This is a genomic window from Pantoea sp. S61 (assembly GCF_016625145.1).
Classification (GTDB): Bacteria; Pseudomonadota; Gammaproteobacteria; order Enterobacterales; family Enterobacteriaceae; genus Pantoea; species Pantoea rwandensis_B.
The window spans coordinates 57,672-114,812 of record NZ_JACVUO010000014.1 but is presented as its reverse complement, the minus strand read 5'-3'; the positions used below and the strand labels follow the sequence as shown (position 1 = coordinate 114,812).

At 54.8% G+C, this 57,141-nt stretch carries 56 protein-coding genes and 1 other RNA gene (1 of these 57 cut by a window edge); 11 read left to right on the top strand and 46 right to left on the bottom strand.

The window, feature by feature from the left end; genetic code table 11:
• Positions 1-4: 4 nt before the first annotated feature.
• The gene (locus IAE30_RS22160; protein WP_200681031.1) at positions 5-457 is read right to left on the bottom strand and encodes a GNAT family N-acetyltransferase; all 453 of its coding nucleotides are present in this window, start codon (positions 455-457) and stop codon (positions 5-7) included.
• Positions 454-1,707: a diaminopimelate decarboxylase gene (lysA, locus tag IAE30_RS22155; protein WP_200681030.1), complete on the bottom strand. Its 1,254-nt coding sequence runs from the start codon at positions 1,705-1,707 to the stop codon at positions 454-456. Before lysA ends, IAE30_RS22160 begins: the two co-directional genes overlap by 4 nt.
• A gap of 110 nt (positions 1,708-1,817) precedes the next feature.
• Here lysA and IAE30_RS22150 point away from each other — a divergent pair, with 110 nt between their 5' ends.
• Positions 1,818-2,738: a LysR family transcriptional regulator gene (locus tag IAE30_RS22150; protein ID WP_038645051.1), complete on the top strand. Its 921-nt coding sequence runs from the start codon at positions 1,818-1,820 to the stop codon at positions 2,736-2,738.
• Here the strand turns inward: IAE30_RS22150 and IAE30_RS22145 are convergent.
• Complete coding sequence (locus IAE30_RS22145) at positions 2,735-3,898, bottom strand: MFS transporter (protein WP_200681029.1); 1,164 nt, start codon at positions 3,896-3,898, stop codon at positions 2,735-2,737. The genes IAE30_RS22150 and IAE30_RS22145 overlap by 4 nt on opposite strands.
• A 483-nt stretch (positions 3,899-4,381) precedes the next feature.
• On the opposite strand from IAE30_RS22145, the gene IAE30_RS22140 reads away from it, so the two are divergent.
• Positions 4,382-5,008: a serine protease gene (locus IAE30_RS22140; RefSeq protein WP_200681028.1), complete on the top strand. Its 627-nt coding sequence runs from the start codon at positions 4,382-4,384 to the stop codon at positions 5,006-5,008.
• A gap of 36 nt (positions 5,009-5,044) precedes the next feature.
• Here IAE30_RS22140 and IAE30_RS22135 read toward each other — a convergent pair whose 3' ends face one another.
• The 20 genes from IAE30_RS22135 to xerD form a co-directional block, all read right to left on the bottom strand.
• Positions 5,045-6,145: an adhesin gene (locus IAE30_RS22135; protein WP_200681027.1), complete on the bottom strand. Its 1,101-nt coding sequence runs from the start codon at positions 6,143-6,145 to the stop codon at positions 5,045-5,047.
• A 9-nt stretch (positions 6,146-6,154) separates the two neighbouring features.
• Positions 6,155-8,725 carry a fimbria/pilus outer membrane usher protein gene (locus tag IAE30_RS22130; protein ID WP_200681026.1) on the bottom strand — a complete coding sequence of 857 codons (2,571 nt, stop codon included), beginning with the start codon at positions 8,723-8,725 and terminating at the stop codon, positions 6,155-6,157.
• A gap of 2 nt (positions 8,726-8,727) precedes the next feature.
• Positions 8,728-9,198 (bottom strand): molecular chaperone, encoded by a 471-nt coding sequence (locus tag IAE30_RS30130; protein ID WP_234472840.1) that lies wholly within the window; start codon positions 9,196-9,198, stop codon positions 8,728-8,730.
• 7 nt (positions 9,199-9,205) lie between these two features.
• A complete protein-coding gene (locus tag IAE30_RS30125) occupies positions 9,206-9,538 on the bottom strand; it encodes a hypothetical protein (RefSeq protein WP_234472839.1) in 333 nt (110 codons plus the stop codon).
• Entirely contained in the window at positions 9,535-10,263 is a 729-nt protein-coding gene (locus IAE30_RS22120; RefSeq protein WP_200681025.1) for a molecular chaperone, read from the bottom strand. Before IAE30_RS22120 ends, IAE30_RS30125 begins: the two co-directional genes overlap by 4 nt.
• A 9-nt stretch (positions 10,264-10,272) precedes the next feature.
• Positions 10,273-10,836, bottom strand: a complete 564-nt coding sequence (locus IAE30_RS22115) for a fimbrial protein (protein ID WP_200681024.1) — start codon at positions 10,834-10,836, stop codon at positions 10,273-10,275.
• Complete coding sequence (locus IAE30_RS22110; RefSeq protein ID WP_200681023.1) at positions 10,811-11,578, bottom strand: molecular chaperone; 768 nt, start codon at positions 11,576-11,578, stop codon at positions 10,811-10,813. Before IAE30_RS22110 ends, IAE30_RS22115 begins: the two co-directional genes overlap by 26 nt.
• Positions 11,578-12,153, bottom strand: coding sequence for a fimbrial protein (locus tag IAE30_RS22105; RefSeq protein WP_038645038.1), 576 nt, complete (start codon positions 12,151-12,153; stop codon positions 11,578-11,580). Before IAE30_RS22105 ends, IAE30_RS22110 begins: the two co-directional genes overlap by 1 nt.
• 414 nt (positions 12,154-12,567) lie before the next feature.
• Positions 12,568-13,239: a DUF1989 domain-containing protein gene (locus IAE30_RS22100; RefSeq protein WP_038645037.1), complete on the bottom strand. Its 672-nt coding sequence runs from the start codon at positions 13,237-13,239 to the stop codon at positions 12,568-12,570.
• Positions 13,240-13,252: 13 nt separating this feature from the next.
• The gene (locus IAE30_RS22095) at positions 13,253-13,918 is read right to left on the bottom strand and encodes an amino acid ABC transporter permease (protein WP_038645034.1); all 666 of its coding nucleotides are present in this window, start codon (positions 13,916-13,918) and stop codon (positions 13,253-13,255) included.
• On the bottom strand, positions 13,918-14,568 hold the full coding sequence (locus IAE30_RS22090) for an amino acid ABC transporter permease (protein ID WP_038645032.1): 651 nt from the start codon (positions 14,566-14,568) through the stop codon (positions 13,918-13,920). The genes IAE30_RS22095 and IAE30_RS22090 overlap by 1 nt, the downstream gene beginning before the upstream one ends.
• A gap of 3 nt (positions 14,569-14,571) precedes the next feature.
• Positions 14,572-15,219 (bottom strand): urea carboxylase-associated family protein, encoded by a 648-nt coding sequence (locus tag IAE30_RS22085; RefSeq protein ID WP_038645030.1) that lies wholly within the window; start codon positions 15,217-15,219, stop codon positions 14,572-14,574.
• Positions 15,203-15,835: a DUF1989 domain-containing protein gene (locus IAE30_RS22080; RefSeq protein ID WP_038645028.1), complete on the bottom strand. Its 633-nt coding sequence runs from the start codon at positions 15,833-15,835 to the stop codon at positions 15,203-15,205. Before IAE30_RS22080 ends, IAE30_RS22085 begins: the two co-directional genes overlap by 17 nt.
• A gap of 2 nt (positions 15,836-15,837) precedes the next feature.
• Positions 15,838-16,674 (bottom strand): transporter substrate-binding domain-containing protein, encoded by an 837-nt coding sequence (locus IAE30_RS22075; RefSeq protein WP_038645026.1) that lies wholly within the window; start codon positions 16,672-16,674, stop codon positions 15,838-15,840.
• 252 nt (positions 16,675-16,926) lie between these two features.
• The gene (locus IAE30_RS22070; RefSeq protein WP_038645024.1) at positions 16,927-17,778 is read right to left on the bottom strand and encodes a MurR/RpiR family transcriptional regulator; all 852 of its coding nucleotides are present in this window, start codon (positions 17,776-17,778) and stop codon (positions 16,927-16,929) included.
• Between the two features lie 158 nt (positions 17,779-17,936).
• Positions 17,937-19,457 (bottom strand): lysine--tRNA ligase, encoded by a 1,521-nt coding sequence (lysS, locus tag IAE30_RS22065; RefSeq protein WP_167143011.1) that lies wholly within the window; start codon positions 19,455-19,457, stop codon positions 17,937-17,939.
• A gap of 9 nt (positions 19,458-19,466) precedes the next feature.
• Positions 19,467-20,565, bottom strand: a protein-coding gene (gene prfB / locus IAE30_RS22060) for a peptide chain release factor 2 (protein WP_097118019.1) whose coding sequence is annotated in 2 segments (ribosomal slippage) — positions 19,467-20,489 and positions 20,491-20,565 — 1,098 coding nt in all. Because the reading frame shifts where the segments join, the coding sequence is not laid out codon by codon here.
• Positions 20,566-20,788: 223 nt separating this feature from the next.
• Entirely contained in the window at positions 20,789-22,513 is a 1,725-nt protein-coding gene (gene recJ / locus IAE30_RS22055) for a single-stranded-DNA-specific exonuclease RecJ (protein ID WP_200681022.1), read from the bottom strand.
• 9 nt (positions 22,514-22,522) lie between these two features.
• The gene (gene dsbC, locus IAE30_RS22050) at positions 22,523-23,236 is read right to left on the bottom strand and encodes a bifunctional protein-disulfide isomerase/oxidoreductase DsbC (RefSeq protein ID WP_045814659.1); all 714 of its coding nucleotides are present in this window, start codon (positions 23,234-23,236) and stop codon (positions 22,523-22,525) included.
• Between the two features lie 22 nt (positions 23,237-23,258).
• The gene (xerD, locus tag IAE30_RS22045) at positions 23,259-24,152 is read right to left on the bottom strand and encodes a site-specific tyrosine recombinase XerD (RefSeq protein ID WP_200536755.1); all 894 of its coding nucleotides are present in this window, start codon (positions 24,150-24,152) and stop codon (positions 23,259-23,261) included.
• 102 nt (positions 24,153-24,254) lie between these two features.
• On the opposite strand from xerD, the gene fldB reads away from it, so the two are divergent.
• Positions 24,255-24,773: a flavodoxin FldB gene (gene fldB, locus IAE30_RS22040; RefSeq protein WP_038645015.1), complete on the top strand. Its 519-nt coding sequence runs from the start codon at positions 24,255-24,257 to the stop codon at positions 24,771-24,773.
• A gap of 15 nt (positions 24,774-24,788) precedes the next feature.
• On the opposite strand, the gene IAE30_RS22035 is transcribed toward fldB, so the two are convergent.
• Both IAE30_RS22035 and sdhE read right to left on the bottom strand, forming a co-directional pair.
• Positions 24,789-25,190: a protein YgfX gene (locus IAE30_RS22035; protein WP_353655748.1), complete on the bottom strand. Its 402-nt coding sequence runs from the start codon at positions 25,188-25,190 to the stop codon at positions 24,789-24,791.
• Entirely contained in the window at positions 25,165-25,431 is a 267-nt protein-coding gene (gene sdhE / locus IAE30_RS22030; RefSeq protein ID WP_038645011.1) for an FAD assembly factor SdhE, read from the bottom strand. The genes IAE30_RS22035 and sdhE overlap by 26 nt, the downstream gene beginning before the upstream one ends.
• A 218-nt stretch (positions 25,432-25,649) precedes the next feature.
• Between sdhE and ygfZ the strand changes: the two genes are divergently transcribed.
• Positions 25,650-26,633, top strand: a complete 984-nt coding sequence (ygfZ, locus tag IAE30_RS22025; protein ID WP_038645009.1) for a tRNA-modifying protein YgfZ — start codon at positions 25,650-25,652, stop codon at positions 26,631-26,633.
• A gap of 231 nt (positions 26,634-26,864) precedes the next feature.
• On the opposite strand, the gene IAE30_RS22020 is transcribed toward ygfZ, so the two are convergent.
• The 9 genes from IAE30_RS22020 to IAE30_RS21980 all read right to left on the bottom strand — a co-directional run bounded on the left by IAE30_RS22020 (position 26,865) and on the right by IAE30_RS21980 (position 37,991).
• Complete coding sequence (locus tag IAE30_RS22020) at positions 26,865-27,518, bottom strand: hemolysin III family protein (RefSeq protein WP_200681021.1); 654 nt, start codon at positions 27,516-27,518, stop codon at positions 26,865-26,867.
• Between the two features lie 177 nt (positions 27,519-27,695).
• Positions 27,696-28,439, bottom strand: coding sequence for an SDR family oxidoreductase (locus IAE30_RS22015; RefSeq protein ID WP_038645005.1), 744 nt, complete (start codon positions 28,437-28,439; stop codon positions 27,696-27,698).
• 189 nt (positions 28,440-28,628) lie between these two features.
• Entirely contained in the window at positions 28,629-31,502 is a 2,874-nt protein-coding gene (gene gcvP, locus IAE30_RS22010) for an aminomethyl-transferring glycine dehydrogenase (RefSeq protein WP_200536753.1), read from the bottom strand.
• 99 nt (positions 31,503-31,601) lie between these two features.
• Complete coding sequence (gene gcvH, locus IAE30_RS22005) at positions 31,602-31,988, bottom strand: glycine cleavage system protein GcvH (protein WP_038645001.1); 387 nt, start codon at positions 31,986-31,988, stop codon at positions 31,602-31,604.
• A 19-nt stretch (positions 31,989-32,007) separates the two neighbouring features.
• Positions 32,008-33,105, bottom strand: a complete 1,098-nt coding sequence (gene gcvT, locus IAE30_RS22000; protein WP_200681020.1) for a glycine cleavage system aminomethyltransferase GcvT — start codon at positions 33,103-33,105, stop codon at positions 32,008-32,010.
• Between the two features lie 535 nt (positions 33,106-33,640).
• Positions 33,641-34,843, bottom strand: a complete 1,203-nt coding sequence (gene ubiI, locus IAE30_RS21995; protein WP_200536751.1) for an FAD-dependent 2-octaprenylphenol hydroxylase — start codon at positions 34,841-34,843, stop codon at positions 33,641-33,643.
• A gap of 20 nt (positions 34,844-34,863) precedes the next feature.
• A complete protein-coding gene (gene ubiH, locus IAE30_RS21990) occupies positions 34,864-36,042 on the bottom strand; it encodes a 2-octaprenyl-6-methoxyphenyl hydroxylase (protein ID WP_200681019.1) in 1,179 nt (392 codons plus the stop codon).
• The gene (gene pepP / locus IAE30_RS21985) at positions 36,039-37,361 is read right to left on the bottom strand and encodes a Xaa-Pro aminopeptidase (RefSeq protein ID WP_200681018.1); all 1,323 of its coding nucleotides are present in this window, start codon (positions 37,359-37,361) and stop codon (positions 36,039-36,041) included. The genes ubiH and pepP overlap by 4 nt, the downstream gene beginning before the upstream one ends.
• A gap of 48 nt (positions 37,362-37,409) precedes the next feature.
• Positions 37,410-37,991: a YecA family protein gene (locus tag IAE30_RS21980; protein WP_038644991.1), complete on the bottom strand. Its 582-nt coding sequence runs from the start codon at positions 37,989-37,991 to the stop codon at positions 37,410-37,412.
• 170 nt (positions 37,992-38,161) lie between these two features.
• Here IAE30_RS21980 and zapA point away from each other — a divergent pair, with 170 nt between their 5' ends.
• The 3 genes from zapA (at position 38,162) to IAE30_RS21965 (ending at position 39,507) form a co-directional block, all read left to right on the top strand.
• Positions 38,162-38,491 carry a cell division protein ZapA gene (zapA, locus tag IAE30_RS21975; protein ID WP_034823204.1) on the top strand — a complete coding sequence of 110 codons (330 nt, stop codon included), beginning with the start codon at positions 38,162-38,164 and terminating at the stop codon, positions 38,489-38,491.
• Between the two features lie 39 nt (positions 38,492-38,530).
• A non-coding RNA gene (gene ssrS / locus IAE30_RS21970) (6S RNA) lies at positions 38,531-38,714 on the top strand.
• 187 nt (positions 38,715-38,901) lie between these two features.
• Entirely contained in the window at positions 38,902-39,507 is a 606-nt protein-coding gene (locus tag IAE30_RS21965) for a 5-formyltetrahydrofolate cyclo-ligase (protein ID WP_045831711.1), read from the top strand.
• Between the two features lie 74 nt (positions 39,508-39,581).
• Here IAE30_RS21965 and serA read toward each other — a convergent pair whose 3' ends face one another.
• The 3 genes from serA to rpiA form a co-directional block, all read right to left on the bottom strand.
• Entirely contained in the window at positions 39,582-40,820 is a 1,239-nt protein-coding gene (gene serA / locus IAE30_RS21960) for a phosphoglycerate dehydrogenase (protein WP_038644986.1), read from the bottom strand.
• A gap of 13 nt (positions 40,821-40,833) precedes the next feature.
• The gene (locus tag IAE30_RS21955) at positions 40,834-41,028 is read right to left on the bottom strand and encodes a hypothetical protein (protein WP_155287966.1); all 195 of its coding nucleotides are present in this window, start codon (positions 41,026-41,028) and stop codon (positions 40,834-40,836) included.
• 82 nt (positions 41,029-41,110) lie between these two features.
• The gene (rpiA, locus tag IAE30_RS21950; protein ID WP_200681017.1) at positions 41,111-41,770 is read right to left on the bottom strand and encodes a ribose-5-phosphate isomerase RpiA; all 660 of its coding nucleotides are present in this window, start codon (positions 41,768-41,770) and stop codon (positions 41,111-41,113) included.
• A 181-nt stretch (positions 41,771-41,951) separates the two neighbouring features.
• Here rpiA and IAE30_RS21945 point away from each other — a divergent pair, with 181 nt between their 5' ends.
• Positions 41,952-42,857 (top strand): LysR family transcriptional regulator ArgP, encoded by a 906-nt coding sequence (locus IAE30_RS21945; RefSeq protein ID WP_038644982.1) that lies wholly within the window; start codon positions 41,952-41,954, stop codon positions 42,855-42,857.
• Positions 42,858-42,963: 106 nt separating this feature from the next.
• Here IAE30_RS21945 and IAE30_RS21940 read toward each other — a convergent pair whose 3' ends face one another.
• Positions 42,964-43,695: an oxidative stress defense protein gene (locus IAE30_RS21940; protein WP_045814671.1), complete on the bottom strand. Its 732-nt coding sequence runs from the start codon at positions 43,693-43,695 to the stop codon at positions 42,964-42,966.
• 218 nt (positions 43,696-43,913) lie between these two features.
• On the opposite strand from IAE30_RS21940, the gene IAE30_RS21935 reads away from it, so the two are divergent.
• A complete protein-coding gene (locus tag IAE30_RS21935; RefSeq protein WP_200536749.1) occupies positions 43,914-45,221 on the top strand; it encodes an MFS transporter in 1,308 nt (435 codons plus the stop codon).
• Here IAE30_RS21935 and IAE30_RS21930 read toward each other — a convergent pair.
• Positions 45,208-45,906, bottom strand: a complete 699-nt coding sequence (locus IAE30_RS21930) for a global regulatory protein (RefSeq protein ID WP_034823215.1) — start codon at positions 45,904-45,906, stop codon at positions 45,208-45,210. The two genes, IAE30_RS21935 and IAE30_RS21930, sit on opposite strands and share 14 nt — an antisense overlap.
• 59 nt (positions 45,907-45,965) lie before the next feature.
• Between IAE30_RS21930 and IAE30_RS21925 the strand changes: the two genes are divergently transcribed.
• A complete protein-coding gene (locus IAE30_RS21925) occupies positions 45,966-48,242 on the top strand; it encodes an FAD-dependent oxidoreductase (protein ID WP_370585634.1) in 2,277 nt (758 codons plus the stop codon).
• Here the strand turns inward: IAE30_RS21925 and argO are convergent.
• The 6 genes from argO to tkt all read right to left on the bottom strand — a co-directional run bounded on the left by argO (position 48,221) and on the right by tkt (position 55,889).
• Entirely contained in the window at positions 48,221-48,844 is a 624-nt protein-coding gene (gene argO / locus IAE30_RS21920) for an arginine exporter ArgO (protein WP_200536748.1), read from the bottom strand. The two genes, IAE30_RS21925 and argO, sit on opposite strands and share 22 nt — an antisense overlap.
• A gap of 221 nt (positions 48,845-49,065) precedes the next feature.
• Positions 49,066-49,938 (bottom strand): small-conductance mechanosensitive channel MscS, encoded by an 873-nt coding sequence (mscS, locus tag IAE30_RS21915; protein WP_200681015.1) that lies wholly within the window; start codon positions 49,936-49,938, stop codon positions 49,066-49,068.
• Positions 49,939-50,127: 189 nt separating this feature from the next.
• The gene (gene fbaA, locus IAE30_RS21910) at positions 50,128-51,207 is read right to left on the bottom strand and encodes a class II fructose-bisphosphate aldolase (protein WP_034823221.1); all 1,080 of its coding nucleotides are present in this window, start codon (positions 51,205-51,207) and stop codon (positions 50,128-50,130) included.
• A 102-nt stretch (positions 51,208-51,309) separates the two neighbouring features.
• Positions 51,310-52,473, bottom strand: a complete 1,164-nt coding sequence (pgk, locus tag IAE30_RS21905) for a phosphoglycerate kinase (RefSeq protein ID WP_038644972.1) — start codon at positions 52,471-52,473, stop codon at positions 51,310-51,312.
• A 51-nt stretch (positions 52,474-52,524) separates the two neighbouring features.
• Positions 52,525-53,544, bottom strand: a complete 1,020-nt coding sequence (epd, locus tag IAE30_RS21900) for an erythrose-4-phosphate dehydrogenase (protein ID WP_038644970.1) — start codon at positions 53,542-53,544, stop codon at positions 52,525-52,527.
• Positions 53,545-53,897: 353 nt separating this feature from the next.
• Entirely contained in the window at positions 53,898-55,889 is a 1,992-nt protein-coding gene (gene tkt, locus IAE30_RS21895; RefSeq protein ID WP_038644968.1) for a transketolase, read from the bottom strand.
• 273 nt (positions 55,890-56,162) lie between these two features.
• Here tkt and IAE30_RS21890 point away from each other — a divergent pair, with 273 nt between their 5' ends.
• Positions 56,163-56,918: a M48 family metallopeptidase gene (locus IAE30_RS21890; protein ID WP_038644966.1), complete on the top strand. Its 756-nt coding sequence runs from the start codon at positions 56,163-56,165 to the stop codon at positions 56,916-56,918.
• A 49-nt stretch (positions 56,919-56,967) separates the two neighbouring features.
• On the opposite strand, the gene IAE30_RS21885 is transcribed toward IAE30_RS21890, so the two are convergent.
• Positions 56,968-57,141, bottom strand: partial view of a YidB family protein gene (locus IAE30_RS21885; RefSeq protein WP_038644964.1) — the 3' portion only. The gene runs 237 nt beyond the window's last position; only the last 174 of its 411 coding nucleotides appear in the window; its start codon lies off the right edge, out of view — the gene reads right to left on this strand; it ends in the stop codon at positions 56,968-56,970.

The window sequence follows — 57,141 nt, the reverse complement described above, 5'->3', positions numbered from 1 at the left end:
CGAATCACAAATCCTGCGAATAAACCTTCACCCGCACATCCGGGAACTCCAGCGCGTCACACTGATACTGCCAGCCAAAGCGCTCATAGTAGCCGCCGAAAGTTGACCACAGCCACAGCTTTTCATGCCCGCGCTCGCGGGCATAATTCAACACATGCTGCTGCAGCGCTTCGCTCAAGCCATTGCCGCGCGCAGGTTCATCCACATACAACGCGGCAATCCACGGATAGAGATCCTGACGGCTGATCAAATCACAGCGCCAGAACCCGACCGTGCCCAACGGCACATCGCCATCCAGCGCCACAAAGGTCACCGGATACTCGGCGCCGTTCAGACTGCTGCGCACAATGCTGTCGTAAAATTCGCGGGATGTTCCCTCGCCAAACGCCTGCCACAGCCAGTCGGTGATATGGCTGGCGTGATGTGGGACTTCACTGAGTGGAACAATCTTGATCACATCAGCTCCAGCGCCAACAGCTCCTGAATGGTCTGCGCACGACGAATCTCACGCGGGCTGCCGTTCTCGAACAGCACTTCCGGAATCAGCGGACGGCTGTTGTAGTTGGACGACATCGATGCGCCGTACGCGCCGGTATCGTGGAACACCAGATAATCGCCGACCTGCGTGGCTGGCAACGCACGGGTTTCGACTTTACCGCCTTCCAGTTGGGTGAACACATCGCCCGACTCGCACAGCGGACCGGCCACCACGCTCTCAACGGTTGCGTCGCTCAGCGCGCGACCATCGGCTGGCAGCACGGAAATATGGTGATAGCTGCCGTACATGGATGGACGCATCAGATCGCTGAAACCGGCATCCACCAGCACAAAGTGACGGCTGCCCATCTCCTTAACCGCACGCACCTGAGACACCAGTACGCCAGACTCTGCCACCAGGAAACGGCCAGGTTCAATTTCCAGTTTCACCGGATGACCGAGATGCGCCGCGATGCGGTCACGCGCACCACTCCACAAGCCGAAATAGTGCTGCGTATCAATGGCTTCTTCGCCGAAACGGTATGGAATCGACAAACCACCACCCGCTGAAATGGCTTCCAGATCCTGGCCAAATTCGATGACCTGATCGACCATCGCGTCACACACCTGCTGCAGGTGGCCATAATCGACACCGGAACCAATGTGCATATGCAGGCCCACCAGTTTCAGGCCGTGCTGCTGAATCGCCGCCAGCGCCAGCGGCAGATCACTGTGCCAGATGCCGTGCTTGCTGTTCTCACCACCAGTGTTGGTTTTCTGGCTGTGACCATGACCAAATCCCGGGTTGATGCGCAGCCAGACTTTATGGCCTGGTGATACAGCCCCAAGCTGATGCAACATGTCTACGGAACCGGCGTTGACCGGCACTTTCAATTCCGCGATACGCGCCAGGGTTGGCTGATCAAAAACGTCAGCGGTAAAGACGATATCTTCGCCACCCGGTTGGAAACCGGCGGCCAGGGCGCGTTCAATTTCACCCAGTGAAACGGAATCTACTTTTACGCCAGCGGCACGCATCAGACGCAGAATGTGAATGTTTGAGCAGGCTTTTTGCGCGAAACGCACCACGTCAAAGGCGCTCAACTGCGCAATACGCTGCTGAATAATCGCGGCATCGTAAGCCCAGAATGGCCCAGCATAGCGCTGCGCCAGCGGCAATAAATTGTCGGCGGTCAGTGCCGTTTCGGTGTTGTTCAGTGGACGTGGCATCTTAATTCTCCTGTGTCTTTGCGGTTATTTAGCCACAGCCAATCGATTCAGAAAAATATCTGTTTTAGGGTCAGCTATGCAAATATGATATGGAATTGCAGAGAGGATTTATGGCAAAGATTAACTGGCGACATATCGAAATTTTTCATGCGGTGATGACCAGCGGCAACCTGACGCAGGCGGCTGCATTGCTGCATACTTCACAGCCGACGGTGAGCCGCGAGCTGGCGCGGCTGGAGCAGCAGCTGGGTCTGGAGCTGTTTGAGCGAGTGCGTGGACGTTTGCAGCCCACGGTGCAGGGTTTACGGCTGTATGAAGAAGTTCAGCGATCCTGGTACGGCTTAGACCGCATCATGGATGCCGCCGAAGGTTTGCGCCAGTTCCGCCAGGGTGAGCTGTCGATTGCCTGCTTGCCAGTATTTTCGCAATCGCTGTTACCTCCCCTGCTACAGCCTTTCCTGCAACGCTATCCGCAGGTTAGCCTGAACATCATTCCGCAGGAGTCGCCGCTGCTGGAAGAGTGGCTGTCGGCACAGCGCTACGATCTGGGTCTGACCGAAACCCAGCATGCCCCGGCAGGCACCGAGCGCGTACCGCTGCTGACCTGCGATGAAGTGTGCGTGCTGCCGCCACACCATCCGCTGTGCCAGCGTGAGGTGCTGACGCCGCAAGATTTTCAGGGGGAGAATTACGTCAGCTTGTCGCGCAGTGATAGCTATCGCCAGCTGTTGGATTCGCTGTTTCATGAACAAGAAGTGGAGCGCCGTCTGGTACTGGAAACACACAGTGCGGCATCGGTGTGCGCGATGGTGCGCGCCGGCGTGGGGATTTCGATTGTGAATCCGCTGACGGCGCTGGATTACGCCGACAGCGGTGTGGTGATGCGTAAATTCAGTGTCGCGGTGCCGTTCACCGTCAGTCTGGTGCGGCCACAGCATCGCCCGGCCTCAGCGCTGGTTGATCACTTCTGCGACCACCTGCAGCAGCAGGTGGCCACCTTTAACCAACGCATTGCTGAGCGTCTGGTTTAAGCGCGTACCGCTTCGCCCTGCCCGCCCGACTTACGGAAGGTGATCAGGCAGATGACCAGACCGACCACCGCCAGTGCAGCGGCGGCGACCGGCACTGACGTCAGGCCGTAGCCTTTATCGATCACCGCGCCGCCGACCCAGGCACCGAGCGCATTACCGACATTGAACGCAGAGATATTCAGCGTGGAGACCAGGTTAGGTGCGTCTTTACCGTGGCGCACCACATTAATCTGCAAGCCCGGTACGGTAGCGAAGGTCGCCATCGCCCACAGGAACAGCGTGATCTCCGCCAGCCACAGCGCGTGGCTGGTCCAGCTGAACAGCAGCGAGAACACCGCAATCAGCACAAAGCTAAGAATCAGGCTGAAGGAGACTTTCCAGTCGGCCAGCTTGCCGCCGAGGATGTTTCCGACGGTTAAGCCCGCACCAATCAGGAACAGCGTCCAGCTCACGCCGCGATCGGTGATGCCCGTGACCTGCAACAGCAGCGGCGCGATATAGCTAAACAGCGCAAACATCGCAGCAGCAAAGAACACCGTCATCAGCAGCGACAGCCACAGTTTGCCATTCGCCAGCGCGCTGACTTCACTCGCCAGATGCACCGGTTTCTCTTCTTTGTTGGTCGGAAGACTGACAATCAAGGCGATAAAGGCGAGGATGCCGATGATCGCCACGCCCCAGAAGGTGGCGCGCCAGCCAAACAGCTGACCAAACCAGGTACCGAGCGGCACGCCCAGCACGTTGGCGAGAGTTAAGCCGGTGAACATCAACGCCACCGCCGATGCCTGACGGCTAGGTGCCACCAGACTCGCTGCCACCACCGAGCCGATACCAAAGAAGGCGCCGTGGCACAGTGCGGTGACCACACGCGCCAGCATCAGCAGGTTATAGGTGTACGCCAGCGCACACAGCACGTTGCCGATAATAAAGATGATCATTAACAGAATCAGAGTACGTTTACGCGGCAGCTTCGCCGTCAGCAACGCCATGATCGGTGCACCGATGGCCACGCCCAGTGCATAACCACTGATTAGCCATCCTGCTGAAGGAATTGTCACCTGCAAATCGCCCGCCACTTCCGGCAGCAATCCCATAATCACGAATTCCGTGGTGCCGATGGCGAACGCACTCAGCGCCAGCGCCAGTAATGCAACAGGCATAACACACTCTCCTAAAATGTTTTGCAGGCGGGCCGCACGGCGAACGCAATGCGGTTACAACGGACGCATACCCTAATTCTTTTGAGTTGCAGGCAGGGGCAAACGAGACGATCCCGATGAGCTGGCTTAAATCAGGGATTAAAATGAGCGATATCAGCCAACTTATCTGCAACCCAAACGATGACGGGTTTTATTATTTGAACTGCGTCACATTCTGATTAAAGCACAGGCTTGGCAGCTCAACCAGCCTCTGTGCTGCAAGGCATTTTTGCTTGCAACGCAATAATCCCTGCACGGGAAAGTGACTACAGCTGACCACTGAGACAGATGGCACTTTTCACGCTACGCTTGATTCAGCTGTGATCGTTGTCACAGCAATTCAGCTTTCGGCGAGAAATCAATCAGTAAAGGATGCGCGCGCATTGCCGATACCTCAACCAGTTACGCGGTGATGCGGTGTCAAAAAATGCAGGGGGAACACCTATGCGATGGCTGATCGCACTGACAGTGGGTTGCCTGAGCGGCTGCTCCGTGGGGCACTATGAGTACAGCAAAGAAGCCGCAAAACGCGTCGATATGACCGTGACCGGCATTCCTACTGTGCTGGGCATTGGCGCGCTGGGCACCACCATTCCACTGACACCCGAATACAGTTTGACGGCCGCGCACGTGGCGAAATATTCGATGTATCGGGTGAAAGCCTGGCATCCTGAGTGCGATATCGCCGTGGTGTATCACAAGAACAGCGAACCCAATCTTCCCCCGCCGTTCCGCAACAGCCATATCGGCGACAACGTCAATCTATACGGTTACAGCTTTATCTCGGCGATGCCGGTGGCGTCGAGCGGCAAGAATTTGATCAACACCACGCTGGCCAATGACTGGAATAAACCGAGTTGTGTGGTGGTGGCCGCGAATGCCGGTGTAGTGAAAGGCATGTCGGGCGGTGCGGTGTACAACGCCAGCGACGATACGCTGGCGGGGGTAATTGTCGGCTACAGCAGCGCGATTGACGACAATAAAAGCGGTAAGACCTTGTATAAGGATGTGGCGCTGTATGTGCCCTATTCGCGTTTTCAGGTGTGGCTGGACAACGTCGTGAAGTCGTAGTGAACTGACTTCCCCCAACCGTTCTCTCGGGAAGAATCAGTTATAGGTCACCATCATTTCTGCCGTTGCGGTGACGCGGCCGCTGGGTAAATCACTGCCGCCAGAACAGAGCCGCCAGACAAGTGGATGGGAATACGATTGATTTAATTGCGATCGGTAAATCTCGCCAATTTTAATTTCTGCATTGTCAAAGGTGATGCCCTGATTGGTACCGCAGCGGCCATCATAGGTGACGCCACCAAGGCTGCCGGTAATATAGCCACCACCCTGATCAAGTTTCAGACGATATTTATTACCTTCGTGCAAACCGCTTAATGCTTTAAAACGCACATTAATATTCGTGTCAATGCCGCGACCAGCATCCTGGGTGCAGGTCACGCCCATATGGTGATTCACTTTTGCCAGCTCACTATCTTTTTTGAAATTCTGTTCCGCCGCGCCGAAATTAATGGTGGTCGGCGTATTGATAGTGCATTCCAGCGTGGATACACGAATCGGAATGGCGGCAGGGATGACGATGTTATATAGCGTTCCGCCACCTAGCGACATCGCGCGCATTATCGGGATACTCGGCGAACCCGTTTTTTGCGTGCCATCGGTGACCAGCATCCACTCGCCGCGTATTTCATAGCTTTTGTTACCGGCATCCCTAAAAAAACCATAGTCTGTTTTATCAACGGGAGAAAGGCACCAGTGATAAGGAATAGTACCGGGGCTGGTCATGCTGTAGCCCAGATTCGTGGTTGCATAACTGCCTTCCGGGGTGATTTTTCCCGTCAGGATTTCATGCTGATAACTCCCATTGCGATATCCGGTATAGCTGGCTGTTGCGGTAACGTTGGGTGCTAAACCAATACCCTGCGCAATCGGCAACGCCCAGATGCCGTTGATTTGTTTTAAATCCCCCTGAGTAGCACAGCGTAAATGAGGCCCAATCGCCGCCACGCCGGTGCTGGCAAAAGCATCACTATAGACTTGAGGCTGAGTCTCACTGACATTAATCAGCAGCCCGGTCGGGAATATCCCTTTATCTTTGCCAATGGTGATTTGGCCGCTGGCAATATGCGGCTGTAAAGTGAAAAGAAGCGCTGCACTAAGCATGCTGATTTTCACGCTGGAGCCGGTTTTTAGTTTCATGGTTTTCCCCTATTCGCACTCTGCTTTCACAATACGAATCGGGTTATTCGCGGAGGGAGCAGAAATATTCTTGAGATTAAATTTCACCTGACATTGCTGTTCTGAACGTTTACCCCATTTGACCAACAGCCTGCCCTGCTCGGGTAATCCGCTCATATACAGTTGACCGGCATCGCCGACCAGGCCGCTGTTCACTTCGCTATCCGTCACGTCAATCACGCTTGCGGTCGCATCAAAAGGAATCGACTTGTCACGGCGCTGTAGTGTCAGTAATGCCTGATAACCCACCTTCGTGGCGAAGTTCGCTCGAACAACCGCACCTTTAGTGGGATAGACCGCCACGCTAGAGTCGGTGAGATCGACGTTTTCTGGCAGGGTAGAAGGATCCAGTGAAATATTGTTGAGCTGATAGTTGGTGAGATAAGGCACCACCGCAAAACCACGGCTGTCGATATAGCTGCCACCGTTGCCCACTTTCGCGCCCTGAGAACCCGGCGCACTAATAATGGCCACCGAGTTGCCAACCATTTTGCTGAGCGTCAGCCCTTCAGGGTGCAAAACAAACGCGCCGTTACCGCCGAGATTCATCGATTGGCTACCGCCTGAACGACTGTAACCGGAAGCCAGCGAGCCTTTACTTCCCGCATAAGCCAGGCTCAGTGACTGATGACTGCGTTGCTGTTGTTCGTTAGCCCAGCCCTGCATCACGCCATACGTCAGACGGCTGTCGAGCGCATTGCCGCTGATACCGGCCAGCTGCTGAACCTGACCACGATTATTGTGACTGGCCTGATAACTGGCATAGGTTTGACTCATGGCTGAGCGGGATGAAAACAGACTGAATGGAACGGTCGTATTGAAGGTAAGCGTGCGATTCTCCGGCCATTCGCCGTTGCCTTTGGTGCGCTCAATGTTATACGCCAGAGTGTAATTAATTCCGCGATAGCTACCGTTAAAGCCTGATGACAACGAATTGATGACCTGACTTCTGCCCCAGTAGTCGGTTCGTGAGGTGGAGAGATAGGCAGAACCGATGGCCCCGAGGGATTGACTGAGTCGGGCCTGAAAACTGGAACGCTGGCGATCGCGTGTCCACGGCGCCAAATCGTCATTGAGGCGAAAACCGCTGTTATTGTAATCAGCGAAACTGTAATAGCGACGAGTGGAATAGCGATAGGCCGCCAGATCGATTGCAGTGCCGGTACTCAGCAAACTTTTGGCATAGCGCAGACGATAAGATTGCCCATTTTGCGTGCTGTTGCTCCCGACAACCTTTGCATTGGAAGAGGTGATGTCAGCAGATATCGCGCCGATTGCACCGAGAGAAATTCCGCTTCCCGCCACCCATGAGTGATAGTCGCGCGATAATAGTGCTCCGCCATACAGCGTAGTATTGAAAGGTAAGCCATAAATTGCCGTTGCCTGAACAAAACGCGCAGCCAACGTGCCATTGGTCAATCCGCCATCATAACGACCGGCGGTGACCTCATACTTCAGGCTACCGGGGCGGCGCATAACCGGTACGGTAGAGACCGGAATAGTCTGGCTGTGCACGCGACCATCAGCCTCGGTAACATTCACGATCAGGTCACCGCCCGACCCCATCTGCCCAAGGTCTTCCAGACGAAACGGCCCCGGAGCGACATACGTCTGATAGATAATATTGTTGTTCTGCAGGACCGTGACGCGCGCGTTGCTTTGCGCAATCCCCTCAATCACGGGCGCAAAGCCCCGCATCACGTACGGCAGCATCTCATCCTGCGAGTTCAGCTTCATGCCGCGGAAAGGCACACTGTTAAACACGTCACTGGCGGTACTGCTTTCTCCTGCCATGACCTCTGCTTTCCACGCGACAACATCACGCATGAGATAAGTATTGGCGAACTGAAATTTCTGCTGCGTCACGCTATTCCCAGTACCGAACTGACTCTGTGCGCGGTACCAATACAGATTGCTGCGCACCCGCCAGGCACCATAATTAGCCCCGCCGCTTAGGTTGCCAAACAGGTTGGAACTGGACCCTCGTTTTTCCTGCAAGGTGCGACTGCCGTTCAGGCTGTAATTCATGACAATTGCGGGAATACCGTGATCCCATTTTTCAGGTTTGATGGCGCTCAACGCGCTCGGCTGCATGGCAATTTGCGGAATACTGAGATCAAGCTGTAATGCAGAAAAATCAAACTTCACTCGCGCATGTTCAATCAGATTGCTTAATTGCGTGACGGGCTTATCCGCAGGCCAATCACGAAAAGCCGGTAAACCCTGCACGTTGACGCCCATTTGCTGAAGAAAGTCCGGCGTTAATTGCGCGACCACATTGCCACTGTTATCCGCTGCAAAAGCGATGGTGAACTGACCGACTTCATTCTGGTTAACAACGACCGTCACCAAATAAGTCCCCGCAGGCACTTTACCGGACGTTGCAAAGGCGCTCAGATCGAGTTCCTGAACATCAACGCCACTCAGTGTTAAAAATGCGGGATCAAAATAGTCTGCTGCATAAACTTCTTCGGGTTGCAGAACAAAAGTCACACTCGCCAGCAAGGCAAGCAGTCTGGGTTTGGGATGTTGTAATGTCATTTTTATCCGTTAACGACCGTCTCGACAGCGGCTTTTTTTTTTGGTGAGTCCTGGTGCTTCAGTGGTGTCAGCCAGGTGTCTTCATCAATTAATTGCCAGGTCACCTGACCTTGCGTGCCGGAGGGAAAATGGTATCCGCGCTCGCCTTTGGGAGGCACCATCAGGCGCCGTTGCGCTTTATCTAAGTCGTGGCTGCCCACACGCAGCATCGCGAACGTGAGCCAGTAGGGCGTGGGGTTGATGGCAATCAACTGATTGCCCTGCTTGCGAAAACGTAACGCATTCGATGCTTCTTCCACCGCATACCGCTTAAGCCCTTCCGGACGAAAAAACACTTTCATGCTGCTCACCACAGCCAGCGTGACGGTGTTGCTTTCAGCGTGCTCTGGTTGCGCGGGAATCGCTTTCATCGTCAGGTAAAAAACGGATTCACGATCGTCAGGTAGCGGCACATCGTTGCGTCGAATGCGCAAAGTGACATCACTGTGGGCATCCAGACGCTCTAACGGCGGGGGTTGCTATAAAGGGCAGCAGAAGATTGGCGCGATTATCGATATCCACATCACCCGTTTGGGCATCAACCGGACGGATCAGCGACTGCAATAACCACGCATTATCCGTTTTGTTGTAGAGGGTCTGCGTCACGCCCGACAGCGAGGTGGCGGTGAAAATGACACGTGTGTTGTAAAAGCTGATGCCAGTAGATTGAACCTCCTCTTCAGACGCCTTCGCCGTTGGCAAAACCGTGAGATTTAAGCAAAGTAAGCCCAGCGTCATCAGAGAACGACGCAGTAAGAAAGATGATCTCATCATGACTCCGTGGAGGGTCTAATCGCTGACTGACAAACGGGATGTAAGCTGCCGAAATCGTTTACCGCCTGCCAGCGCACGTGATTACCACTGCCAGCAATGAATTGAACACTGTGCGGTGCCAACATCATCGGCTGTGCGTCCAGATTGTGCGGTTTCCCATCGAATGTGAGCGTGCGCAGCGTGACATGCCAGCGCGAGGGGTTTTCAACCCGAATCTGGCGGTTGTTCTGGCTGAAGCGCAACAGGCAACTGACGTTGACCGGCGGTTCACCCAAAGCTGCGGGGCGGTAAAACATTTTCAGATTAAAACGCATGCTCACGGCCGTTTGCTGTGCAGCAGCACTCTGCTGCTGACTGGCGGGTATGGCCTGGATTGAGAGATAAAACACCGACTCTTTATCTTCAGCTAACGCGATGCCCTGGGAGAGAATGCGTAACGTCTGTTCCGTACCTGCTTCCAGACGGTATAACGGCGGCGTGATGAGGAACGGTGCTGGCTTGTTATCCTGGCTTGATGTGACGACCAGGCTTTGAATCAACCATGCTTTATCGCTGCGGTTCTTCACCGTCAGCGTTTGTAACTTATCGCTCGCGTTATAAATGACCCGGGTGTGGTTGAAACTAATGCCTCCCTTATCACCCAGCAGCGCGCCAAAGGCAGTGTTGCTCAGCAGCAGAAAGCTGAACGATCCCAAAATCAGGCAGCAAAAACGGTATCGGTTCACCTGATGGCCTCAAAGAAAATCAAGGGTGAAAGTGACGCTAGCGACCACTTGTCCACCTCTGGCGTTAGCGCACTGGGTGGCATCACCACAAGTCAGTCCGGCATAAAACGGGAGTTTTTGGTTATCAATATTTCCGCCGGTTTCCGTCAACGAGATGTCATCACTCGGGCTGAGTGCCCTGCTGGCATAAGTGGGTGGTACTGCACTGTTAACCAGCATCACCCCGATGTTTTGCGCCGTAGAGGACGAATTGCGAAACACCCATTTATCCAGCATTTCACCCTGACCGCTGATTCTGATAATCGGGTTACTGACACCCGCGATAGTGCAGTTTTTTATCTCTAATTCGAACGGCTGTGGATTCACCAGGGTGTGTGCCGCCATCTCCGTAGCCAACGTGGTACCCAGGTTCATATGTGATTTGTCCAGGTTAAACTCGCAGGTGCCGTTCACCAGGAAAGCCGTGAAATTCAGCAACAGGGTATCGGCGTCAGAGGGGGGGAGATTCAGCGCTGCAGCCGCCAGTAGCAAGACACAGGCTCGCGACTTACGGCAGTGTTTGACTAAAGGCATGGTAGCCTCCGTGATCGTCAATGCTGACCCACTCCACTTTGCCTTTGGCATTTCTGACAGGCCAGGTATGGCTACCGAAGGGTGGCAGCATTTTTTCTTCGGCGTCATCCAGAGACAGGCGTTTACCTGCCACCCGAATATCGAGAAAACTGACGTGATAAGGCGAAGGGTTACTGATTATCAACCCGCTTCCATTAGCTTCAATTTTGAGATTGCGCTGAGCCGATAAAGCGTCGTCCGCGAGGTTTTTCGGTCGGTAAAAAAGCTTGATGCTTTTACCCACGCCAAAGCGTGTATCCCCTTTAATCAGACGCTGGCTTTCATCATCTTCTTTGCTTAGTGAGGCTGGAATCGCAGTGGTACGGAAATAAAATACAGATTCCCGATCGGTGGGCAATTCAGCCCCACGAAAACGAATACGTACCTGATGCTTGCTCTCAGCTTCCATCCGAAATAACGGCGGGGTGACATCAAAAGGTGCAGCTTGAGTTGATGCACTGAGGCGGCTTACAGAGGATTGCACCAGATAGACATTGGCGTCACCGCGATTGCGTAGCGTAGCGGTAATACTGTTCGCACCTTCAGGATAAATAAGTCGGGTAGAATTAATACCAAAGCCCGCCGCCTGGCTAATTTGCGGATTAATAAGCATAACCAGCGAAATTGAAAGCGGGAGCAGGAAACGAGACATGCTGAATCCTCGATAATAGCGGGCCAACTTGCGCCCGCGCTTATCAATCATTAGTTGTAATCGTACATAAACATAATTGGCGCTGAAACCATGCCACCAGTGATATTTGCAGCCGTACCGGTGTTAGCGACCAGCGCGGCGGTGAAGACCTGCGTCTGACCATTAATATCCCCGACGTTGGCATCTTTACCACCACCCGCAGCGCCTAAGAACTCCACCATACCCACTTTGTCGTAGGCTGAAATAATGTTTGCCCCGGCTTTCAATTGCACACCCGTGGTGGCGGTATCGTTGGCGTTAAAGACATCCGCATCCAGCGGCAGGGTTGGGCCCGTGACAATTAGACCCGCCACGCCAGCTTCGGGGGCGGTCGTGCTCAGGGTGCAATTCTCCAGACTCACGCTGAAAGTGCGTTCACTGCCGGTCACTGCTGTTTTACCCGTTGCAGGAAAATCACTCGCGGAGTAGTTACCCAGGTTCAGGGAGGGTTGGCTCATTTTGACATCACAGGTGCCGTGAGAAACGTTACCGATAATATCGATTTTCCCGCTGGCAGCAGCCTGAGCGGTCGTAGACGCGGCCATCATCAAAACAATGGGCGTCAGAACAAATAAAGACTTACGCATTTTTCTTTCCTTTGCGATTTATACAGGGATGAATTTCCTGCTTAAACTAAGCAGGAAAAAATAAACAACTTAATAAGGCTTGTTATTTCGGGTATCAGAATGATTTTTAATTAATGCTGATTGCGATGATCATCGACCTCTTCATCAGGCGGTGATAATAAAGCAAACATCTTTATCAAGTATTGTCATCGCACAACGAGCTTGTTGTAGTCGACAATTAATTTAACTGTAGGGGGATTACTACAAGAAGGATAAATAAATGAGGGCCATAGGGAGGTGTTATTTAATGCGTACAAACCAACAAGTCATTCTTACAAAAAGATATTACAGAGCCAGGAAGTAATGAGAGAGAGGAGATAACTATTACCCGATATTCCTCTCTTGTAAAAATAATGCGATGTCGGAAAAATGCGCTTACGCTGGCACCCAAGCCCCTTTTAACTGCACCTGCGGGAAACCGGCAGTCAGAATACGCAACTCGGCATCGCGCGGAGTGTTGTCGCCTTGCCCCTGAATGCTGACGATATCCTGCGGGCAGGCCGAGAATGCCACGAAGCAATCCATCTCAGCGCGCAGCACAATGTAATCACCCGGCTTGGTCACCACCGGCAATGTTTTCAGGGTAATACCGTCCGGCTGCACCTGAATATTCATAAAAATATTCAATGACGCCAGATTGCCGTGCGGCAGCTCGACACCTAACTCACGCATACCTTCGAACAGATTATCGTGGCAGTTGCGGTGATACTCGGTGCAGCCCAGCAACTCATAACGACGCGCATCGCAGGCCGCCATGAAGGAGTCATGCACGCCCGGTGAGGTATCCGCCACCAGCGTTAAAATCGGGTGGCGCTGGCTGGTGATAAAGCTGTCACCGACTTTGGGATTGAGACGCTGGTTCCACACACGCGTCGCTTCCATACACATATATTCAGTGACGTCTTCGGCGTTGTACGCCCAGCAATCCACCACTTGCGTACCGTGCAGATTGATCACCTGCACTGCTTCCCCTTTCTTCAATCGCACCGCTTTGCCGTAGCGCGCGGGTATGGTTATCGCTTCACGATGCTGATATTCAGCCGACATAGTGTTCTCCTGATTAATGCTGCATGCCGCGACGATAGCGCGTCATGCGAGATTCAAGGCCGCGTGCCAGCCAGTCGATCAGACTGTTGAGCAGCCAGTAACAGAGTGCCACGGTGAGATAGATCTCCAGCGGCGCGTAGGTATCCGAAATCGCCTGTTTAGCGGCGTACATAAACTCCTGCACCGAGACAATCGACAGCAGCGCAGAGTCTTTAATCAACCCAATCATCAGCCCGACCAGCGGCGACAACATCTGCGGCAGGGTTTGCGGCAGCACCACATCGCGTAACTGCTCGCTGCGGCTCAGGCCCAGCACGCGACACGCTTCCCACTGCCCTTTCGGCAACGCCTCGATGGCCGAGCGGATAACCTGCGCGATGTAGGGCGCGTAATAGAGCGTCAGGGCCAGTACGCCCACCACCGGCGATGACAACGTGATGTCGTACTCCGGCAGCACAAAATAGAGCAGATAGATCACCACCAGCAGCGGCAGTGCGAGCGTTAACCCGCTGTAGAGGTTGAGCAAGCGCAACCAGAACGGCGAAGCGCGCATCAGCAGTAACGCCATCAGCCCGCCCCATACCAAAGAACAAAAGGCGGCGATGAGGCACAACTTCAACGTGGCGATCATGCCGTCACCGAGTGAAGGCAAGGAAGTCAGAATGGCTTGCCAATCCATCAGGCGATCCTCCGTTTGGCTTCCAGACGTCGTGCGGCGGCAATCAACGGCATGGCAATCAACAGATATCCCGCCGCCACTAACAACAGCACCTGAGTGGCTTCATAGGTGCGCGCAATCACAATCTGCCCGGCGTAAGTCAACTCGGTCAGTGCCACCACCGATGCCAGCGGCGTGGTTTTCAGCAGAATGGTGAACTCGTTGACCAGCATCGGCAGACTGGCGCGCATGACCTGCGGGTTAATCACATACCACCAGGTCAGGAAACGGCTCAGACCTAAGGTCCGCGCCGCTTCGAGTTGCCCGCGCGTGACCAGCGAACGGTTCACGCGCAAAATCTCCGCCACATAGGCGCCGCTGTTGAGGCCGATGGCGATCACGGCGGCCAGCATCGGCTGACCCCCGAGCCCCAAACGCGGCAGGGTGAAAAACACCACGAACAGTTGCACGATGGCCGGTGTACCGCGCATCAGGCTGACGTACAGCCGACCGATGGCGCGCCAGATCCAGGCGCGACGCAGTTGCAGGAAGCAACCAAGCTGCCCCATCACCACGCTAACCAACGACGCCAGCACGGTCAGTAGCAGCGTCATCAGCAGGCCATGTCCGAGTTCTGGCAGCGCGGCCACTACCTGTTGATCCAGCCCCATGCGTTACTCCGCGTTAAGGTCGTGCAGGTTTTCCGCTACAGACAGCAGCAGCGGTGCGGGTTGATCGTTGCCCTCAATGCCGGTGTTGCAGGCCGAGACGATGAACAGGGTGTCCATCACCACGCGACAGGTAATGCTGTCGCCGGCTTTAGTCAGGTTCGGCTCTGGCAGGATGTCGCCCGCACGTGTCAATTTGACGTGCATAAACAGGTTAATCGGGTCTGGTAGCTTCGGCACCACCCTGCCCAATCGCGCCAGCTCGCCGCTCACCGCTTCCAGGCAACCTTCGCCCTGATAACCCTTTTCCGCCAGGAATGTGCGGGTGGAGGCTGGCAGCAGCAGGTCATGGCGCTTCACGCTGTCTTTGCCTAATACCATCATTGGGCGGCGGCGGTTGTTGACCAGACGCATGCCCGAGCCGAGCAGATAGCTGTTGCTGAACACGCGAGTGTGATGCACGGACAACCACACCGCCGGATCGGCAAGGCTGAAGCCAAACAGAGAAGCCACCGCGCCGTCGGCTTGAGCCGTGATGCGCAGCAACTGGCCGCGCAGCACCTTTATCGACCCAACGCTGCCCGGTTCAACCGTGACCGCTTGTGCCAGCGTGCGCTCAGCGATCTCTTCATAACTTTCACGCATTAACAGCATGATTCATCTCCTCTGCGTGAAATTCGTCACTCACCACGATATCAATCGGCGTGACCTGCAAACCGTTGCCGGGAATGATGTCCTGCGGGCAGGACGACACCGAACAAATCAGATCGCACAGCGCTTCAAAAGTAATGCTGTCGCCTGCCTTGCTGTTGGGATCGGTGACTTCCATCCGGCCATCGGCGGTCACCGGGCCGTTCTGGAACAGGTTGAACGGCTCGGGTAACGAGAAATACGTCACGCCAAAGGCCTTCATGCCTTCCAGCAGGTTATCGACGCAGTTGCGATGGCCTTCGACACCGAAATCGACGCTGAAGCGTGTGCGATCGCAGGCTGGCACGTTAGCATCGTGGATGCCGATGCTGTCCGCCAGAATACGCAGCATCGGGCGGTTTTCACTCGACCACAGCGCATCGCCGGGTTTGAAGAACAACGAACGCAAGTGCTGGCGGGTATGCACCGGCGACAGCTTTTCATTTAAATCATCGGCGTTGACGGCGACGAAATCCGCCGCCTGCTGCCCTTCACTGTCAATCACGGTAATAAACTGGCCCTTACGCACGCGGAAGGTTTTGCCATGGCCCGCAGGCACAGTCAGATTGCACTGGCACATAGTTACTCCTGAGGAATGAAATCGCTGGCGGGCACGGTAAAGGTGGTGCCGAGATACTGCTGCTGCAGTTTGGTCAGCTCGCCATCCTTCTGCATCGCCAGAATATGGTCGCTGATGGCTTTATTCAGGCTGCCGTCTTCTTTACGTGTTGCCCAACCCATCCATTGTGAAGGACCGACTTCGCCGACCTGCGCCACTTTACCGGCGTATTTTTTCGCCACCGGCGCCAGTACCGAGATGTCGTCATAAACGAAGTCCGCGCGTTTGGTCATCAGGGTGCTGACGGTCTGATCCAGCGAATCCACGTTGATGATGGTGATGGGTTTTTTACCCTCTTTTTTCAGCTGCTCGTTAAAGCCTTTCAGCAACTGCTCGGGCACGCTGGCGGTTTTCACTGCACCACGCAGGCCTGACAGGCTTTCCGGGCTGAGAGTTTTGCCGCTGAAGGTGCTGGCTTCACTTTCGCGCACCAGCACACCGTTGACGGTTTTGCTGTAAGGCACGGTGAACAGCACTTTTTTCGCACGCTCAGCGGTGATGTTAAGGGAAGAGCCTTCGGCGTTGAACGAGCCAGAAATCAGGCCCGGCAAAATGCCGCTGAAGGCGGTTTTCTGAAACTCCAGTTTCACACCGAGATCTTTGGCGAAGGATTGCATGATCGCCACGCTGTAGCCGGTGATCTCACCTGAATCATTGGTGTATTCGTATGGAGGAAAGGTTGGATCGATGCCAACGGTGATTTTGCCGCTGCTTTTGATGTCACTCAGGGTGTCGGCTTGCGCCTGCGCCATGGTGCCAACGGAGAGAAGTGCGGCGATCAGCAGTGCTGTTTTTTTCATTGTGGTGTTTCCCTGGTGTTGGTGAAATGTCTTTTTCTACTGAGCATATTTTGTGCCAGCTTTTTCACCCTCCAGGTAACATCTTTGAGGTACAAGGGGTATTACTGAATAAAATCAGTGAGAAACATATGTTTCTTTAATTAAAAATTAAGTTTCTTAGGTTTCACGCAGGCAAAAATGGACTGATAACACGGGGGAATGATTGCACCTTTTTAGTGCGAACGCTGGCGCATGGCGCGCCAGAACGGGGCATTATTCGAGTTCGTCGAGGGACTGGTGCAACGCTTCAACCTGCGCGAGGTAATCGTTACTGGTTTTGCCCATTTGTCGGGCCACCAGTGAACAGAGCAGATTGCAGACACCCGAGAGCGCGGCGGTGCTGTCGAACATCAGGCTACTGTCGGTGTGGCAGCGCACTACCCATTGCGCGTGACGCGCCGGTTTACCGGAAAGCACGTCGGCGATATACAGCATCGGCACGGCGCGTTCTGCCAGCGCGTTCATTGCCGCTTCCAGCGCAGGCATACGCCGACGCAGGCCAACACAGATCACCACATCCTGCTGATTCAGGGCGGCGAGATGCTCCGCCAGCGAATCGCCGGGACGCGGCAACAGGCGCACATCGGGATGGATATGCACCAGATCGCGGTAAATCAGCTGTGCAATGGTCTGACTGTGACGCCAGCCCATCACCACCACGCGGCGTGACTGCGCAATGGCGCTCACCGCCTGTTGCAGCTGTTCACTGTCCAGCGTGCGATAGCTGTTGACCAGGTTGGCGATCTCTTTTTCCAGGTGCTGCTGCATGATGCTGGCGAGCGGTGATGCGGTCGGCACGGCTTGCAGATAGAGCGGTGAGCCGCTGCTCTGCATATCACGCGCCTGACGGCGGGCGGCTTCATAGCTTTCGTAACCAAGATGACGGAAAAAACGCGTGGTGGTGGCTTTGGAAACGCCGGCACTCTGTGCCAGTTCGGTCGCGGTGTTCATCGCCAGCTGGCCAGGTGCCGCCAGCAGCACGTCGGCCAGCCGCTGCTCATGGCTGGAGAGTTGATCCCAGTGCTGTTGTATCCGGCCCTCTAACGTTGCCGCTTTTGCACTCATGGTGATTCCCTGAAAATAAAAAAACTATCCTGCACAGAGCGTGCCGGGTTGTCATCAGGAATTTTATTTAGAAAGAGAAATGAAAAAATCGTCGAATAAAAAAGGCCGCCATAAATGGCGGCCTCTATAGGCTCACTGCAAAGTGCGCAGGTTTTGCCTTATTTACTGGTTGGACGCAGTGCAGGGAACAGGATCACGTCACGGATGGTGTGGCTGTTGGTGAACAGCATTACCATACGGTCGATACCGATACCCAGACCTGCAGTTGGCGGCAGGCCGTGCTCCAGTGCGGTGACGTAGTCTTCGTCGTAGAACATCGCTTCGTCATCGCCCGCGTCTTTTGCATTCACCTGCTGCAGGAAACGCTCAGCCTGATCTTCTGCATCGTTCAACTCGGAGAAGCCGTTACCGATTTCACGGCCGCCGATGAAGAACTCAAAGCGGTCAGTGATTTCCGGATTCTCGTCGTTACGACGTGCCAGTGGTGACACTTCAGCCGGGTATTCGGTGATGAAGGTTGGCTGAATCAGATGTGCTTCTGCGGTTTCCTCGAAGATCTCGGTCACCACGCGGCCCAGACCCCAGCTCTTTTCCACTTTGATGTGCAGCGATTTGGCAATCGCGACAGCTTTATCAAAGTCTTCCAGATCGTTCAGGTCGGTTTCCGGACGGTATTTCTTGATCGCTTCACGCATGGTGAGCTTCTCAAATGGCTTGCCGAAATCGAAGCTGTGGTCACCGTAAGGCACTTCAGTGGTGCCCAGCACGTCCTGCGCCAGGGTGCGGAACAGGCTTTCAGTCAGTTCAATCAGATCTTTGTAATCCGCATACGCCATATAGAGTTCCATCATGGTGAACTCTGGGTTATGACGTGGCGAAATACCTTCGTTACGGAAGTTACGGTTGATCTCGAACACGCGATCGAAGCCGCCGACGACCAGACGCTTCAGATACAGCTCCGGTGCAATACGCAGGTACATATCGATGTCGAGCGCATTGTGATGGGTGATGAACGGACGGGCTGACGCGCCGCCAGGGATCACCTGCATCATCGGCGTTTCCACTTCCATAAAGTCGCGATTCACCATGAACTGACGGATGCCGGCCATGATTTTTGAGCGCACTTTAAAGGTGTTACGTGATTCGTCGTTAGAGATCAGATCGAGATAACGCTGACGATAACGGGTTTCCTGATCGGCCAGGCCGTGGAATTTATCCGGCAGCGGACGCAGTGCTTTGGTCAGCAGACGCAGTTCAGTGATGTGAATCGACAGCTCACCGGTTTTGGTCTTGAACAACTTACCGCGCGCGCCAAGAATATCGCCGAGATCCCACTTTTTGAACTGCTCGTTGTAGACGCCTTCTGGCAGATCGTCACGTGAAACGTAGATCTGAATCTGGCCGCCAACGTCCTGCAGCGTAGCAAAAGAGGCTTTACCCATGATGCGGCGGGTCATCATACGGCCGGCCACGCTCACTTCAACGCCGAGCGCTTCCAGCTCTTCGTTCTCTTTCGCGTCATAGCTGGCGTGCAGCAGATCTGACGTGGTATCGCGGCGGAAATCGTTAGGAAACGCGATGCCCTTTTCACGCAGCGCGCTGAGTTTTTCGCGACGCGCTTTCAGTTCGTTGTTTAACTCAAGGGCGGCATCAGCGCTCTGCGGTTGTTGTTCAGACATGTCGGTTCCTTATAACCCTGCTTTTAAACTTGCTTCAATGAAGCGGTCGATGTCGCCATCCAGCACCGCCTGGGTGTTGCGCGTCTCTACGCCGGTGCGCAGATCTTTGATACGCGAATCGTCGAGTACGTATGAGCGAATCTGACTGCCCCAGCCGATATCGGATTTGTTGTCTTCCGCGGCCTGCTTGTCAGCGTTTTTCTTCTGCATCTCATATTCGTACAGCTTCGCACGCAACTGCTTGAAAGCCTGATCTTTGTTCTTGTGCTGTGAACGGTCATTCTGGCACTGCACCACAATGTTGGTCGGCAAGTGGGTAATACGCACTGCAGACTCGGTTTTGTTAACGTGCTGGCCACCCGCACCCGAGGCACGGTAAACGTCGATACGCAGATCGGCGGGATTGATGTCGATATCGATGTTGTCATCCACTTCCGGGTAGATAAACACCGAACTGAATGAGGTATGACGACGGCCGCCGGAGTCAAATGGACTCTTACGCACCAGGCGATGGACGCCGGTTTCGGTACGCAGCCAGCCAAACGCGTAGTCACCGATGATTTTAATGGTGGCGGATTTGGTCCCGGCCACTTCACCGTCTGACTCTTCGATAATTTCGGTTTTATACCCTTTGGCTTCCGCCCAGCGCAGGTACATGCGCAGCAGCATGCTGGCCCAGTCTTGCGCTTCGGTGCCGCCAGAACCGGCCTGAATATCCATGTAGCAGTCGGCACTGTCATACTCGCCTGAGAACATGCGGCGGAATTCGAGTTCGCCCAGCTTGGCTTCTAAACCATCCAGCTCGATAACGGCTTCGTTGAAGGTCTCTTCGTCATCGGCTTCCACCGCCAGATCCAGCAAGCCCTGCACATCTTCCAGGCCCTGACGCATGTGATCTAAGGTTTCTACTACCGCTTCCAGCGAAGCGCGTTCTTTACCCAGCGCCTGCGCGCGTTCAGGTTCGTTCCAGACGTCAGGCTGTTCCAGCTCGGCGTTTACTTCTTCGAGGCGTTCTTTCTTGGCATCATAGTCAAAGATACCCCCTAAGAACGTCGCTGCGCTCAGTGAGGTCTTGAATACGATTTTTGACCGGATTAATTTCAAACATGGCTTTTCAGTCTTTTTTGACGATTCGGTGAAAGGAGATAAAAAGTAACGCGCTAGTTTACCCGAAATTGCGCGTACTTTGTAGCATTGCAGGTATGCGAGATAGCGCAACAGAATAGGTTTTTATGCGCCCAAAGGGATTCGGTGACCAACAATGGCGAGCCAGGGTCACTCGCAGCAGGTTATAGGGTGCGCTTTTACACGCACCCGAATGAATGACGCGGTTATACCGGCCAGATATGGTCGATAATCAGTTGAACCGAGCGGTTGCCACGGTATTCGTTGATATCGAGTTTGTAGGCCAGCTTCACCTGGCGCACGCTGGTATCTGGCCACAAGGTAGTATCAACGTTAAACGCGATACCATCCAGTAGCGGTCCGCCGCCCAGTGGCTCAATCATGACCTTCAGGTGACGCTCGCCCACCAGCTTTTGTTGCAGCAGTTTGAACTGGCCATCAAACACCGGTTCCGGGAACGTCTGGCCCCACGGACCGGCTTCACGCAGCATTTCGGCGGTATGCAGCGTGAACTCCTGTGCGTGCAGTTCGCCATCAGACCAGATCACGCCCTGCAGCGCTTCGCCATCCAGCCATTCGTCGATCAGCGCAGCAAAGCGCTCGCGGAACAGTTCGTATTTTTCGGTTTCCAGCGACAGGCCCGCCGCCATCGCGTGGCCCCCAAACTTCATCATCATGCCGGGATAGAGCGTATCGAGACGCTCCAGCGCATCACGTAAATGCAAGCCGGCAATCGAACGACCCGAGCCTTTTAGCGTGCCATCGCCAGCTGGGGCGAAGGCGATGACCGGACGATGGAAACGCTCTTTCAACCGTGATGCCAGAATGCCGACCACGCCCTGATGCCATTCGGGATGATAGAAGGCCAGCCCCAGCGGCAGATCGGTGTGCTGGCGTTCCAGCTCATCGCACAGCGCCAGCGCTTCGCTCTTCATGCCCTGCTCAATCTCTTTGCGCGTCTGGTTCAGCGCATCAAGCTCGTTGGCAAGCATGCGCGCCTGCGCAATGTCTTCGGTGAGCAGCAGTGCCACGCCGACCGACATATCATCCAGTCGACCGGCTGCATTGAGGCGAGGCCCGACGGCAAAACCGAGGTCGCTGGCCGCCAGTTGACGCGCATCGCGGTTGGCGATCTCCAGCAGCGCGCGGATACCCGCCCGGCATTTTCCGGCGCGGATGCGGCTCAAGCCCTGCCACACCAAAATGCGGTTATTGGCATCCAGCGGCACCACGTCGGCCACCGTACCTAGCGCGACCAGATCCAGCCACTCCGCCAGATTGGGCTCGTTTCGGCCATCACTAAACCAGTTCTGCAAACGCAGGTGCGCACGCAGCGCCAGCATCAGATAAAACGCCACGCCCACACCTGCTAACGAACGCGAAGGGAATGCGCTGTCATTGAGATTCGGGTTAACGATCGCTTCCGCTGCTGGCAACGTTTCGCCTGGCAAGTGGTGATCGGTGATCAGCACGGGAATACCGTGCAGATGGGCGGTTTCTACGCCTGCATGGGAAGAGATGCCGTTATCCACGGTGAGAATCATCTCCGCACCACGCGCACGTGCCTGTTCGACCACTTCAGGACTCAGGCCGTAGCCATCCTCAAAGCGGTTTGGCACCAGATAATCGACGTTTCCGCCCATGCTGCGCAGCGCTAAGACGGTTAATGCGGTGCTGGTTGCGCCATCGGCATCAAAATCACCGACCACCACAATACGGCGGCCTGTTTCCAGCATCTGACGCAGTAAGGCTACCGCTTGATCGATGCCACCCAGGGTTTGCCACGGCAGCAGATGTTTTGCACCACGCTCTAGCTCAGCGGCCTCTTTGACACCGCGTTGCAGGTATAAACGGCGCAGTAACGGGGGTAAGGTATCAGGTAAGCTGGCGTCAGCCTGAATTTCACGCCGACGCAGTTCGACAGAATGCATCACTGTGAATTAACCGCCCCGCTTCTGACCATCAAGAACTTGTTTGAGCTCCTGCGGACCTTGATAGCCCGGGATCATCGCGCCGGTATCGGTGAGAATCGCTGGGGTGCCCTGAATGCCATACAGGATGCCGAGTTGGTAATGCTTATCCAGATCGATCTTACAGGTCGCTGGCGCATCCATTTGCGGTACATCGCCCTTCATCGCGGCATCAAAGGCCTTGTTGCGATCGGCACTGCACCAAACGGCGCGCATGGCTTTTTCCACCTGGCCGTGCAAACCTTCACGCGGGAATGCCAGGTAACGAACGGTGATGCCCAGCGCATTGTAGTCGGCTATCTGCTCATGCAGCTTGTGGCAGTAGCCACAGGTGATATCGGTAAACACGGTAATCACATGCTGCTCTTTTGGCGCTTTATAGACGATCATTTCCGGCGCCAGCGCGTTCATTTTTTTGTCCAGCAGTTGGTTAGTCACGTTCACCGGCTGTGCACCGCTGACATCGTACAGCGGGCCCTGAATCATGTGTTTACCATCTTCAGAGACGTACAGCACACCGCTCTCGGTCAGCACGGTTTTCATGCCTGGCAGCGGTGAAGGCTGAATTTCGGTCTGCTGCAAACCGAGTTTTTTCAGGGCCTGCTGAATGGCGCTGTCATCGGCATGAGCCAGACCGGCAAAGGCGCTGACCAGCAATGCCAGCATCGTTAACTGTTTTTTCATCTCAATTCCTTGTTGCCGCGGTTCAAGCACGCGGATGATGCTGTTGATGTAACTGACGCAGGCGCTCAGTGGCCACATGCGTATAAATTTGGGTGGTGGAGAGGTCGCTGTGTCCCAGCAACATCTGTACGACGCGCAAATCCGCACCGTGGTTCAGTAAATGTGTGGCAAATGCGTGGCGAAGCACGTGTGGTGATAGCTTTTCGCTGTCGATACCGGCAAGGGTGGCATAGTGTTTGATGCGATGCCAGAAAGTCTGACGCGTCATTTGTTGCGCGCGGTTACTGGGGAACATCACATCCAGTGTTTGCCCATTCAACAACCACGGCCGACCGTGCGCCATATAGTGCTCCAGCCAGTAAATCGCTTCTTCACCTAATGGCACAAGTCGCTCTTTATTACCTTTACCAATCACACGCACCACACCCTGACGCAAACTGATGTCGCTGAGGGTTAAGCCTACCAGCTCCGAAACACGTAAACCGGTGGCATACAGCAGTTCCAGCATCGCTTTGTCACGTAGCTCAAGCGGCACATCAATACTCGGTGCCTGCAGCAGACGTTCTACCTGGTTTTCACTGAGGTCTTTTGGCAATCGCTGCGGCAGTTTGGGCGCGGAGAGCAGTGCGCTGGGGTCATCACTACGCAGCTTTTCGCGATAGAGGTATTGAAACAGACGGCGCATCGCGCTGAGCATACGCGCAGAACTGGTGGCCTTGTAGCCGCCTTCGACGCGTTCGGCGAGAAACTGCTGCAGGTCAAGCGCTTCCAGCGTCAGCAGCGTGCGTTCGTGGTGGTGTAACCAGCCGGTGAGCGTTTGCAAATCCTGGCGGTAGGACGCAAGGGTATTTTGCGCCAGGTTACGCTCAATCCAGAGCGCATCCAGAAATTGTTCAATCAGATCGCTATCCTGCACGGTTCCCCCCAAACACGTGTGAAATCGTGCTCATTATGCCTGAAAGTCACCTGCTTCTGGTACAATTGCGCCAAAGTGAGTTTCAGTCAGAGCATTAATTGCATGAATATCGGTCTGTTTTACGGTTCAAGTACCTGTTACACCGAGATGACGGCGGAGAAGATTCGCGATTTCATCGGTGAAGAGTTAGTCACGCTGCACAACCTCAAAGATGAAGATCCCTCGCTGATGGAGCAGTACGATTTGCTGATCCTCGGCATTCCCACCTGGGATTTCGGTGAGTTGCAGGAGGACTGGGAAGCGGTGTGGCAGCAACTGTCCGCGCTGAATTTGCAGGGAAAAATTGTCGCGCTGTACGGCATGGGCGATCAGGCCGAATATTCAGAATGGTTCTTAGATGCACTCGGCATGTTGCATGAGTTGCTGCAGCCAATGGGCGTGCAGTTTGTCGGTTACTGGCCGCTGGAAGGCTATGAGTTTGCCAGCAAAAAGCCACTCACGGCTGACGGCACCCAGTTTGTCGGCCTGGCACTCGATGACGTGAATCAGTTCGAGCTGAGTGAAGATCGTGTCGAACAGTGGTGCGAACAGATTCTGACGGAAACGGCCGCACTGCTTTAACGCGGCGCATCTCTGTCACGCAGAAAACAAGCAGGCGCGCAGTGAGCGCCATGCATAGGGCGGCAGGTTATCCATCATCAACCACAGCCGCCAGCGCTTGCCCTGCTGATTTTGCAACGTCAACAATACGCCAAAAGGCAACCAATCTGCCTGCCGCGCTAATTGCCAGCGCATTCCACGCCAATGCCAGTCACCCTGTTCATCCAGCCCTAAGCGACCGGTGCGCTGCCTGAGCCGACGTTCATTGCGCCCGCACTCCAGCAGCATCAGAATCAGCAGTGGGGCTTGGCCCCACACCACACCCTCGGGCCACTCAAGACTCAACAGCCAAACGGTGACCAGCACATACAGCGTCACGTTAAGCGCCCGAGCATTGCGTGACGGCTGCACATCACATTGGAACCGGTCCGCGTTCACGGTTGCGCTGCTGAATCAGTTGCACCATACGCTTGAACTCTGGGTCAGCGGGTTCGCCGTGGTTCATCAACCAGTTAAACAGGTCAGGATCGTCACTCTTGAGCAGGGCGATAAACACCTGCTTATCGGTGTCAGTGAGCGAATCATATTCGTATTTGAAGAACGGCATGATGGAGACATCCAGCTCCAGCATGCCGCGACGGCACGCCCACTGAACGCGAGCTTTATCATGAATTTCCATGTGTCTTTTTTCCATGGCTGAAAACAGTGGCGCTCAGTGTACCTGCTTTTTTCTCTGCCTGCAGGCGCAGCGCTGAATGCTGCGTGATATTGCGCACAACAGTTCTACCCATTGCAGGGTTATCACGCGATTTGTGCGCCAGATTAGGTAAACAGGTTGCAAAGCAGCACTGCTCTTTTAACATTGGAAGCAATATTGTTATTAATCAGGACGCACCCATGCCGATTTTCACCCTTCCGCCACGCCAGCCAGCTGCGGCATCACGCCTGCCATTAACCCTAATCTCCCTCGACGAGTGGGCGCTGGTGTCAGTGCAGGGCAAAGACAGTACCTCATATCTGCAAGGCCAGGTCACTTTAGATGTTGCAGCAATGGACGCCACCCAGCATCGTCCGGCAGCCCATTGCGACGCAAAAGGTAAAATGTGGAGCAACCTGCGTCTGTTCCACCGCGGCGAAGGTTACGCCTACATCGTTCGCCGTAATCTGCGTGAACAGCAGCTTAACGAACTGAAGAAATATGCGGTGTTCGCCAAAGTCACCATCGCTGCCGATGATGATGCAGTGCTGCTGGGTGTGGCCGGTTTTCAGGCACGCACGGCACTGGCTGATGTGTTTGCCACCCTGCCAGATGCAGAAACACCGGTGGTACAACAAGGTGAGAGCACGCTGTTGTGGTTTGAACACCCCGCCGAACGTTTCCTGCTGGTGACCACGCTGGCTCAGGCAGAAACGTTGAAAGAAAAGTTAGCCGGTGCTGCACAGTTCAATGACAGCACGCAGTGGCTGGCGCTGGATATTGAAGCGGGCATTCCGGTAATTGAAACCGCCACCAGCGCGCAGTTGATTCCGCAGGCAACCAACTTGCAGGCGCTGGATGCGATTAGCTTCAAGAAAGGCTGTTACACCGGTCAGGAGATGGTGGCGCGAGCTAAATTCCGCGGGGCCAATAAGCGTGCACTCTACTGGCTGGCGGGTAGCGCCAGCAAAGTACCGCAGGCTGACGGTTCCATGGAGCTGCAGATGGGCGACAAATGGCGTCGCACCGGCACCGTATTGAGCGGTGTGCAGCTGGACGACGGCAGCGTTTGGGTACAGGTGGTGATGAACAACGATCTGGAGCCAGACAGCGTGCTGCGCGTGGAAGGTGATGAAGGCGGGAAGCTGACCATTCAGCCACTACCGTATTCACTGGTCGATTGATTTGCCTTTCTGGTGCGCATTCATGCGCACCTCTGGAAAACCCGCATGTTTCCCCCGTGAAGTCGCTATTTATGGCGACTTTGCCGAAAATCACACCCGGTTGATGGCGCCATTTACAGCGACCTGGCCGAGTATTCCACCCAGTTGATGGCGCTATTTATGGCGACCAGGCCGATTATCACACCCGGTTGATGACGTCATTTATGGTGTCATGGCAACATGGCAACATGCTTAGGCTACATAAAAGTAGATCGCACAGAAGTGTAAAACGCTGCCGCCCAGCACAAATCCATGCCAGATGGCGTGATTATATGGAATACGCCGCGAGACATAGAAAATCACTCCCAGCGAATAGACAATCCCGCCCGCAGCCAGCAACCACACACCTCCGGCTGACAGCTTGGTCGCCAACTGATAAATCACCACCAGCGACAGCCAGCCCATGCAGAGATAGGTGATCAGCGACAGCGCTTTAAAGCGGTGGGCAATCGTCAGTTTGAAGATGATACCTGCCAGCGCCAGGCTCCAGATCACCACCATCAATCCTTGCGCCAGCGGAGATTTCAGTCCCACTAACAGGAAAGGTGTATAGGTGCCCGCGATCAGTAAATAGATTGCGCAGTGGTCCAATTTCTTCAGCCAATATTTCGCTTTCTGGTGCGGAATGGCGTGATAGAGCGTTGAGGCGAGAAACAGCAAAATCATGCTGCCCCCATACAGGCTGTAACTGGTGATGGCAGTGACATCAGCGCGCATGTCAACGGCTTGTGTTAACAACAACACCAACCCAACAACGCCGAAAATGCAGCCGATCCCGTGGCTAATACTGTTGGCGATCTCTTCGGCTACCGAGTAACCCTGAGCAAGTATTCGATTCTGTGCCATGCGCTAACGTCCTGGAAAACGGGTTAAGAACTGTGTTTTTAATCAACATCAGGGTAACCGGGAAAAATTTCAGAGTACACATGTAAGCTAAAATAATTCTATGACAGGCGTGTGACAAATAGCCGATGGCAGCGCTGTCGATCACGCCGCCTCAGTGTCAAATAGTCAATCAGAAGATTAGCGACCACCTGCCGCATCGATAAAGGTGCCGGTGACGTAAGAAGCGGCATCACTTGCCAGCCAGATAATCGCAGCGGCGATCTCTTCAGCCTGACCACCGCGCTGCATCGGCAGCGAACGGGCTACACGATCGACTCTGCCAGGTTCACCCCCATCGGCGTGCATCTCGGTATAGATTAAGCCCGGCCGCACGCTATTGACGCGAATGCCCTGCGCCGCCACTTCCAGCGATAAGCCTTTAGTCAGCGTGTCCATCGCCCCTTTTGACGCCGCGTAATCAACATACTCGCCCGGCGCACCGAGACGTGCAGCCGCTGAGGAAACATTGATTATCGAACCGCCCTGCCCGCCGTGTGCGGTACTCATGCGCTTCACCGCTTCCCGACAGCAGATAAACGTACCGGTGACATTTGTGGCGAACACGCGCTGAATACGCTCAGCATCGAGATCTTCCACGCGACACTGCGTAAACAAAATCCCGGCATTGTTGACCAGCACGCGCAGGTTGCCTGCCTGCTGATCAAGCTGCTGAAACATGCGTACCACTTCCGCTTCAATGGCAATATCGGCCTGTATGGCGAATGCACTGCCGCCCAGCGCTGCAATCTCTGCCACCACCTGCTCTGCCTCAGTAATGCGCTGGCGATAATTGACCGCAACACGATAGCCCGCCTGCGCCAACATCAGTGCTGTTGCGCGTCCAATGCCACGGCTACCGCCAGTGACTAATGCCAGATCCATGTTGCCTCCAAAATAGAAAAAGGGCCGATTTCTCGGCCCTCAGAATAGGTGTTCAAAAAGTGTTTAGCCAAAAATAATTTAAGTTGCACAAGGCAGCTGGTCCCACTCTTCCCGGCAGTCCACTGTAGTCCGTGAAGGGAATGAATGGGAGCGACCAACGCCATGGCAGCCCCCAGCACAACCTCTAAATTATTGGTATTCGCTCATTGGAACACAGGAGCAGAACACATTGCGGTCGCCAAACACATCATCCAGACGCTTCACCGTTGGCCAGTATTTGTTGGCGCTGCCTGCCGGGAACACCGCCAGTTCGCGGGTGTACGGATGGGCCCACTCGCCAACGATCTCCATCTGGGTATGAGGTGCATTCACCAGCGGGTTATCCTCAGCGGGCCATTCGCCGTCGGCTACGCGGTCAATCTCCATGCGGATGGAGAGCATCGCATCGATAAAGCGATCCAACTCGATTTTGCTTTCGGATTCTGTTGGTTCAACCATCAGCGTTCCGGCCACCGGGAAGGACATGGTTGGCGCATGGAAGCCGTAATCGATCAGACGTTTGGCAATATCCAACTCGCTGATGCCGGTCTGCTCTTTCAGCGGACGAATATCGAGAATACATTCGTGCGCCACGCGACCATCGCGACCTGCATACAGAATTGGATAAGCGGATTGCAGACGGCTGGCAATATAGTTGGCATTCAGAATCGCTACCGAACTCGCCTGCTTCAGACCTTCCGCACCCATCATGCGAATGTACATCCAGCTGATCGGCAGAATCGAGGCGCTGCCAAATGGCGCGGCGGATACCGCGCCCTGCTGTGTCAGCACGCCATCGATTTGCACCACGCTGTGGCCCGGAACAAACGGTGCCAGATGCGCTTTCACGCCAATCGGTCCCATACCTGGACCACCACCGCCGTGTGGAATGCAGAAGGTTTTATGCAGGTTAAGGTGCGAGACATCGGCGCCGATGTAACCTGGCGTGGTGATACCTACCTGTGCGTTCATGTTGGCACCGTCCAGGTAAACCTGACCGCCATACTGATGCACGATCTGGCACACTTCGCGAATGGTTTCTTCGTAAACGCCGTGGGTTGAAGGATAGGTCACCATGATGCATGACAGTTCATCGCCAACCTGAGCGGCTTTCTCACGCAGATCGCCGAGATCGATGTTGCCTTGTTTATCACAGGCCACCACCACCACTGCCATGCCCGCCATCTGTGCAGATGCCGGGTTAGTGCCGTGTGCAGAACTTGGGATCAGGCAGACATTACGTCCCCCTTCATTGCGGCTTTCGTGATAACGACGAATCGCCAGCAGACCGGCATACTCACCCTGTGCGCCAGAGTTGGGCTGCATGCAGAGTGCATCGTAACCGGTGAGCTGCACCAGCCACTGTGACAGCTGGCCAATCATCTGCAGATAGCCTGAAGCCTGTTCTGCCGGGCAGAATGGATGAAGTTCAGCAAACTCTGGCCAGGTAATCGGGATCATTTCGGCAGCAGCGTTGAGTTTCATGGTGCAGGAACCGAGCGGGATCATTGCCTGGTTCAGTGCCAGATCCTTTTTCTCCAGGCTGTGCATGTAACGCATCATCTCGGTTTCGCTGTGATGACGGTTAAACACGGGATGGGTCAAAAACTCGCTTTCACGTGACATCCCTGCCGGAATAGCACTGTTTTCTGCGGCTACGCTGGCATCCAGGGCATCAATTTCCTGACCATGTGCATCACCCAGCAGAATCGCAAACAACGCCTGCACGTCTTCACGTGAGGTGGTTTCATCCAGTGTGATACCCACGCCGTTAAGCACGTCACTGCGCAGGTTAACGCCAAAGCTCAGCGCACGATTCAGCACTTCCGCTTTATCGGCTACTTCAACGGTTAAGGTGTCGAACCAGCTGTTGTGGCGTAGCTTCAGGCCACCCTTTTTCAGACCCGCGGCCAGAATGCTGGTCAAACGGTGGATGCGCGAGGCGATACGCTTCAGGCCCACTGGACCATGATAAACCGCATACAGACCGGCGATGTTCGCCAGCAGCACCTGAGAAGTACAGATGTTGGAGTTGGCTTTCTCACGACGGATATGCTGTTCACGCGTTTGCATCGCCATGCGCAGCGCGGTGTTGCCTGCGGCATCGCGCGAAACGCCAATGATACGGCCCGGCATGGAGCGTTTGTGCTCATCGCGGCTAGCGAAGAAGGCGGCGTGCGGACCGCCGTAACCCATCGGCACACCAAAGCGCTGAGCGGACCCGAAAACGATATCAGCGCCCTGCTTACCTGGCGCTTCTAACTGCACCAGCGCCATGAAATCGGCAGCCACGCTCACCACGACTTTACGGCTTTTCAGCTCGGCAATCAGTGCACGGTAATCATGCACTTCACCGCTGGTGCCCACTTGCTGCAGCAGCACGCCAAACAGGTCGTCGTGATCCAGCGCTTTGCTGGCGCTGTCGATGATCAGTTCAAAACCAAAGGTTTCTGCACGCGTGCGCACCACATCCAGGGTTTGCGGATGGATGTCTTCGGCGATAAAGAATTTACCGGCATTTTTCAGTTTGCTGACGCGCTTCGCCATCGCCATCGCTTCGGCAGCCGCGGTGGCTTCATCAAGCAGTGAAGCAGAGGCGATATCCAGCCCGGTTAAGTCCAGCGTCAGGGTCTGGAAGTTCAGCAGCGCCTCAAGGCGGCCCTGTGAGACCTCTGGTTGGTACGGGGTGTATGCGGTGTACCAACCTGGGTTTTCCAGCATGTTACGCAGGATAACCGGCGGAGTGATCACGGCACTGTAGCCCATGCCGATCCAGGATTTGTAACGTTGGTTCTGACTGGCAATGGCTTTCAGCTCTGCCAGCGCTTGCTGTTCGGTCGCGGCATCACCGACCGCAGGCGGGCCTGGCAGTTGGATATCGGCAGGCACGATGGCGCTGATCAGTGATTCCAGAGAGCTGGCACCAATCGCTTCCAGCATGGTGGCCTGCTGCGCGGGTGTAGGACCGATATGGCGCTCAATGAAAGCACCGTTATGTTCAAGCTGGCTGAGAGTCTGGGTCATTTGCAGTAAATCCTGAATCGGGCTGGGTTACAAAAACGGCATTAAATCAGGCAGATAAAAAAGAAGGCGCTGCAGTGCAGCACCTTCGATGACTACCGGTTACTCGTCGATAGCGCCTTTATAGGCATCGGCGTCGAGCATAGAATCAAGTTCTGAAATGTCGCTGGCTTTGATACGGAATAACCAGCCCGCTGCGTACGGTTCGCTGTTGACCAGCTCCGGTGCATCGGCCAGTTCTTCGTTCACAGCAACGATTTCACCGCTTAGGGGGGCATAGATGTCTGAGGCGGCTTTCACCGACTCCGCGACGGCGCAGTCATCACCGGCAGCGAAAGTGGCGCCTACATCAGGCAGATCCACAAACACCATATCGCCCAGCAGTTCCTGCGCGTGTTCAGTGATACCCACAGTGAAGGTGCCATCGGCTTCTTTACGCACCCACTCGTGACTATCGCGGTATTTCAATTCATTAGGCACATTGCTCATCGCCATTTCTCCTGAAAAATTACTGAGCGACCGGTTTACCGGCGCGAACAAAAATCGGTTTAGTGACTTTCACCGGCATTTCACGATTGCGGATCTCTACAATCGCTTGCTCACCAATGCCCGCTGGCACACGTGCCAGCGCGATGCTGTAACCCAGCGTCGGGGAGAAGGAACCACTGGTAATAATACCCTGCTGTGGCTGACCTTGTTCATCGGTGAAACGCACCGGCAAGCCGTTTCGTAACACCCCTTTTTCGGTCATGATCAAACCCACCAGCTTATCAGTGCCATGTTCACGTTGCGCTTCAAGCGCCTCGCGGCCGATGAAATCGCGATCGGCAGGTTCCCAGCTCACCGTCCAACCCATGTTGGCCGCCAGCGGTGAAACGCCTTCATCCATTTCCTGACCGTACAGATTCATCCCCGCTTCCAGGCGGAGCGTGTCACGCGCGCCCAGGCCAGCCGGTTTGACGCCTGCCGCCAGCAGTTTCTGCCAGAAATCGGCCGCTTCACTGTTCGGCATCGCAATTTCATAACCGGCTTCACCGGTATAACCGGTGGTGGCAATGAACAGATTTTCGCTTTGCACACCAAAGAACGGTTTCATGCCTGCCACCGCTTCACGCTGCGCCGCAGTAAACAGCGTCTGTGCTTTCTGCTGCGCTTGCGGACCTTGAACGGCAATCAGTGCCAGATCGTCACGTTCGGTGAGTTCGACACCAAACGGCTGAGCGTGCTGTTTGATCCACACCAAATCCTTCTCACGCGTCGCGGAGTTCACCACTAAGCGGAAAAAGTCTTCGGTCATAAAGTAAACAATCAAATCATCAATGACGCCAGCCGAAGCATTCAGCATGCCGGTGTAGAGAGCTTTGCCGGGTTGCGTCAGTTTGGCGACATCGTTGGCCAGCAGATAACGCAGGAATTCACGGGTGCGGACACCGCGCAGATCGACGATGGTCATGTGGGAAACATCAAACATACCGGCATCGTTGCGCACGACATGATGCTCATCCATTTGCGAGCCATAATGCAGTGGCATCATCCAGCCATGGAAATCCACCATGCGCGCACCGCATGCCTGATGCTGTTCGAATAGAGGCGTTTGCTGAGTCATAACCATCCTGTGAAAACAAGTGAGTGTGACGCGCCTGCGCCGCCTGTATCGGCTGACGCAAACGTTCTCTTTGTGCTGAAGTTACCACCGAACGCGGCGATTAACCATAAGGAAAACGAGGGCGAAACAGTATCACCCCCTTAGGACTCACCAAACCCAACCCAGCATAATTCACTGCATTTTTGTGATTAACTACGCATAAAATACAATTAAGAACGATAAATACAGCCTGATAATGGAACACACGCCTCAGTACGACAAAAAGGTCCGGCGAACCCGCGATATCATCATTAGTTAAAGTAATGCGAATTGACGAGTAAAATTAGAATAAATCAAACGAGGCGCAATTTGAGTGCAGAGACGCACCAGAGCAGTGCATAGGGTGAAAAAGCCATTTGATGTGCGCTTGTCTGAACACAGCCTGCAACGTCCAAGCGCAGACGTAGCGGTCACTTTTAGGATCGGCTTTTGGTATGACGAGACAGTGAATCATGCAAAAAAAATGGCGCCTGAATCGGCGCCATTTGAAAAGAATTTAACGAATCCAGCTGGGCATATCATTGAGCCCCATGGCCTGCTTCAGCATCATCGGTTTTACGCCTGGCAGTGTATCCGCCAGTTTCAATCCCACATCACGCAGCAGCTTTTTCGCCGGATGGGTGCCCGCAAACAGCTCACGGAATCCTTGCATGCCGGCCAGCATCATTGCCGCACTGTGCTTGCGGCTGCGCTCATAACGGCGCAGATAAAGGTGCTGTCCGATATCTTTGCCTTCCTGATGCAGGCGACGAATTTCACCGATCAGTTCTGCGGCATCCATAAAGCCAAGATTGACGCCCTGCCCGGCCAGCGGATGAATGGTGTGTGCGGCATCGCCCACCAGTGCCAGTCGGTGTGCGGCAAAGTTACGGGCATAGCGCGCCATCAGCGGGAAGGTTTTGCGCTCGCTTTCAGCATGGCACAAGCCGAGGCGCATATCGAAGGCGACCGACAACTGCTGGTTGAACAGCGCTTCTGGCATCGATTGCACCCGCGCCGCTTCCTGCGGCGACAATGACCAGACAATAGAACAGAGATGCGGGTCCTGCATCGGCAGGAACGCCAGAATGCCATCGCCATGGAACACCTGACGCGCAATCGCATCGTGCGGCATATCGGTGCGAATATTGGCAACCAGCGCATGATGATCGTAATCCCAGAAGGTAATCGGGATGTCAGCCTTGTCGCGCAGCCAGGAGTTTGCGCCATCCGCGGCAATCAGCAGGCGCGCACTCATCATGCTGCCGTCCTGTAAAGTGACGAACGCTTCATTGTCGCCAAAGGCCACCTGCTGCAACTGCGCAGGGGCAAATAAGGTGATGTCGCTGCACTGACTGGCGCGCTGCCACAATGCGCTGTGAATCACTTCGTTTTCAATAATATGACCGAGATGGGATAAGCCTTGCTGCTCATCATCAAAGCTGATGGAACCAAAGCTGTCTTGATCCCACACTTCCATGCCGTGATAGGCACTAGCGCGCAACGCCAGGATGCTGGACCAGACATCCAGTTTTTGCAGCAGACGTTCGCTGGCAGCGTTGATCGCCGAGACGCGAATCGATGCGGCGCTCGCTGGATCAAATTGTGGCTCAGGTGCTTTCTCCAGCACGGCAACGCGCAGGCCGCTGCCCTGTAATCCGCAGGCAACAGCCAGACCTACCATACCGCCACCGGCGATAGCCACATCAAATGTTTGCATTGCTGCCCCTTAATTCATGCTTAACGCTTTACCCAGCCGAGCGTGCGCGCGGCAAGTGGGTTTCGCAGCCATGGCAGATGGTCCATTGCCACCAGCCCAAGATTTCTTCCCGCCACTAAGGGCGCATAACGATTGGCAAACAGCCGCACCAGGCCATCGGTCACGCCGATTGTCGCGGAGCGATCCGGTTGACGACGGGCAGCGAAGTGCTGCAACACGCCATAGCTGCCCACATCCTGCTGCTGACGATGTGCACCTGCCAGCGTTTCCGCCAGCGACATCACATCGCGCAGGCCCAGATTAAAACCCTGGCCCGCAATCGGATGCAGCGTTTGCGCCGCATTGCCCACCAGCGCCAGGCGATGCGCTACCTGACGTTCAGCGGTTTGCAGCGCCAGCGGATACACTTCGCGCTGGCCGGCATGGGTGAAACGCCCTAAGCGCCAGCCAAACGCTTGCTGAAGCTCGTGCAGGAAGGTCGCATCATCCCACTGTTTCACCGTAGCTTCTGCCTCGACGGGATGACACCACACCAGCGACATGCGATTGCCAGACATCGGTAATAGTGCCAGCGGGCCGTGCTCGGTGAAGCGTTCAAAAGCACGCCCCTGATGCGGTTGCTGCGTGGTAACGTTGGCAATCACCGCTAGCTGCTGGTAATCGTCCCGCTGCCAGGTCATGCCGCATGACGCCGCAAGTGGCGAACGTGAGCCATCGGCTGCCACCAGCAACGCGCCCTGTAGCTGCTCGCCGCTGTTGAGTGTCACCGTGACAGACTCTGCTGAGCGCTCCACCGTCGTGACGTAATCCGGGCAACGCAGTGTCACGCCAGGCGCACTTTTCAGACGCTGGAACAGGCGCTGTCCCACATCAAACAGCTCAACCACCTGCCCCAGCGCTGGGACCTGATAATCATCCGCCTTGAGCTGCACAAAACCGGTGTGGCCACGGTCAGAGACGTGAATATCCGTGATTGGCGTGCCGCAATCTGCGAGCGAGCGCCATACATCGATATCCGCCAGCTGCTGACAGGTGCCCGCCGCTAACGCAATCGCTCGACCGTCGAAACCAGGATGTTTGCGGCTATCCGGCAGGCTGCGCTCAATGAGCGTGACGGGCAGTTGGCCTTGCGTCAGATGCGAAATCGCCAGCGCCAGGGTTGCCCCGGTCATACCGCCGCCTGCAATCAAAATGCTCATGCGTGGCTTGCCGCTGCCATCAAGGCTTCAATCGCATCGGCATCTTTCACGACGCTGTCAGTCAGGTTTTCGTTGCCGTCATCGGTGATCACGATGTCATCTTCGATACGGATACCGATACCGCGATACTGCGGTGGGACTTTCGCATCCGGCGCGATGTACAGACCCGGTTCAATGGTCAGCACCATACCCGGTTCGAGAATGCGATCACGGCTTGGTGTACCGTAATGGCCGACGTCATGCACATCCAGCCCCAGCCAGTGACTCAAGCCGTGCATGAAAAACGGGCGGTGCGCCTGCTCTTCGAACAGCGTATCGATATTGCCTTCCAGAATGCCGAGATCGACCAGACCGGTGATCATGATGTGCACCACTTCGTCATTGACGTCGTGGATGCTGACGCCAGGGCGGAACATCGACAGCGCTTTGTACAGCGAGGCCAGCACGATGTCGTAAATCTCGCGCTGGGGTTGCGTGAATTTGCCATTAACCGGGAAGGTGCGGGTAATGTCACCGGCATACCCGTGGAATTCACAACCCGCATCAATCAGCACCAAATCGCCATCGCGCATTTCACTTTCGTTTTCGGTGTAATGCAGGATGCAGCCGTTCTCACCCGATCCCACGATGGTGTTGTAAGAAGGGAAGCGTGCGCCGTGGCGATTGAATTCATGGTGAATTTCGCCTTCGAGCTGATACTCAAACATCCCCGGACGGCAGGCTTGCATCGCACGGGTATGCGCCAGCGCACTGATTTTTCCCGCACGGCGCAAAATCTCAATCTCGGCTTCGCTTTTAAACAGGCGCATATCGTGCACCCACGGCCGCCAGTCGGTAACGGTAGCAGGCGCGCTGAGATTCTGACGGAAGCCACGGCGCAGTTTTTCCAACGCGCTGAACACCAGTTGGTCAGCTTCTGCGTACTCACCCTGAGCATGATAAACCACATCAAGCCCGTTGAGCAGCTGATGCAATTGCTCACCGATGTCATCCCACGGTAAAGCACGGTCAACGCCAAGCTTAGCGGGTGCGGCATCTTGCCCCAGGCGGCGGCCAAACCAGATCTCTGCGGTAAGGTCGCGAACACGATTGAACAGCACGCTGTGGTTATGCTTGTCATCACTTTTGATCAGCACTAACAGCGCCTGCGGTTCATTGAACCCGGTGAAATACCAGAAGTCGCTGTTTTGGCGGAAGTTGTATTCCGTGTCGTTGCTGCGGGTCACTTCAGGTGCAGCGAAAATCAAAGCAGTGCTGCCAGGTGCCATACGGGCAATCAGCGCCTGACGACGTTGCTGGAAAGTATCCAGTGTAATCATGTTTGCACTCCCTGTTGAAACGGGCACCACGCGCCCGCAATAACGCACTTAGTGTAACGTTGGCTTTTGCACTTCCGGCGCAGTTGGCGTGTGCTGACGAGTGAATGTGTCATGGCAAAGCAAGGCCGCCACGCGCACATACTCAATCACTTCTTCCAGCGACTGCTCCAGCTCTTCCTGATCTTCATCTTCGTCGTAACCGAGTTGCGCAATGGTGCGCAGATCGTCAATCGCTTCACCGGTTTCGCCGGTCACTTTATCCAGCTTGGGCTGCGTGACGCCTAAGCCGAGCAGGAAATGGTTGACCCAGCCTGCGAGCGCATCCGCGCGATCGAAGACGGTGATGTCATCATCTTCCGGCAGCATCAGCTGGAACATGAAACCCTCATCTTCCAGCGTATTGCTCAGATTTTCATGCAGCGCCTGCAGCGGCTGTGACAAGCTTTGTGAAAACGCCATGCCGTCGTTGGTGAGGTCGTGGATCTTGGTTTTCCAGCTGGCATCTTTGCTGCCACCACACAAAATACCGGACAGCAATCCGTGCATTTCGGCTGGCGTCATGCCCACGCCCTGCTGAGAAAGGGCTGCGGCTAGCGCGTTGTAACCAGGAGTTTCGTTCTGTAAAGACATAGGCTTTGGTCGTCGTTGGCAGAATAAGTTCGTGTTATGCTACCACCAGGTGCCTCAGGGTTTCCAGAAAAGGGGTTGTAACTTATATCGCGGCTCTATATAGTTGCGCACCTCCCAACCCATTGACAGGTAAGGGAGATGCGAACAGAGTAATCAGTCAGGATGGTGGCATGTCTGCACAACCGGTAGATATTCAGATTTTTGGTCGTTCATTGAGAGTAAATTGTCCGCCCGAACAGCAAGATGCGCTGAATCTGGCTGCAGAGGATCTCAATCAACGGTTGCAAGATTTAAAAGTTCGCACTAGAGTCACCAATACAGAGCAACTGGTGTTCATCGCCGCCTTAAACATCTGCCACGAGCTGGCACAGGAAAAAGGCAAGACGCGCGACTATGCAGCAAACATGGAACAACGTATCCGCATGCTGCAGCAGACCATTGAACAAGCATTAGTTGAGCAAGGTCGCATAACTGATCGCCAGGGCCCTAAATTCGAATAACACTTCATGGTACTCGTGTTAGAGTGACGGTGAAGTCAATTTTCTCTGAGATGTTTGCAAGCGGGCCCGTCCCCTGAGCCGATATTTAATACCAACAGAATGTGACGATCCACAATTTGTGCGCATGCTCGGTCCGTCCGAGAAGCCTAATAATTGTGACGGCATGTTCACCTTGAACCATGGGTTCAAGGGTTACAGCCTGCGGCGGCATCTCGGAGATCTCCTCTTTAGTCCCCTTCGCCTGAGACTTATGTTTCAGCAAGGCGGCAAGCAAATGGATCCCAATCAGCTTAACGAATTGAGTGATTGGGGTGCATGAGCGCAGTTAGTCCCCTGTACCTGAAGTATGACGAGAATCTCCCGCTTCGCATGATATAGTTGGTCAAATTGCCGACTCTGCCGGGGACATCATGACCGCACCTTCCCTACTTGATCGCCAGGACATCCGCCAGCATGTGCGCCATCTGCGCCGCAACCTTACGCCTGAACAGCAGGAGCAAGCTGCCGATCTGCTCGCCGAGCACGCTATTAACTTTGCGCCTATCGCTAATGCCCAACGCATCGCGCTGTTTTTATCTGTCGATGGCGAAATCAACACCCGCCCGCTGATTGCCAAGCTGTGGCAGCAGAAAAAGCAGGTTTTTTTGCCGGTACTGCATCCTTTCGCTCCAGGGCATCTGCTGTTCCTGCGTTACACGCCTGAGACGTCACTGGCCCCAAACAAATTGCGCATCCCTGAACCGCCGCTGGATATCACGCAGATGGCCACACTCGATCAGTTGGATGTGATGCTGGTGCCGTTAGTGGCATTTGACCACCAGGGTCAGCGATTGGGTATGGGGGGAGGTTTTTACGATCGCACCCTGCAGCACTGGCAACAGCATGGCTTTTTACCGATGGGCATTGCGCACGATTGCCAGCGTGTTGAGACATTGCCAGTCGCGGCATGGGATGTCCCTTTGCCTGCTATTTTAACGCCGTCAAAGCTGTGGCAGTGGGATAGCGCCGAGCGATAAAACAAAGGGCGCCAATTGAGGTGGCGCCCTGATCAATCAGCAAGATGAACGGGCACGCAAGGTGCCCTGAATCATCAGTACAGCAGGCGGGCGCGAATGGTGCCCGGAATCGCTTTCATCAGCTGCAGCGCTTTTTCCGCCACATCTTCTTCTGCATCGATATCGATAACCACATAACCCATCACTGGCGAGGTCTGCAGATACTGAGCGGCAATGTTGATGCCCTGCTCGGCAAAGATCTGGTTAATCGCGGTCAACACGCCTGGGCGGTTCTCATGGATGTGCAGCAAGCGGCTGGCGCTGGCAGCATGCATCGGCAGGGACACTTCCGGGAAGTTAACGGCGGACAGCGTAGAACCGTTGTCAGAGTATTTCGCCAGCTTGCCCGAGACTTCCAGGCCGATGTTTTCCTGAGCTTCCTGAGTGGAGCCCCCGATATGTGGCGTCAGGATCACGTTATCAAACTCGCACAGCGGTGAGTTGAACGGATCGCTGTTGGTCGCTGGCTCAACCGGGAAGACGTCGATGGCCGCACCGGACAGATGCTTGTTCGCCAGGGCGTTGCACAGGGCTGGAATATCAATCACGGTTCCGCGTGCGGCGTTAATCAGCAGTGCGCCCGGCTTCATCAGCGCCAACTCGTCTGCGCCAATCATGTTCTGCGTTGAGGCATTCTCTGGTACGTGCAGGCTGACCACGTCGCTCATGTTAAGCAGATCAGACAGGTGACGAACCTGAGTCGCATTACCCAGCGGTAATTTGGTCTCGATGTCGTAGAAGAACACGTGCATGCCCAGGCCTTCTGCCAGCACGCCAAGCTGCATCCCGATATGGCCGTAACCAATGATGCCCAGCTTCTTACCACGCGCTTCGAACGAGCCGTTCGCCACTTTGTTCCAGATACCACGGTGCGCTTTGGCGTTTGCTTCAGGGATCCCGCGCAGCATCAGCAGCATTTCGCCGATCACCAGTTCGGCTACCGAACGGGTGTTAGAGAATGGTGCATTGAAGACCGGCACACCGCGTTTTGCAGCAGCATTCAGATCAACCTGGTTAGTACCGATGCAGAAGCAGCCTACCGCGACCAGCTTTTCAGCCGCCGCAAAGATCTCTTCGGTCAGTTGGGTGCGGGAACGGATACCAATGAAGTGCGCATCGCGGATGGAGGACTTCAGCGACTCCGCATCCAGTGCCCCTTTATGGAATTCGATGTTGGTGTAACCCGCAGCACGCAGATTATCCAGTGCACTCTGGTGAACGCCTTCCACCAGCAGGAACTTAATCTTGTCTTTTTCCAGTGATACCTTTGCCATTTCCCGACCCTATTCAGAATTCAACGAGGACTACCATAAGGTAGCCTTCTGCCAAAATATCAAAAATTTCGAGCGCGGCAATACAAACGATTGCCTGACCGCCAGCACGCGCCCACGTTGAGGCAGCACAAAGCCGAACAAAATCGTGGGATGCGAGTGCGCCGAAGTACGAACCTGCTGTTGATGAATCTTTTGTGACATAAGTCACCAAATTTCACCCCAGCAAGAAAAGATGTTTTGCAGATGGAAATAACCGGCGCAGCACACGCGCCGGTGAGTACGCTATCAGATCAATAAGTGATGGTTTTCACGCCATCTGCTGTGCCGATTAAGACAACATCAGCGCCACGCGCGGCAAACAAGCCAACGGTGACCACGCCCGGCAGTGCATTGATGGTTTTTTCCAATGCAATCGGGTCGAGAATACGCAGATTATGCACGTCGAGAATAATGTTGCCGTTGTCGGTCACCACATTCTGACGATACTCAGGTTGGCCGCCCAGCTTCACCAGTTCACGCGCAACAAACGCGCGCGCCATCGGAATCACTTCCACCGGCAACGGGAAATTGCCCAACACGTCCACCTCTTTGGAGGCATCCGCAATGCAGATAAACTTTTTCGCCACGGCTGCGACAATTTTCTCACGCGTCAGCGCTGCGCCGCCGCCTTTGATCATCTGCATCTGTGGATTAATCTCGTCCGCGCCATCAACGTAAACCGACAGTTCATCGACGTTATTCAGATCAAAAACCGGAATTCCCAGGGCTTTGAGTTTTTCCGTCGAGGCTTCCGAACTGGAGACCGCGCCTTCAATTTGATCTTTCATGGTGCCAAGCGCATCAATAAAATGCGCCGCTGTTGAACCGGTGCCAACGCCAACAATGGTGCCGGGTTGCACGTATTGCAGTGCTGCCCAACCAACCGCTTTTTTCAGTTCATCCTGGGTCATGGTATGTTTAAAACCTGTGCGACATCGAAGTGCGCGTAGTATAAAACAAGGCGTCGTGAAAATGCGCGGCTGTTAACGCATCGATTTAAGCCTTTGGAAGCCAGCCCGCAAAAATCCGCCGCAGCACAATATGACAGTTTTGTGGCATAGTACTTTCCATCCTGAACGAGAGAGAACAACAATGAAACGCCCGGATTATCGAACGCTTCAGGCGCTGGATGCTGTGATTCGCGAGCGCGGTTTTGAGCGTGCGGCCCAAAAACTCTGCATCACGCAGTCTGCGGTGTCACAGCGCATTAAACAGCTGGAAAATTTATTTGGTCAGCCGCTGCTGGTGCGCACCGTGCCGCCGCGTCCGACCGAGCAAGGGCAAAAACTGCTGGCGCTGCTACATCAGGTGGAGTTGCTGGAAGAAGAGTGGCTGGGTGATGACAACGGCGGTACTACGCCACTGCTGCTGTCACTGGCGGTCAACGCCGATAGTCTGGCGACCTGGCTGCTGCCTGCATTGAAAGATGTGCTGGCCGATTCGCCGGTGCGCCTGAATTTGCAGGTAGAAGATGAAACCCGTACCCAGGAACGCCTGCGTCGCGGTGAAGTGGTCGGCGCCGTCAGTATCCAGCCGCAGCCGCTGCCGAGTTGTCTGGTGGATCAGTTGGGTGCTCTGGATTATCTGTTCTGCGCGTCGCCAGATTTCGCTGCACGCTACTTCCCGAATGGCGTCACGCGCTCTGCTTTGTTGAAAGCCCCAGCGGTGGCGTTTGACCATCTGGATGATATGCATCAGGCGTTTTTACAGCAGAACTTCGATCTGTCACCGGGCAGCGTACCGTGCCACATCGTTAACTCGTCGGAAGCCTTTGTGCAGTTGGCGCGTCAGGGTTCAGTGTGCTGTATGATCCCACACTTACAGATTGAGCGAGAACTGGCGCAAGGTGATTTGGTGGATTTGACGCCAGGCCTGTACCAGCGCCGCATGCTTTACTGGCACCGCTTCGCGCCAGAGAGCCGTTTGATGCGCAGCGTGACGGATGCGTTGATCGCACACGGTCATCGCGTGTTGCGTCAGGATACGGCGGCGGCATAAGCCCAAATGCAGATTAACGTAGCGGCTTAATTGATTGCGTAAATGAACGGCAGTTCCACCGCCAATCAGCGCGATCAATCACGCCGCTACGATTCAACACATCAGATTACTGAGCGGTATTCGGCTTGATCTCGAACACCACATCAACCTGATCGTCAAAGTGAATGCTCTGCTGCTCATAAGTCTGCTGCGCGGTGGTATCCGCAGGGGCCGCAGCCGCTTTATACATGCGCGCCATTGGCATTGGCTGGTAGTTCGCCACGTGATAGCGGATGCTGTACACCGGGCCTAATTTCGCGTTGAAGCCTTCTGCCAGTGCACCGGCCTGCTGAGTGGCGTTAGCAATCGCGGCTTTGCGCGCCTGATCTTTATAGGCATCGGCATTCGCTACACCCAGCTCCACCGAACGGATTTCGTTCAGGCCAGATTTCAGCGCACCGTCCAGTAACTCATTCAGTTTATCCAGCTGACGTAACGTCACCTGCACCTGGCGCACCGCACGATAGCCTTTTAGTACCGACTTGCCTTCTTTGGTGTAGTCATACTCCGGTTGCGTGCTCAGGTTTGCCGCATCAATATCTTTCTTCTCGATACCGTTCTTTTGCAGGAAATCGAAATATTGCGCCACGCGGTCATCAGCTTGTTTTTTCGCATCAGCCGCATCTTTCGAGGAAACATTCACCACGATGGAGAGTGTCGCGATATCAGGACGGGCATCTACGCTTGCCTGACCAGAAGTGACGACATGCGGGCCATTCGGGACTTCACCCGCTTGTACCATCGCTGACATTACGCCCGTGCTCATTACGGCGGCCAGCGCCAGTGCTTTCAGTTTCACGAAAGTCCTCCTTGAAGGTTCAATTTACAGGTCGCCACTATGGCTAAACCTAAAACACATTACTATGCGTGATGGTCTGAGTTTGAAATCACCAAAAAGTTCGGATAACGACGGTATTAACGTATCCGCGATCGCAAAACCAGGTTAACGGATTCGCGGAAATTTTGCCTTAGCGTTTCTATTAAAGAAACAATTCTAGCCTTATGGGGAGTTGTGGTATGACAGAGCAGCCAATTAGCCAAAGCGCCATTGCCGTTCGCGCCGGACGGACGCGATTCCTGATGCTGGGTCTGGTGTTTATCAACATCATCATCAACTACATGGATCGTACCAATCTCTCTGTGGCCGCCACGCAAATGGCCGGCGAATTGCGCTTTACGCCAATGGAGATGGGGTTGATCTTCTCAGCATTTGGCTGGATCTATGCTGCGCTGCAGATCCCCGGCGGCTTTCTGATCGATCGTCTCGGCGCGCGTCTGGTGTATGGCGTGGGCCTGTTTGCCTGGTCATTAATCACTGCCCTGCATGCGCTCGCCAACAGCTTTGGTGCGCTGTTTGGCTTGCGCCTGGGCGTCGGTGCCTTTGAAGCGCCGGTAATGCCTTCGAATAACCGCGTGATTTCCAGCTGGTTCCCGGAACAGGAGCGTGCCAGCGCCATCGGCATTTACTCCTCGGCCCAGTTTGTGGGACTCGCCTGCATGACGCCGCTGCTGTTCCACGTACAGGATGCGTTTGGCTGGCGCGGTCTGTTTCTGATTACCGGTGTGGCCGGGATGATTTGGGCGTTGGTGTGGTATCTGCTTTACCGTGAGCCACATGAGCATAAAGGCGTGTCAGAAGCCGAATTAAACTATCTGCGCAGCAACGGTGCCTTACTCGAGAGCCGTCAGCACACGCAGCAGCCGAAGGCCCGCTGGGCCGATCTGGCACAAATGTTCCGCAGCCGCAAACTGGTGGGTATCTATATCGGCCAGTTTACTATCTCAGCCACCTTTTGGTTCTTCCTCACCTGGTTCCCGACCTATCTGGTGGAGTATCGCCATATGGGCTTCATTAAAAGCGGCTATGTGGCTTCCGTGCCCTACTTCGCCGCTTTCTGTGGCGTACTGCTGGCAGGTTTCGCTTCGGATCGCATGATACGGCGAGGCGTGTCACCCAGCGTGGCGCGTAAACTGCCGGTCATCCTTGGTCTGTTCCTGACGCTGTTTATTCTTGGCGCCAATTACACCGACGACTCCACGCTCATCGTGCTGTTTATGTCGCTGGCGTTTTTTGGCAACGGCCTCGCGACCATCACCTGGGTGTTTGTCACCGCACTGGCACCTCGCCATCTGATTGGCTTAGCGGGCGGCGTATTCAATTTCACCGGCGCGCTTTCCGCTATTGTGGTGCCGATTGCCATTGGCGCGCTGATCGATGGCGACAATTTCGCGCCAGCACTCGGCTTTATTGCCGTGCTGGCGGCGATAGGCATTTGCAGTTATCTGTTCGTGGTCGGGAAAATCGAGCATGTCAGCGCGCACTGATCAGCACTTGCGCCAGCGACTGCAACTGCGTCACCCGCTGCTGCAGATGTGCATCGTCGGCCTGCCAGATTTTGGCGAACGCCAGCGCAGCGCGGTTGTTATTGATTGGCTGCGCCATGCTGATTTCGCCGTCATCACGGTGCCAGATCAAATGGTTTGCATCACGCTTACGCGCCAGCAACGGCGCCATTTGCGCCCACTGTTCGTCGGTAAATCGTGGACGCAACTGCTCATCACTCTCTGTCGCCAGCAGCGACACACCAATCACCGACTGCCACGCCGGCAGCATGCGGAAACCGGCCAGCGCCTGGCTGGCACTGGTGCGCTCACCCGGTTCGGAGTGCCAGATGTAAATCACCTGGTCCTCCCACAGCACACCCAGCGCCACCACAATGTCGCGCGGCGCGTGTGCTTCCAGTTGCGGCAGCGCCTGGGCAAACAGCGAGGAGCCGCGAATCGCCTGCGCCGCCAGAGCATGAATCCCCGGGCCGGGCAAATAGCGGCGGTGTTCGTCCTGAATCGTCAGGCCAATCGAGGCCATGGTCATCAACAGGCGGTTAACGCGCGTGCTGTTCATGTCCATCTGTCGCGCCAGTTCACGGCAGCCCACGGCTTTATCGCTGGAAACCAAATACTGCAAGCAGCGAATCCCATCAATCAGGCTTTGGTTGGGTTGAGAAGACATAGTTCACCCTGTGGCGCTCAAAACTCCAATCTTAGCTTCAGCATGACAGGAAGCAAATGATGCAGACTTTCTCTTCGCAAAATGCGCGCCACTTCCCAGAGCAAACGTTACAGGCCGATCTGCTGGTGGCGGGCGGTGGGCTCGCGGGCGTGTGTGCCGCGCTGGCCGCCGCGCGTGACGGATTGCAGGTGGTGTTGGTTCAGGATCGTCCGGTGCTGGGTGGCAACGCCTCGAGTGAAGTGCGGTTATGGGCCAACGGTGCAACATCGCATATGGGTAACAACAACCGCTGGGCGCGCGAAGGCGGCATCATGGGCGAGATTATGGAGGAAAACCTGTGGCGCAATAAAGAGGGCAATCCGGTGCTGTTCGATATGGTGCTGCTGGATTTGGTGCAATCACAACCCGGTCTGACGCTACTGCTCAACACGGTGGTCAGCGATATCACGAAAGAAGGCCGCCGCTTACAAGCCGTGCAAGCTTTTAACGCCATTAATCAGACACGCTACCACGTCAACGCCAGCCAGTTTATCGATGCCAGCGGCGATGGCGTGCTGGGATATCTGGCGGGTGCCGCGCATCGTATAGGGGCGGAAACTGTTGAAGAATTTGGCGAAAAGATGGCGCCAGGCGAACATTTTGGACACAAGCTCGGCCACTCGATCTACTTCTACACCAAACGCACTTCGCAGCCGGTTCGCTTTGTTCCGCCCTCTTTTGCGCTTAAAGAGATTACCGCCATTCCACGTTACAAACGCCTGACCTCCGATCTTAACGGCTGTGATTTGTGGTGGCTGGAATGGGGCGGACGGCTCGATACGGTGCACGAAAGCGAAACCATCAAATGGGAGCTGTGGAAAATTGTTTGGGGCGTGTGGGATTACATTAAAAACTCCGGCGAGTTTCCGGATGCCGATACCCTGACCATCGAATGGGTAGGCCTGATCCCCGGCAAGCGCGAAAGCCGTCGCTTCCTCGGTGACACGTTACTGTGTCAGCAGGACATCATTGAACAGCGCGATCACTACGACGCCGTTGCCTACGGCGGCTGGTCGATTGACCTGCATCCCGCCGATGGCGTGTACAGCGAACACGATGGCTGCCGCCAGTTCCACAGCAAAGGCACCTATACCATTCCATTTCGTGCGCTATACAGCCAGTCGCTGGATAATCTGCTGCTCACCGGTCGTTCAATCTCAGCCACCCACGTTGCCTTTGGCAGCGCACGCGTGATGTGCACCTGCGGCGTACTGGGTGAAGTGGTGGGTCGTGCGGCGGCCATCTGTCATCAGCAGCAACTCACGCCGTCGCAGCTGGCGCAGCCAGATCGCGTCACACAGTTGCAGCAGCAACTACTGCGTCAGGGTGCGTTTATCCCACGCCATCCATTGCTGAGTCCGGCCCGCGATGCGCAGATCGAAGTCAGCAGCACTCTGCAGCTTAGCCATCTCCCCGCCGATGCCGGTTGGCAGCCGCTGCAATCGCGCTGTGCCCTGCTGCTGCCATTAAAAGCCGGTGAACGTTTACCTGTGTTAACCGTGCAACTGCGTGCCAAACAAACGCAGAAGATGCAGGTTTCGCTGCTCAGCAGTGACAATCCTGCCAACACTTGCGGCGATCGTCACATCGCCAACCAAACACTCACGGTTAACGATCAGGGCAACTACCGCCTGAGTTTTGATTACCGTGCAGATTGCGATCGTTATCTGTTTATCGCCTTTGAAGAAAATCCGGCGATTGAAGTGGCCCTCACTCAGCAGCGTCTGCCCGGGGTCATGATGGTGTTTAACAGCCTCAATCCACGCGTCGCCAAACGCACGCGACAGATTAACGATGGCGATTACGGCGTCGATGAGTTCGATTTCTGGCTACCGCGCCGCGTGTCGCATCAAATACTGTTCGCCTTCACGCTGGAGACGCCGTTAAAACTCTGGCATCGGGACTATCTGCTCAACGGCAAATTGCGTCCGGAACAGCACACCAACTGCTGGGTGCCGGCACGGGATGACGCTCAGCCAACGGTTATTTGGCGCTGGGAACAGCAGCAACACGCTCGCCAAATCACGCTGTTGTTTGATAACGACTTTGACCATGCGATGGAGACGGTGCAGATGGGGCACGCACAAGCGGTCACGCCGCACTGCACCACGCATTATCGTCTCTGGCTGGATGAAGAGTTACTGATTGAAGTCGAAGATAACCATCACTCGCTGTGCCATCACGCCGTACCGCAGGGGGTGAGCTTCCGACAGATTCGTTTAGAGCTGCTGGCCAGTGCGGGCGCGCTGCCCGCACTGTACGGCTTACATCTGCATCATAACGCGGCAATACCCTGACGCGCCAGCTGGATAGCGATAAACCACATCACGCCGCCCACCAGCAGATTGATGATGCGCTGCGCACGCACGGTGCGCAGACGCGGTGACAGCCACGCGGCTAACAGCGCCAGTCCAAAGAACCAGATAATTGAAGCACTCACCGTGCCCAACGCGAACCACTGACGCGCTTCGGTAGAAGGAAGCTGACTGCCGAGGCTACCCAGCACCACAAAGGTATCAAGGTAGACGTGCGGATTGAGCCAGGTCACCGCGACGATGGTGGCAACGATGCGCCAGCGACCTTGCTTCAGCGCGGCTTCTGTCGCTAACGTCACATCGCCCTGCCATGCGCTGCGCAGTGCGCCCCAGCCGTACCACAGCAGAAACGCCACGCCCGCCCAGGTGATCAGCATCAGCAGAATCGGGGATTGATTTAGCAATGCACTGCCGCCAAAGATACCGCCACAAATCAGCACGATATCGCTCAGCGTGCATAACCCTGCGGTCATCAAATGGTAGTGGCGTTTAATGCCCTGATTCATCACGAATGCGTTTTGCGGGCCTAATGGCAGAATGAGTGCTGCCCCAAGGGCAAGTCCTTGTAAATAAACAGATAACACGATGGCGGTCCTGAGTAACGAGATAATGCGATGCAGTATAGTGACGCGAGGATATTAGTGGAAATTGAAAGATTTAATCGGGTATTAGAGAAAGTAATAAGATTGATATCAATAGCGAAGTGATGGCGACGAGTGCGCTTTCGGTCGCCATAGATGATAGCCCTTTAAGGATATAACCGGGTTTGTGGGGTGCACATCAGATGCGCACCGCCACTCATTGATTACTCAGCGCGCTCAGGTTGCTGTTCGTTCTTCACCTGATGCAGATGCACGTCCATCTGCGGATAAGGGATGCCGATACCGTTCGCGTCCAGCGTGCGTTTGAAGTTCTTCAACAGATCCCAGTAGACGTTTTGCAGGTCACTGCTCTTGCTCCAGCAGCGCACGACAAAGTTGAGTGAAGACGCGGCCAGTTCGTTCAGGCCGATCTGGATACCCATGTCTTTCAGCACGCGTTCATCGGCCTCAACCACTTCCCTGAACAGCGCGATCACCTGGTCGACATCCGCTTCGTAGGCCACACCGATAATGAATTCATTACGGCGGATCGGCTCACGGGAATAGTTAACGATATTACCCGCAATCACCTTACCGTTCGGTACCACGACAATTTTACCGTCCGCGCTCTTCATGGTGGTGGAGAAGATCTGCACGTTCTGCACCGTTCCCATCACGCCACCGAGATCCACGAACTCGCCAGTTTTAAATGGACGGAAGGTCACCAGCAGCACACCCGCGGCAAGGTTGGACAGCGAACCCTGCAGGGATAACGCTAAGGCCAAACCCGCTGCACCCAGTACCGCAATCACCGATGCGGTTTGCACCCCGACGCGGCCCAGCGCAGCAATCAAGGTAAAGGCAATCACGCCATAGCGCACCAGCGCCGAAAGGAAATCTGCGACTGTGGCATCGATATGACGCGCCACCAGCACGCGGTTGATGCCTTTCGAAATAATACGCGCTGCCATCATACCGATCACAATGATGACAATCGCTGCAGCGATATTGACGAAATAGCTCAGGATCAGCGCCTGATTTCTTACCAGCCAGCCGCCAGCGTTGTTAATGCCATCGACGACATTTAAGTCTTCCATTTGTTAGCCCTGTTGTTGAGTTTCCCGCAGGAAAATGCAAAAACGGCCAGATTAACTCCGGCACTCCCGTGTACAAGGGTAAACAAAAATGGCATGAAGCGCCAAAGATGGCCTGAATTTACTCACTATTCCGAATCGAATGCATAAAAAAAAGGCCCTTTCGGGCCTTTTTTGTACTGTAAGGAGAAATTACAGCACGTCGACAGCGTTCAGCTCTTTGAAAGCCTGCTCTAAACGCACAACCATTGAAGCCTGTGCAGAGCGCAGCCATACGCGTGGGTCGTAGTATTTCTTGTTCGGGCTATCCACACCATTTGGGTTACCCAACTGGCCTTGCAGATAGTCTTCGTTCTTTTTGTAGTACTGCAGGATGCCGTCCCAGGTCGCCCATTGGGTATCGGTATCGATGTTCATCTTGATTACGCCGTAACCAATTGACTCTTCGATTTCTGCAGCAGAAGAACCTGAACCACCGTGGAACACGAAGTCCAGCGCGTTGTGCGGCAGGTTGTGTTTCTTGGTCACGTATTCCTGAGAATCACGCAGGATTGTCGGGGTCAGTTTCACGTTGCCTGGCTTGTACACGCCGTGCACGTTACCGAAGGAAGCCGCGATGGTGAAACGTGGGCTGATTTTGCTCAGCTCGGTGTACGCGTAATCAACGTCTTCTGGCTGGGTGTACAGCGCAGATGCGTCCATATGGCTGTTGTCCACGCCATCTTCTTCGCCACCGGTGCAACCCAGTTCGATTTCCAGCGTCATGTCGATTTTCGCCATACGCGCCAGGTATTTAGAAGAGATCTCGATGTTCTCTTCCAGTGACTCTTCTGACAGGTCGATCATGTGAGAAGAGAACAGTGGCTTACCGGTTTTCTTGAAGTGCTCTTCACCGGCATCCAGCAGACCGTCGATCCACGGCAGCAGTTTCTTGGCGCAGTGGTCGGTGTGCAGAATCACTGGCACGCCGTACTGTTCAGCCATCAGATGCACATGGTGTGCACCCGCGATAGCGCCGAAGATTGCCGCGCCCTGTGGCTTGTCGGTTTTGAAACCTTTACCGGCGATGAAGGCAGCACCACCATTGGAGAACTGAACGATGACCGGCGCTTTAACTTTGGCCGCAGCTTCCAGTACCGCGTTGATGGAGTCCGTGCCGACGCAGTTAACTGCAGGCAGAGCGAATTTGTTTTCTTTCGCTACTTGGAAAACTTTCTGAACGTCATCACCAGTGACAACGCCGGGTTTTACGAAATCAAAAATTTTAGACATGGTTGTGTCCTGTTTCGTTACCGTTCATCCCACGAGGGGACGTCGATTTTTTGCCCAGGATGGGCAAGCCTTCAGACGGCGCCGAAGCGCCGCCCCCAAAAATTACTGCTTAGCGCGCTCTTCCAGCATCGCTACCGCTGGCAGTTTTTTGCCTTCCACGAACTCGAGGAATGCGCCACCGCCGGTAGAGATGTAGGAGATCTTGTCTTCGAGACCGAACAGGTCAATCGCTGCCAGGGTATCGCCACCACCCGCAACAGAGAACGCGTCGCTGTCTGCAATCGCGTTCGCCACGATTTCGGTGCCTTTACGGAAGTTCGGGAATTCGAACACACCAACTGGACCGTTCCACAGAATGGTTTTTGCTTCTTTCAGCAGTTTCGCCATCGCCTGTGCGGTTTCGTCACCGAAGTCCATAATCTCTTCGTTATCCGCCACTTCGGAAACCTTTTTCACGGTTGAAGGGGCAGTTTCAGAGAATTCCGTTCCTACGCGAGAGTCGGTTGGAACTGGGATGCCGTGCTCGTCACGCAGCTTTTTCGCCGCTTCAACGAAGTCTGGTTCGTACAGTGATTTACCGACTTTGTTGTCGATAGCCACGAAGGTGTTAGCGATGCCGCCGCCGACAATCACGGTATCCGCGATTTTCACCAGAGACTGCAGCACGTCGAATTTGGTAGAGACTTTAGAACCCCCCACAACGGCGACCAGCGGACGCTCTGGGTTGCTCATCACTTTACCCAGCGCTTCCAGCTCAGCAGACAGCAGCGGGCCAGCACAAGCGATTGGTGCGAATTTGCCCACACCGTGGGTAGAAGCCTGCGCGCGGTGCGCAGTACCGAAAGCATCCATCACGAAGACGTCGCACAGTGCGGCATATTTCTTCGACAGGGTCTCTTCGTCTTTCTTCTCGCCTTTGTTGAAGCGAACGTTTTCCAGAACCACCAGCTCACCAGCGCCGACTTCAACGCCGTCGAGGTAGTCTTTCGCCAGGGTAACGGTGGTGCCGTTCAGTTTGTCTTTCAGGTAGTTAACAACAGGCAGCAGGGAGAATTCTTCGTTGTATTCACCTTCGGTCGGGCGACCCAGGTGAGAGGTAACCATCACTTTCGCGCCCTGTTTCAACGCCGCTTCGATGGTAGGCAGAGAAGCACGGATACGTGCATCTGACGTCACTTTCCCTTCTTTCACTGGCACGTTGAGATCGGCACGGATCAGAACACGCTTACCAGCAAGATCCAGATCGGTCATTTTAATTACAGACATGGTGAACCCTCTCGTTGATTCTCATAAGTTTTGCCAGACGCAGTCCGCGTCTTACCTGAAACCGCTTGCGGCCATTGCTAACGTGGTGTCGATCATGCGGTTAGCAAAGCCCCATTCGTTGTCACACCAAACCAAGGTTTTGATCAGGTGGTGACCACTGACCCGCGTTTGTGTGCCGTCCACTATGGCACTGTGCGGATCATGGTTGAAATCTACTGAGACTAACGGTAATTCCGTATAGTCAACTATACCACGAAACGCCCCTTCTGACGCGTTTTGCAGCAAGGCATTGACCTCACAAGCCTTCACGGCTTCGCGTACTGAAACGCTCAAATCAATGGCTGTCACGTTGATCGTGGGAACACGGACAGCGATGGCTTCGAAGCGGTCGTTAAATTTCGGAAAAATACGGGTAATGCCCGCAGCAAGACGCGTATCCACCGGAATGATCGATTGGCTGGCGGCACGGGTACGACGCAGATCGCTGTGATAGGCGTCAATCACCTGTTGGTCGTGCATCGCCGAGTGAATCGTGGTCACGGTGCCTGACTCAATTCCGAAGGCGTCATCCAGCAACTTGATCACCGGAATAATGCAGTTGGTGGTACAGGATGCGTTGGAGACAATGCGGTCAGTTTGTTTAAGAGCTTGTTCGTTAACGCCGAACACCACGGTGGCATCCAAATCATTACCGCCCGGATGCGAGAACAACACTTTCTTCGCGCCCGCCTGCAGATGTGCTTCGCCATCGGCGCGGCTGCCGTATACCCCGGTACAATCCAGCACGATATCGACATTCAGTTCCTGCCACGGCAGGGTATCAATATCGGCCAGATGCAGAATGCGGATGGTGTCGTCGCCCACGAACAGCTGATCGCGCTCCTGGCGCACATCCCAGGCAAAGCGGCCATGGCTGGTGTCATACTTCAGCAAATGTGCCATGCCAGTGGCTTCAGCCAGCTCGTTGATCGCTACCACGGTGATCTCAGCGCGGCGGCCGGTTTCGTACAAGGCACGCAGCACATTGCGTCCGATACGACCAAAACCATTAATTGCTATGCGAACGGTCATCTCACTTCCTGCAACAACAGCCCAAAAAAACGTGCCAAATACCTTGAGCGTTTCGCTGCGTTTTGTACAGGGAATTATTGCCCGCTTAACGTTGCAAAATGATGCCACTGAATTGCAACTGAAACGGTTCAGCTAGAATAAAGCATGCAAGGAATAACAGGAATGATTGCGATCAATTGCGCTGCTGATTATTGGATCTGCGTCACATAATTCGCATGTAAAAATTATTACTTCAGGAATAATTGAACCGTTTCAGGTTTGAGGCGGGAGTTGAAATGAAAAAAGGTGCGCATCAATGCGCACCTTCAATAGCGATAATCACCTGTCGGGCCGCCCTTGATGGCGACCGCTGATTACAGAATAGATTTCGCGGTGTTCACCACGTTCTCAACGGTGAAGCCGAACTCTTTGAACAGCAGTTCTGCTGGAGCAGACTCACCGAAGGTGGTCATGCCGACGATAGCGCCATTCAGACCGGTGTATTTGAACCAGTAGTCTGCGATGCCGGCTTCGATTGCCACACGCGCAGCAACCGCTTTCGGCAGTACAGATTCACGGTAAGCCGCGTCCTGCTTGTCAAAGGCATCGGTCGAAGGCATAGACACCACGCGCACTTTACGGCCTTCGCTGGTCAGCTGGTCGTAAGCGGCAACCGCCAGTTCGACTTCTGAACCGGTAGCGATCAGGATCAGCTCTGGCGTACCTGCGCTGTCTTTGAGCACATAACCACCGCGCGCCACGTTAGCCAGCTGCTCAGCGGTACGATCCTGCTGCGCCAGATTCTGACGAGAGAAGATCAGGGCTGATGGGCCGTCAACGCGCTCGATAGCGTATTTCCAGGCAACCGCAGATTCAACCTGGTCACATGGACGCCACAGGCTCATGTTTGGTGTCACGCGCAGGCTAGCCATCTGCTCAACCGGCTGGTGCGTTGGACCATCTTCACCCAGACCGATGGAGTCATGGGTGTAGACCATGATCTGACGAATCTTCATCAGTGCAGCCATACGCGCCGCGTTACGTGCGTATTCTACAAACATCAGGAAGGTCGCAGTGTACGGCAGGAAACCACCGTGCAGTGCAAGGCCGTTAGCGATCGCGGTCATACCGAATTCGCGCACGCCGTAATGGATGTAGTTACCCGCAGCATCCTCGTTGATTGGCTTAGAACCCGACCACATAGTCAGGTTGCTTGGTGCCAGGTCAGCGGAGCCGCCCAGGTATTCCGGCAGGATTTTACCGAAGGCTTCAATCGCATTCTGAGACGCTTTACGGCTGGCGATTTTGGCTGGGTTAGCCTGCAGCTGCTCGATGAACTTCTGCGATTCGGTTTCCCAGTTCGCTGGCAGCTCGTTGTTGGTACGACGCGTGAACTCAGCAGCCAGCTCAGGATGAGCAGCAGCATAAGCAGCAAACTTCTTATCCCATGCGGACTCTTTCGCCTGGCCGGCTTCTTTCGCATCCCACTGCGCGTAGATGTCTGAAGGAATTTCAAACGGCGCGTGGTTCCAGCCCAGCTGTTTGCGGGTCAGTGCGATTTCGTCGTCGCCCAGCGGTGCGCCGTGCGAATCGTGCGTACCGGCTTTGTTCGGTGAACCGAAACCGATGATGGTTTTGCACATCAGCAGTGAAGGTTTGTCTGAAACCGCTTTGGCTTCTTCTACTGCTTTCTTGATGGCGTCAGCGTCGTGACCGTCTACGCCACGCACCACGTGCCAGCCGTAAGCTTCGAAGCGTGCTGCGGTATCGTCAGTGAACCAGCCATCAACGTGACCGTCGATTGAGATGCCGTTGTCATCATAGAAGGCAACCAGTTTACCCAGTTTCAGGGTACCGGCGATGGAGCACACTTCGTGTGAGATACCTTCCATCATGCAGCCGTCGCCCATGAACACGTAAGTGTTGTGGTCTACGATGTCATGGCCTGGACGGTTGAACTGTGCCGCTAAAGTGCGCTCAGCGATGGCGAAGCCTACTGCGTTAGCGATACCCTGGCCCAGTGGACCGGTGGTGGTTTCAACGCCAGCGGTGTAGCCGTATTCTGGGTGGCCTGGAGTTTTAGAGTGCAGCTGACGGAAGTTCTGCAGCTCGCTCATCGGCAGGTCATAACCGGTGAGGTGCAGCAGGCTGTAAATCAGCATGGAGCCATGACCGTTAGACAGCACGAAGCGGTCACGGTCTGCCCACAGCGGGTTAGTCGGATTGTGGTTCAGGAAGTCACGCCACAGCACTTCGGCGATGTCCGCCATGCCCATAGGGGCACCAGGATGTCCCGATTTGGCTTTCTGTACTGCATCCATACTTAACGCGCGAATGGCGTTGGCAAGCTCTTTACGAGAGGGCATCTTCTACTCCAGGTCGGATTAATGCTCCGCCGCGCTTAACGTATTGTAATTAATCAGTTATCAGGCGAAGCGAGAAAAAAGTCGCACATCAATGTACATGAAAATCGGGGCAAAAGTACATGCGTCGACGTGCTAAATAGCGGGTAAACGGTTGCAATTCGGGGCTTGTCTGCTAGCCAGTGAACAGGATGCACGCTATAACCAAAGCGTTTGAACACCGATCTCAATTTCAGGTGTTTGTTTTCTCTACCTTGTTACGCAAAGGACCTCTCAATGAAAATCCGCGCCACCATTCTTGCTGTGGGAATCGCTTCGCTGCTAAGCGGCTGTGAAGGGATGGACAATAACGCGCTACTGCAATCCGGCGCGCAGGCCTATCAGGCTTATACGTTGAATGATTCACAAGTGAAGCAGCTCAGCGATCAGTCCTGTGCCCAGATGGACAAAGACAACCAGCTCGCACCTGCCAACAGTGAATATCAACAGCGTCTGAACAAAATCGCCGCAGCGCTGGGCGATAATATCAACGGCGTGCCAGCCAACTACAAAGTCTATCTGACCAAAGATGTGAACGCGTGGGCGATGGCCAACGGCTGTATCCGCGTTTACAGCGGCTTGATGGATATGATGACGGATAACGAAGTGGAAGGCGTACTCGGCCACGAAATGGGCCACGTGGCGCTCGGCCATACGCGTAAAGCGATGCAGGTTGCTTATGCCACCACGGCGGCACGCACCGCCGCGGCCTCGGTTGGTGGCGTGATTGGTCAACTGTCGCAATCCCAGTTGGGCGATCTGAGCGAAAAGCTGGTCAATGCGCAGTTCTCGCAGACCCAGGAATCGCAGGCGGATGACTACTCTTATGACCTGCTGAAAAAGCGCGGTGTTAATCCGCTCGGCTTAGCCACCAGTTTCGAGAAACTGGCGAAAATGCAGCAAGGCCAAACGAGTTCGATGTTTGATTCCCACCCGGATTCCGCAGCACGTGCACAGCACATCCGCGATCGTATTGCGGCAGATGGCAAATAATCGACAATAAAAAGGAGCGCCGGTGCGCTCCTCTCTTCCACTTCGACAATTACCGCTTAAACAGATCATCCACCATCGATCCCAAATCCAGCTGGTTGTTGTGCAGACTCTGCTCATCCAGTTGACCTTGCGGCGACATCTTATCGATCAATTGCGGCAACAACGACGCCAGCGTGCCAGATGCACCATTCACATCGGTGCCCAGCTTATCAGCCAGCGACTG

Excerpts from the sequence above, each read along its gene's own strand:
- lysA (WP_200681030.1), bottom strand. The coding sequence starts at position 1,707 with ATGCCACGTCCACTGAACAACACCGAAACGGCACTGACCGCCGACAAT.
- IAE30_RS22150 (WP_038645051.1), top strand. The coding sequence starts at position 1,818 with ATGGCAAAGATTAACTGGCGACATATCGAAATTTTTCATGCGGTGATG.
- IAE30_RS22145 (WP_200681029.1), bottom strand. The coding sequence starts at position 3,898 with ATGCCTGTTGCATTACTGGCGCTGGCGCTGAGTGCGTTCGCCATCGGC.
- IAE30_RS22140 (WP_200681028.1), top strand. The coding sequence starts at position 4,382 with ATGCGATGGCTGATCGCACTGACAGTGGGTTGCCTGAGCGGCTGCTCC.
- IAE30_RS22135 (WP_200681027.1), bottom strand. The coding sequence starts at position 6,145 with ATGAAACTAAAAACCGGCTCCAGCGTGAAAATCAGCATGCTTAGTGCA.
- IAE30_RS22130 (WP_200681026.1), bottom strand. The coding sequence starts at position 8,725 with ATGACATTACAACATCCCAAACCCAGACTGCTTGCCTTGCTGGCGAGT.
- IAE30_RS30125 (WP_234472839.1), bottom strand. The coding sequence starts at position 9,538 with ATGATGAGATCATCTTTCTTACTGCGTCGTTCTCTGATGACGCTGGGC.
- IAE30_RS22115 (WP_200681024.1), bottom strand. The coding sequence starts at position 10,836 with ATGCCTTTAGTCAAACACTGCCGTAAGTCGCGAGCCTGTGTCTTGCTA.
- IAE30_RS22110 (WP_200681023.1), bottom strand. The coding sequence starts at position 11,578 with ATGATTGATAAGCGCGGGCGCAAGTTGGCCCGCTATTATCGAGGATTC.
- IAE30_RS22105 (WP_038645038.1), bottom strand. The coding sequence starts at position 12,153 with ATGCGTAAGTCTTTATTTGTTCTGACGCCCATTGTTTTGATGATGGCC.
- IAE30_RS22100 (WP_038645037.1), bottom strand. The coding sequence starts at position 13,239 with ATGTCGGCTGAATATCAGCATCGTGAAGCGATAACCATACCCGCGCGC.
- IAE30_RS22095 (WP_038645034.1), bottom strand. The coding sequence starts at position 13,918 with ATGGATTGGCAAGCCATTCTGACTTCCTTGCCTTCACTCGGTGACGGC.
- IAE30_RS22090 (WP_038645032.1), bottom strand. The coding sequence starts at position 14,568 with ATGGGGCTGGATCAACAGGTAGTGGCCGCGCTGCCAGAACTCGGACAT.
- IAE30_RS22085 (WP_038645030.1), bottom strand. The coding sequence starts at position 15,219 with ATGCTGTTAATGCGTGAAAGTTATGAAGAGATCGCTGAGCGCACGCTG.
- IAE30_RS22080 (WP_038645028.1), bottom strand. The coding sequence starts at position 15,835 with ATGTGCCAGTGCAATCTGACTGTGCCTGCGGGCCATGGCAAAACCTTC.
- IAE30_RS22075 (WP_038645026.1), bottom strand. The coding sequence starts at position 16,674 with ATGAAAAAAACAGCACTGCTGATCGCCGCACTTCTCTCCGTTGGCACC.
- IAE30_RS22070 (WP_038645024.1), bottom strand. The coding sequence starts at position 17,778 with ATGAGTGCAAAAGCGGCAACGTTAGAGGGCCGGATACAACAGCACTGG.
- lysS (WP_167143011.1), bottom strand. The coding sequence starts at position 19,457 with ATGTCTGAACAACAACCGCAGAGCGCTGATGCCGCCCTTGAGTTAAAC.
- recJ (WP_200681022.1), bottom strand. The coding sequence starts at position 22,513 with ATGCATTCTGTCGAACTGCGTCGGCGTGAAATTCAGGCTGACGCCAGC.
- dsbC (WP_045814659.1), bottom strand. The coding sequence starts at position 23,236 with ATGAAAAAACAGTTAACGATGCTGGCATTGCTGGTCAGCGCCTTTGCC.
- fldB (WP_038645015.1), top strand. The coding sequence starts at position 24,255 with ATGAATATCGGTCTGTTTTACGGTTCAAGTACCTGTTACACCGAGATG.
- sdhE (WP_038645011.1), bottom strand. The coding sequence starts at position 25,431 with ATGGAAATTCATGATAAAGCTCGCGTTCAGTGGGCGTGCCGTCGCGGC.
- ygfZ (WP_038645009.1), top strand. The coding sequence starts at position 25,650 with ATGCCGATTTTCACCCTTCCGCCACGCCAGCCAGCTGCGGCATCACGC.
- IAE30_RS22020 (WP_200681021.1), bottom strand. The coding sequence starts at position 27,518 with ATGGCACAGAATCGAATACTTGCTCAGGGTTACTCGGTAGCCGAAGAG.
- IAE30_RS22015 (WP_038645005.1), bottom strand. The coding sequence starts at position 28,439 with ATGGATCTGGCATTAGTCACTGGCGGTAGCCGTGGCATTGGACGCGCA.
- gcvP (WP_200536753.1), bottom strand. The coding sequence starts at position 31,502 with ATGACCCAGACTCTCAGCCAGCTTGAACATAACGGTGCTTTCATTGAG.
- gcvH (WP_038645001.1), bottom strand. The coding sequence starts at position 31,988 with ATGAGCAATGTGCCTAATGAATTGAAATACCGCGATAGTCACGAGTGG.
- gcvT (WP_200681020.1), bottom strand. The coding sequence starts at position 33,105 with ATGACTCAGCAAACGCCTCTATTCGAACAGCATCAGGCATGCGGTGCG.
- ubiI (WP_200536751.1), bottom strand. The coding sequence starts at position 34,843 with ATGCAAACATTTGATGTGGCTATCGCCGGTGGCGGTATGGTAGGTCTG.
- ubiH (WP_200681019.1), bottom strand. The coding sequence starts at position 36,042 with ATGAGCATTTTGATTGCAGGCGGCGGTATGACCGGGGCAACCCTGGCG.
- pepP (WP_200681018.1), bottom strand. The coding sequence starts at position 37,361 with ATGATTACACTGGATACTTTCCAGCAACGTCGTCAGGCGCTGATTGCC.
- IAE30_RS21980 (WP_038644991.1), bottom strand. The coding sequence starts at position 37,991 with ATGTCTTTACAGAACGAAACTCCTGGTTACAACGCGCTAGCCGCAGCC.
- zapA (WP_034823204.1), top strand. The coding sequence starts at position 38,162 with ATGTCTGCACAACCGGTAGATATTCAGATTTTTGGTCGTTCATTGAGA.
- IAE30_RS21965 (WP_045831711.1), top strand. The coding sequence starts at position 38,902 with ATGACCGCACCTTCCCTACTTGATCGCCAGGACATCCGCCAGCATGTG.
- serA (WP_038644986.1), bottom strand. The coding sequence starts at position 40,820 with ATGGCAAAGGTATCACTGGAAAAAGACAAGATTAAGTTCCTGCTGGTG.
- rpiA (WP_200681017.1), bottom strand. The coding sequence starts at position 41,770 with ATGACCCAGGATGAACTGAAAAAAGCGGTTGGTTGGGCAGCACTGCAA.
- IAE30_RS21945 (WP_038644982.1), top strand. The coding sequence starts at position 41,952 with ATGAAACGCCCGGATTATCGAACGCTTCAGGCGCTGGATGCTGTGATT.
- IAE30_RS21935 (WP_200536749.1), top strand. The coding sequence starts at position 43,914 with ATGACAGAGCAGCCAATTAGCCAAAGCGCCATTGCCGTTCGCGCCGGA.
- IAE30_RS21930 (WP_034823215.1), bottom strand. The coding sequence starts at position 45,906 with ATGTCTTCTCAACCCAACCAAAGCCTGATTGATGGGATTCGCTGCTTG.
- IAE30_RS21925 (WP_370585634.1), top strand. The coding sequence starts at position 45,966 with ATGCAGACTTTCTCTTCGCAAAATGCGCGCCACTTCCCAGAGCAAACG.
- mscS (WP_200681015.1), bottom strand. The coding sequence starts at position 49,938 with ATGGAAGACTTAAATGTCGTCGATGGCATTAACAACGCTGGCGGCTGG.
- fbaA (WP_034823221.1), bottom strand. The coding sequence starts at position 51,207 with ATGTCTAAAATTTTTGATTTCGTAAAACCCGGCGTTGTCACTGGTGAT.
- pgk (WP_038644972.1), bottom strand. The coding sequence starts at position 52,473 with ATGTCTGTAATTAAAATGACCGATCTGGATCTTGCTGGTAAGCGTGTT.
- epd (WP_038644970.1), bottom strand. The coding sequence starts at position 53,544 with ATGACCGTTCGCATAGCAATTAATGGTTTTGGTCGTATCGGACGCAAT.
- tkt (WP_038644968.1), bottom strand. The coding sequence starts at position 55,889 with ATGCCCTCTCGTAAAGAGCTTGCCAACGCCATTCGCGCGTTAAGTATG.
- IAE30_RS21890 (WP_038644966.1), top strand. The coding sequence starts at position 56,163 with ATGAAAATCCGCGCCACCATTCTTGCTGTGGGAATCGCTTCGCTGCTA.